Raw genomic sequence first — 53,625 nt, forward strand, 5'->3', positions numbered from 1 at the left:
GCCCGACGAAAGACGCCAATGTCCTGGCCGCCCGCACCCTGCGCAAACGCAACCTTCTTGCCACGCTGTTCCTGTCGCAGGGTGTGCCGATGCTGCTGGCCGGCGACGAGATCGGCCACAGCCAGGGCGGCAACAACAACGCCTATGCCCAGGACAACGAGATCTCGTGGCTGGACTGGACGAAAGCCGATGCCGACTTTCTGACGTTCGTCCGGCGGCTTTCCGCCCTGCGTCGGGCGCTGCCAGTCCTGCGCCAGCGCCGCTTCCTGCACGCGCGCCCGCGCCTGTCGGACGGGCTGCCGGACGTGATCTGGCGCCGGGCGAACGGCACCGTGCCGCAGTCCGAGGAATGGCATGACCCGGCCTTCCGGTGCCTATGCGTCGAACTGCGGATGCAGGCCGAGGGCGGCGACCCGAACCCCGAGGCGGTCTTTGCCGTGTTCAACACCGGCGCCGCCACCCCCCTGCATCTGCCGGAAACCGCGCACGCCTGGCACCTCCTGCTCGACACCACCCGCCCCGACCTGCCCGAAGAGGGTATTCCGGCCGCCGATTTTGCCGAGGCGCCGGCCCAGTCCGTGCTGCTCTTCCGATCCGTGACCCAGCCTGCCAAGGGATGATCGCCATGACCCAGATCGCAACCGTCGCCACTCAGCCGATCCCGGGGCAGAAGCCCGGCACCAGCGGATTGCGCAAGAAGACCCCGGTCTTCATGGGGCGGCACTACCTGGAAAACTTCGTACAGTCGATCTTCGACGTGGTGGGGGCAGGTGGCAAGACCTTCGTCCTGGGTGGCGACGGGCGCTATTTCAACGACCGCGCGGCGCAGGTGATCCTGCGGATGGCGGCGGCCAATGGCGCGGCGCGGGTGATCGTGGGGCAGGGGGCGATCCTGTCGACTCCGGCCGCCAGCCACCTGATCCGGCTGAACAGGACGGATGGTGGCATCATCATGTCGGCCAGCCACAACCCCGGCGGGCCGAACGAGGATTTCGGCGTGAAATTCAATATGCCGAACGGCGGCCCTGCGCCCGAAGGCGTGACCGAGGTGATGTACAAGCGGACGACCGAGATCACCGAATACAGGGTGCTGGAGGCACAGGACGTCGATCTTTCCCGGGTCGGGCGGCACCGGCTGGGCGAGATGATCGTCGATGTGGTCGATCCCGTGGCCGACTACGCCGCGCTGATGGAGACGCTCTTTGACTTCCCCGCGATCCGCGCCATGTTCGCGGGCGGCTTCCGCATGCGGATGGATTCGATGTGCGCCGTCACCGGCCCCTATGCCGTCGAAATCCTGGAAAACCGCCTCGGCGCGCCGAAGGGGACCTGCGTCAACGCGACCCCTCTGCCGGACTTCGGCGGCATGCACCCCGATCCCAACCCGACCTGGGCCAAGGCGCTGATGGACGAAATGTTCGGCCCCTCGGCGCCCGATTTCGGCGCCGCCTCGGACGGCGACGGGGATCGCAACATGGTGGTGGGGCGCGGTATCTATGTCTCGCCCTCGGACAGCCTCGCGGTGCTGGCCGCGAATGCCCATCTGGCGTCGGGCTATGCAAAGGGCCTTGCGGGCGTGGCGCGGTCGATGCCGACCTCTGCCGCAGCGGACCGGGTGGCCGATGCACTGGGGATCGGGAAGTTCGAGACCCCAACGGGCTGGAAGTTCTTCGGCAACCTGCTGGACGCAGGCCGCGCCACGATCTGCGGGGAAGAAAGCTTCGGCACCGGCTCGGACCATGTGCGGGAAAAGGACGGGCTCTGGGCGATCCTTCTGTGGCTGAACATCCTCGCGGTGCGCAAGCAGTCGGTGGCCGAGATCCTGCGCGAGCACTGGGCGAAATACGGCCGCAACTACTACAGCCGCCACGATTTCGAGGCGATCGAGTCTGCCAAGGCCGATGCGATGATGGCCGCGCTGCGCGGGTCGCTGGCCGGTCTTCCTGGGCGGCAGGTCGAAGGGATGACCATCCGCACCGCAGACGACTTTGCCTATACCGATCCGGTCGATGGCTCGGTCAGCCAGAAGCAGGGCGTCCGGGTGCTGTTCGAGGATGGCAGCCGGATCGTCTACCGGCTATCGGGAACGGGCACCGAGGGCGCGACGCTACGGGTCTATCTGGAGCGCTATGCGGCGGGCCCCGGGGGCCTTGACCTCGACGCGCAAGAGGCGCTCGCCCCTGTGATCCGGGCAGCGCATGCGCTGGCGGGTATCGCGGCCCATACCGGGCGGACGGCCCCTGATGTCGTGACTTGACGAGGCTGCGGCGTTTCCTGACCTTCAGGAGTCGCGGTTTGACCAGACCCCTGGTCGATTTGCGACAAACCTGACACCACTGTCGAGTTTCTGGAGGGGCGGCGATGGGCGAGGTCAGGGTCAGGTCGGGAAGGCAGGCGCGTCAGGCGGAGCGGGCGCACAAGGGGCAGGGGGTGGGCCGGCCCTATATCGTCCGCAACATCCCGACCTATGACGTCTTGTCAGAAGAGAACCTGGTCCGCATCGAGCGTGCCGCCGACCGGGTGCTGGCCGAAACCGGGATCGAGTTCCGCGACGATCCCGTGGCGCTGGACCACTGGCGGCGGGCCGGGGCGAAGGTCGAGGGCGTGCTGGTGAAGTTCGAGCCCGGCATGCTGCGCGAGATCCTGAAATCCGCGCCGGCCGAATTCACCCAGCACGCGCGGAACCCGGCCAATTCGGTGCGGATCGGCGGCAAGAACGTCGTCTTTTCGCCCGCCTACGGCAGCCCCTTCGTGATGGACCTCGACCGCGGTCGCCGCTTCGGGACCATCGAGGACTTCCGCAACTTCATCAAGCTGGCGCAGTCCAGCCCCAACTTCCACCACTCGGGCGGGACGATCTGTGAACCGACCGACGTGGCGGTGAACAAGCGGCATCTCGACATGGTGCTGGCCCATATCGAACTCAGCGACCGGCCCTTCATGGGGTCCGTCACCGCCGAGGAGCGGTCGGAGGACAGCATCGAGATGTGCCGGATCCTGTTCGGCGCCGAATTCGTGGACCGGAACTGCGTGATCCTCGGCAACGTCAACGTGAACTCGCCGCTTGTCTGGGACGGCACGATGACGAAATCGCTGCGGGCCTATGCGCGGGCCAACCAGGCGGCGGTGATCGTGCCGTTCATCCTGGGCGGGGCGATGGGGCCGGTGACGAACGCGGGCGGGATCGTGCAGTCGCTGGCCGAGACCATGGCCGGCTGCGCGTTGACCCAGCTGGAGCGGAAGGGCGCTCCGGTGATCTTCGGGAACTTCCTGTCGTCGATGTCGCTGCGGTCCGGCTCGCCCACCTTCGGCACGCCCGAACCGGCGATCGGGAGCCAGGTGATCGGCCAGCTCGCCCGACGCCTGAACCTGCCGCTGCGCTGTTCGGGGAACTTCACCACCTCCAAGCTGCCGGACGGGCAGGCGATGATGGAAGGGACGATGTCGATGCTGGCGGCGGTCCACTGCGGGGCCAACTTCATCCTGCATTCGGCCGGGTTCCTCGACGGTCTCCTCAGCATGTCCTACGAGAAGTTCATGCTGGATGCCGACCTGTGCGGGGCCTTGCATGCCTATCTGGACGGGATTCGGATCGATGATGAGCAGCTTGCGGTCGAGGCCTTTGCCGAGGTCGGGCCGGGGAACCATTTCTTCGGCTGCTCGCACACGATGCGGCACTATGAGACGGCCTTCTGGGACAGCGAGTTGTCGGACAACGAACCCTTCGAGAAGTGGGAGGCGGCGGGGTCTTCGGATGCGGCGACCCGGGCGAACCGGCTGTGGAAGAACCGGCTGGCGGAGTATGAGGCGCCCGCGCTGGACGTGGGGGTCCGCGACGCCCTGCACGACTTCGTCGCCCGCAAGAAGGCCGCCGTGGCCGATTCCTGGTATTGATGTCCACGGTGGACATTTCCGGATACCGCAGCAATTCCAATCGGTTGCCCGCGGACGTTTACGGATTGTCAACCTCGTTCCAGACCCCGTCCCGGCGGCGGTAGGTCCGGGCGGGGCCGGGCTCGAAGTCGCGTGCCCCGGGCGCGGAGAGCCAGCTTTCCACCCTTGCCTCCCCCGGCGAAAGGCTGAGGAGCGCCAGATCGTTGCTGCCGGTCTTGAGCCGGGTGGACAGGGCGGTGCCGACCTGGAGGAACAGCACCCCGGCCGCCGTGTCGGCAAGGCCCATGTGCGGCATGTGGGTATGGCCCGACAGCACGATCTCGGCTCCGGCGCGGGCGAGGGCGGCGAGCGTCCCGGCGGGATCGGCGATGTCGGCGGGCGTGCCGTCGGCGGCCGGGACCGGGGCATGATGCATCACCGCCACCCGCCAGTGCCCCGCCGGCGCCTCGGAAAAGGCCCGCTCCAGTCGCCGGATCGAGGCGCGTCGGAGGCGGCCGGATTTCCAGACCAGCGGGTTGGCGGTGTCCAGCCCCTGCACCACGGCGTCGGGCAGGATCACCTGCGGCTCGGTCAGCGGCCCGAAGGCGCGGCGGTAGCGGGCCAGCGGCGCCACGAGGCGCAGGGGCAGGTTGTAAAGCGGCATGTCGTGATTGCCGGGCACCAGCAGCACGGGCGCCGGCAGGCGGTCGAGAAAGGCGCGCGCCGCGCGGAACTGGTCGGCCCGCGCGCGCTGGGTCAGATCGCCCGAGACCACGCAGAGATCCGGGGCCAGCCGCCGGGCCAGATCCAGAAGCGGACCCACCAGCCGCGCATCGACCGTGCCGAAATGCAGGTCGGAAAGGTGCAGGATCCGGCTCATCCGGCCAGCTTGTCCGGCGGCAGGATGACCTGCAACAGGTGATCGTTCAGCCGGATTCGCAGGGGCAGGCGCATCTTCAGTTTCTCGCCGTCGAGCGCCACGGCGATGCGCCGCCGCCCGCGCACCGCAATTGCGATCCGTCGCGGGGTGGAGACGATCACGTCGCGCCCGTGGTCCACGCGCCGCCGCACCAGCCGCCACGCCAGCCGCAGGAAGCCCAGCCGCGTCTGCTGATGCGCGAGGAACAGCACGAAACGGTCGTCCGAGATCGCCTCGGACCCTTGCAGACCGAACTGGTCGAGCTGATAGGCCGAGCGGGCGACGAAAACCATGGGCGTGCGGAGGCTGTGCCGGGTGTCGTCCTGGTAGATCTCCATCCGGTAGGGCTTCTGGAAGCGCAGGATGGTGCGCAGCGAGGCCAGATGTGCCAGCAGGCGATAGCGCCCGAAGCGGGCATAGACGGCCTCGCGTTCCTCGAGGATCGCGGGGTAGAGGCCGATGGCGACGTTGTTCAGGAAGACGCGGCCGTTCAGCGTGCCGACGCGGATGTCGTGCGGGGCGCCGTCGAGGATGGCGCGGGCGGCGGCCTCGGGGGCCTCGGGCATCTTCAGGCCGCGGGCGAAGTAGTTGAAGGTGCCCAAGGGCAGGACGGCCAGCGCGACCCCGGTTCCGGCAAGCGCATGGGCAACGCCCGCCACCGTGCCGTCGCCCCCGGCTGCGACCACGATGCGGAAGCCGTCCCGCACCGCGCGCGCGGCCTCGTCCGCCGGATCGCCCGAAAAGGGCCGTAGCTCTGCCCGGGCGCCCAGGACGGCCATGGCCCGGTCAACCGCCCCGGGATTGCGCAGCGAGGTGCCCGATCGCGGGTTCGACAGGACGCAGATATCGGGTCGGTTCTCGGCCATGCGTCCCCCCGGTTGGCCGGAGAGAGCTAGGTGCGCAGACCCGTTTCGTAAAGGAGGCCCATGCGCTTGGCCTCGTAATAATAGCCCTTGGCATACCACATGACCGCCCGGTCCTCGGATCCGCGCGAGACCAGCCAGGCGCCGCGGAGATACTTGCCGGCATAGGTCAGGTTGGTTTCGGCATCCAGCAGGCCTTCGGGCGGGCCGTTGTAGCCCATGGTCCGCGCAGTCTGCGGATGGATCTGCATCAGCCCGTAATAGGGCCCGTTGCGCGCGGCCGGATTGTAGCCGCTTTCGCGCCGGACGACCCGGTGCATCAGGCTGCGCGGGATCTCGTGGAAATCGGCGTAGCGGTCCACCAGCGCCAGCATCTCGGGCGTGGCGCCGGGCGCCATCGGCGCGCGGGTCACGGGCGGCTGTGGTGCGCGACCACAGGCGGCAAGGGCAGCGGCGGCATAGAGCAGCATCAGGCGGCGAGTAAGGGGCATCGGTGGCTCCGCTGTGGATCGCCGTCTGATACCGGCGCGCGGCCGGCAGGCGCAACCCCGACCCGCGCGGATGGGGCCGGATTGCGCGGCAACCGGCCGGCCGAAGGGCGCGGGTCAGGGCCGCGAATGTCACCGTGATGTTACCCGGATCGGGCAGAAGGCCTGCGGAAAACCCGCAGCGACACTCTGGCGCTTGGGGGTTGCCATGGCGGAAACGCCAGATATAGTTTCGGCTGACGGGGCGGGACTCCCCGCCCTGCTGGCCGAACGGTCGACGGGCGAAGCGCGGAGTCTTTGACGGAATGGACGGCGATTTCAGAACCCAGTTCGTGCGCGATCCGGCGGCGCTGAAGCACTATCCGGCGCTGGTGCTGAATGCCGACTATCGCCCGCTCAGCTACTACCCGCTCAGCCTGTGGCCCTGGCAGGAGGCGATCAAGGCGGCCGTCCTGGACAGGGTGCAGATCGTCGCCGAATACGACCACGTCGTCCGAAGCCAGCGGCAGGAATTCAGGATACCCTCGGTGGTCGTCCTGAAGGATTACGTCAAACCCCAGAAGCGCGTGGCCTTCACGCGCTTCAATCTTTTTCTGCGGGACGAATTCTGCTGCCAGTATTGCGGCGCGAAGGGCGATCTGACCTTTGACCATGTGGTGCCGAGGTCGCGCGGCGGGATCACCAGCTGGGAGAACGTCGTCGCGGCCTGTTCCCCCTGCAATCTCCGCAAGGGATCGAAGACGCTGAAGCAGTCGGGCCTCTCCCTGCGCCGCCCGCCGCGCGCGCCCACGGCCGAGGAGATGCAGGCGCACGGCCGCCGCTTTCCGCCGAACCACCTGCACGACAGCTGGATGGATTATCTCTACTGGGATGCCGAACTGGAGGCGTGATGACGCCGCCGGTTGGCCCGGACCTTGCTGACTGCTAGACATGGGGTCGGGCAGGCTGTAGAAGGCGCCCGTTAGCGCTAACAGCCTTCCAAGGAGAAAGCCATGGTCTCGCGCGTCATTCCAGTGGATGTCTTCGATCTGGTGATCTTCGGCGGCACGGGCGATCTGGCGCGCCGCAAGATCCTGCCGGGCCTCTATCGCCGCTTCGTGGCCGGGCAGATGCCGGCGGAGAGCCGGATCATCGGGGCGGCCCGCGCCGATCTGACCGATGAGGGCTTCCGCGACCAGGTGCGGGAGGCGCTGGCCGAGTTCGTGCCCAAGGCGCGGCAGGACAAGGCGGCGATCGAGGCGTTCCTCGCGCGGCTGCACTATGTGGCGATCGACGCGACCGGCACGAACGGCTGGGCGGCGCTGAAGAAGCTGATGCGCGAGAACGTGGTCCGGGCCTTCTATTTCTCGGTCGCGCCGAGCCTCTTCGGCGACATCGCGCAGCGGCTGTCGGAACATGGCATCGCCGATGCCTGGAGCCGGATCGTGGTGGAAAAGCCCTTCGGCCGCGACCTGGCCAGCGCGAAGGCGCTGAACGCGGTGCTGGCGAAGCATTTCAACGAGACGCAGATCTACCGGATCGACCATTATCTCGGAAAGGAAACCGTCCAGAACCTGATGGCGGTGCGCTTTGCCAACATCCTGTTCGAGCCCTTGTGGAAAGCCGAATACATCGACCATGTCCAGATCACGGTGGCGGAAACCGTGGGCGTGGACGGACGCGGCGCCTATTACGACAAGTCGGGCGCCATGCGGGACATGGTGCAGAACCACCTGATGCAGCTTCTGTGCCTGATCGCGATGGAGCCGCCCTATCACTTCGACCCCGACGCGGTGCGGGACGAGAAGCTGAAGGTGATCCGCGCGCTGAAGCCGGTCCCGCCCGAGGATATCGTGCGCGGGCAATACGGGGCAGGGAAGGGCGAGAAGTCCTATCTGGCGCATGCCGAGAATCCCCAGTCGAAGACCGAAAGCTACATCGCGCTGAAGGTCGCGATCAGCAACTGGCGCTGGCAGGGGGTGCCCTTCTACCTGCGCACGGGCAAAAGGCTGCGGGCGCGGGCCAGCGAGATCGCCATCACCTTCAAGCAGCCGCCGCATGCGATCTTCGATGACGCGGCCGGATGGCACGAGAACGTGCTTGTCATCCGGTTGCAGCCGAACGAGGGCATGAACCTGATGGTGATGATCAAGGAACCCGGACCCGGGGGGATGCGGCTGATGCAGGTGCCCTTGGACATGTCCTTCGCCGATGCGCTGGGGGCCGAGGCCGAGGATGTGCCGGACGCCTACGAGCGGCTCATCATGGACGTGATCCGGGGCAACCAGACGCTGTTCATGCGCGGCGACGAGGTCGAGGCGGCATGGGCCTGGACCGACCCGATCATCGAGGGCTGGGAGGCGCGGGGCGACAAGCCGCAGACCTACGACCCCGGATCCTCGGGGCCGGAAGATGCGTTGATGCTGATGCACCGCGACGGGCGGCGCTGGCGGGAGATACGCGAATGAACCTGGAAACCTACCCCGACCGGGATCTGATGATGCTGCGGCTGGCCGACCTGATCGCCGGCCAGCTGGGCGATTTCCTGCGCCGCGAGGGCAGCGCGACCTTCTCGGTGCCGGGCGGCACGACGCCGGGCCCGATCTTCGACACTTTGTCGGGGGTGGATCTGGACTGGGCCAATGTGGCGGTGGTCCTGAACGACGAACGCTGGGTGCCCGAGTCGTCGGACCGGTCGAACACCCGGCTGGTGCGGGAGCGGCTTCTGCGGGGCCGGGCGGCGCAGGCGCGGCTGGTGCCGCTTTATGCGCCCGCCGAGACGCCCGAGGAGATGCTGGAGGCGCTGGCCGACGGGATCCGGCCGCATCTGCCGATCTCGGTCCTCCTGCTGGGCATGGGGGCGGACATGCACACCGCAAGCCTGTTTCCCGGCGCCGACCGGCTGGAGGAGGCGCTGGCCCCCGACGCGCCGATCCTGATGGCGTTGCGCGCCGAGGCGGCGGGCGAGCCGCGCGTCACCCTGACCGCGCCGGTGCTGCGCGAGGCGTTCAACATCCACATCCTGATCACCGGGACGGAAAAGCGCGCGGCGCTGGAGCGCGCGATGACCCTGAGCCCGCAGGAGGCGCCCGTCCGGGCCGTCCTCGACAACGCAACCGTGCACTGGGCGGAATGACATGAGCAAATGGGCTGACCTGCAGCGGCTTCACGATGTGAACAGGGGCCGCCATATCCTTGATCTGTTTGACGAAAGCCGGGCGGTCGATTTCTCGGTGACTGCCGACGGGATGCTGTTCGACTATTCCAAGACCAGCATCGACAGCGCTACCCGTGCCGCCCTGGTGCGACTGGCCGAGGTCTCGGGCGTGGCGGAAAAGCGCGCGGCGATGTTTTCCGGGGAGAAGATCAACGATACCGAAGGCCGCGCCGTGCTGCATGTCGCGCTGCGGGCCGGCGAGGAGGCGGTGATCCGCGTCGATGGGCAGGACGTGCTGCCCGAGGTGCGCCGGATCCGCGCCGCCTGCGCGGCCTTCGCGCGCGACGTGCGCTCGGGGGCGTTCCAGGGACAGGGCGGGCGGATCACCGATGTGGTGAACATCGGGATCGGCGGATCCGACCTTGGCCCGGCGATGGCAACGCTGGCGCTGGCGCCCTACCATGACGGTCCGCGCTGCCACTTCGTCTCGAACGTCGATGGCGCGCATATTCACGACGTGCTGCAAGGCCTTGATCCGACGACGACACTGGTGATCGTGGCGTCCAAGACCTTTACCACGATCGAGACGATGACCAATGCCGATACGGCAAAACGCTGGATGGGGGCGAAGGTGGCCGATCCGGCGGCACAGTTCGCCGCGGTTTCGACCGCGCGTGACAAGACCTCTGCCTATGGCATTGATCCGGCCCGAGTTTTCGGATTCGAGGACTGGGTGGGCGGTCGCTATTCCATGTGGGGGCCGATCGGCCTGGCCCTGATGATCGCCATCGGGCCGGAGCGGTTCGACGAATTCCTGGCCGGCGGCCGGGCAATGGACCAGCACTTCCTGACCGCGCCCTTCGCGGCCAACATGCCGGTCATGCTGGCCTTGGTCGGCATCTGGCACAACCAGATCTGCGGCCATGCCACGCGGGCGGTTCTGCCTTACGATCAAAGGCTTGCGCGGCTTCCTGCCTATTTGCAGCAGCTCGAGATGGAATCGAACGGCAAGCGCGTCGCGATCGACGGGTCGGATCTGGAAACGCATTCCGGTCCCGTGGTCTGGGGCGAGCCGGGCACGAATGGCCAGCACGCCTTCTATCAATTGATCCATCAGGGCACCCGCGTCGTGCCCTGCGAGTTCCTGGTGGCGCGCCGCGGGCATGAGCCGGACCTCGCGCATCAGCACCTGCTTCTGGTGTCGAACTGCCTTGCGCAGGCCGAGGCGCTGTTGCGCGGGAGGTCGCTGGAGGAAGCGCGTGCGATCATGGCAAGGAGGGGGGCGACCGGGGCCGAGCTGGAACGGCAGGCGCGGCACCGGGTGTTCCCGGGCAACCGGCCGTCAACCGTCCTGGCCTATGACCAGCTGACGCCCTTCACCCTGGGCCAGATCATCGCGCTCTACGAACACCGGGTATTCGTCGAGGGCGTGATCCTCGGCATCAATTCCTACGACCAGTGGGGGGTGGAGCTGGGCAAGGAACTGGCGCTGGCCTTGCAGCCCGTCCTCGAAGGGAAGGCCGGAACCGAGGGCAAGGATGGGTCCACCGCGGCTCTGGTGGCCTTCCTGCGCTGAGACAGGGACCGGAGCCTGCGGCATCCGGTCCTGTTTGCAATGACTTGCGGGCCGAAGTTACTTCAGCGCGGCGGTAACGATGATCTCGACCTTGTAGTCGGGGGTGGCAAGCTTCGCCTCGCCGGTGGCGCGGGCGGGCGTGTGGCCCTGCGGCACCCATTTGTCCCAGACCGAGTTCATCTCGGCGAAGGTCGCCATGTCGGCCAGCCAGATCTGGACCGACAGGATGCGCGTCTTGTCGGTGCCGGCCTCGGCAAGGATGCGGTCCACTTCGGCCAGCGCCTGGGCGGTCTGGTCGGCGACCGAGCCGCGCGGTTCGCCGAGCTGCCCCGCGACCCAGAGGATGCCGTTGTAGGCCACGGCCTCGGACATGCGAGGGCCGGTGCCGTAGCGGGTGATGTCGGTGTTCATGTCTGTCTCCCTGTTGGCGTCGGCCGGCTGGTTAGCCGGTTCCGGCGCGGAACGGAAGCACCTAGAGGCGGCGGCAGTTGAACTGGTCGCCGGTCGCGCCCGAGATCCAGGTCAGGCCGGTGTTGGTGACTGCGGCGAGGATGATCATGTAGCCGTCGGCGAAGCGCAGCGTGTAGGTGCGGTCCTGCCGGCTGACCGACTGGATCGGGTAGGTCCGGCTGCCGTTGTTGTAGGTGGTGTTGGTGAAGGTGAAGGTCTGCACCCCGCAATCCCAGCGGCCGACGAAGGGATAGGGTTCGGAGGGGCCGCTGTCCTCGACGCAGGCGGCGAGGGCGAAGCAGAGGGGCAGGGCGAGATGAAGGCGCAGCATGACAGGCTCCGGTGGCTGTGACGCGAAGGTCAACCGGCGCGGATCGCCCGTCAATCGCCGGAGAGAGGGGATGGAGCGGGTGAAGGGAATCGAACCCTCGTCGTAAGCTTGGGAAGCTTCTGCTCTACCATTGAGCTACACCCGCGCAGCGCCCATTTAGCCAGTCCGCGCGGCAAGCGCAAGGCGGCAGATCATGCCGCCCTGCGGGGAGATGGGGGTCAGCTTGCGATCCTGGCGCTGCAGAAGGTGTCGCGCAGTGCCGTGACGATCCTGGCCACCTCTTCCTGCGCCAGGCTGTAGATCACGCTTTTCCCCTCGCGCCGGGTCTGTACGATCCCTTCGGCCCGCAGCCGCATCAGCTGCTGCGAGACCGTGACGGGGCTGGCACGCAGGGCCTCGGCCAGCTGGGTGACGTTCATCTCGCCATCGACAAGCAGGCAGAGGATCTGCAACCGCCCCTCATGCGACAGCGACTTCAGAAGCGCCACGGCGCGGCTGGCCTGATCGGCGGTGCCGCCGAAGCCTTCCAGGATCTCTGCCATCATTTTCTCCTATTCGAAGGCGCAGCCCTTCTTGACCCCGAGCTTGCGGAACACCGCCGCCGCCGGACAGAAGCCGGTGAACGACGACTGGATCAGGTTCAGGCCGATGAAGACGGTGAACCAGACGAAGAGGGGCGAGACATAGACGGTCAGCAGGACGCTGAGCAGCACCATCACGCCGGCAAAGCGCAGAACGGCAGCATCGAGGGTCATGGACTTATCCTTTCGTGGTTTCCTTGAGTTTGTCGATCCCCAGCACTTTCAGTGCGAGGCTTTCGTAGAAGGGTTCAGAGGTGCCTTTCCGCAGCTTGCGGATGAAGTATTTCTCGAAACCGGCCTTGGCCAGATGCACCCATTTGCCCGACGACGACCAGTTGACGTTGCGCGGCGGGATCTGGGGTTGGGCCACGAAGGCGATGCCCCCGTCGCCGAAATCGGCCAGGCAGACGGCGTTCCAGGTGCCGACCGAGTCGGGTTCCTTGCCGCGCACGATGTTGCCGATGTTGTGCGCCGTCGCGGTCACCATCGATTCGATCATGAAGCCGGTCTTCGGCACGCCGCAGGGCACCGGGGTCGGGCCCATCGGCGGGATCGCCACGCAGACGCCCACCGCGAAGATGTTCCGGTATTTCGGGTTCTGCTGGTGCTTGTCCACGATGGTGAAGCCGCGCGGGTTCGAGAGGCCCTCGATCCCCGAGACGGCCTTGATCCCGCGGAAGGCGGGCAGCATCATCGAGAAGGCGAAGGGCAGGTCCTTCTCTGCCTTCACCGTGCCATCGTCGTTGATTTCCTCGACGAACATGTGGCCTTCCTCGACCTTCTTGATCCGGGTGTTGGTCATCCACTTGATGTGCTTCTCGCGCATCTGGCTTTCGAGAAGCCCCTTGGTGTCGCCCACCCCGTCAAGGCCCAGATGCCCGATGTAGGGCTCGGGCGTGACGAAGGTCATCGGCACGCGGTCGCGCACCTTGGCGCGGCGGAGCGCGGTTTCCAGGATGAACAGGAACTCGTAGGCCGGGCCGAAGCAGCTGGCCCCCTGCGCCGCGCCGATGATGACCGGGCCGGGGTTGGCCACCAGCTTCTCGAACACCGATTTCGCCGCCTCGGCATGGTCGATGTGGCAGACCGACTGGGTATAGCCGCCATGCGGGCCGAAGCCCGGTATCTCGTCGAAGGCCAGTTCCGGCCCGGTGGCGATGACGAGGTAGTCGTAGCTGACGGACTTTCCGTCCACCAGCTCGATCCGGTTCTCCTCGGGGTGGAGCTTCTCGGCCGCGACGGGGATGAAGTCGATCCCCTTTTTCTTCATCGTGGGGGCGAGGTCCACCGTGATGTCCTCGCGGTCGCGCCAGCCGACGGCGATCCAGGGGTTCGAGGGCACGAAGTGATACTTCGGGTCCTTGGTGACCACGGTCACCTTGTCCTCGGGACGCAACTGGTCCTTCAGCTCGTAGGCCATGATGGCGCCGCCAAGTCCGGCACCCAGTACAACGACATGTGCCATTTCAGTCTCCTCTTCTGATCAGGCAGTGGTGGCGGGGGCCGTGCTGCCGGATGCCGTCCGGAAGACGCGGTAGATCGCCGGGATGACAAGCACGGTCAGCAGCGTGGAACTGAGCAGACCGAACAAGAGCGAGATGGCGAGGCCCTGGAAGATCGGGTCGGCCAGGATCACCACCGCACCGATCATGGCGGCGATGGCAGTCAGCAGGATCGGCTTGAAGCGGATCGCGCCGGCCTCGATCAGGGTGGCGACGCTGGGCAACTGGCCCTCTGGCGTGGCGTGGCGGATGAAATCGACCAGCAGGATCGAGTTCCGCACGATGATGCCCGCCAGCGCGATGAAACCGATCATCGATGTGGCGCTGAACGGTGCTCCGAACAGCCAGTGGCCGAAGATGATCCCCAGGAAGGTCAGCGGGATCGGTGTCAGGATGACGAGCGGCAGCTTGAACGAACCGAACTGGGCCACAACCAGGATGTAGATGCCCAGGAGTGCCACCCCGAAGGCCGCCCCCATGTCGCGGAAGGTGACGAAGGTCACTTCCCATTCGCCGTCCCACAGAAGCGTGACCTTGCTTTCGTCCTCGGGCTGGCCGTGCAGCGCGATCGTGGGCTTGGTGCCTTCGGGCCAGTCCATCTTCTCGATCTGGTCGGCAACGGCGAGCATGCCGTAGAGCGGCGCTTCGAAATCGCCGGCGAGTTCGGCTGTCACCATCTCGGCATCGCGGCCATTGTGGCGGAAGATCGGGAAGCTCGCCTGATCCTCGGAGACGCGGATCACGTCGCCGAGTTCCACCACCCCGCGCGCGCCGGGCAGGGCGTTGGCCGGAATGGGCGTGGTCAGGAAGCGTTCGTCCATGACCCGGTCGGACTTGTCGCGCCCCACGACCAGCGGGATCGGCAGGCGCCCCTCGCCGCGGTGCGAGTAGCCCACCGTCTGGCCGCCGTTCAGAAGCGCGAGCGTGTCGAACACGTCCTGTTCCTGCACGCCGTAGAAGTCGAGATCGTCGGTCGAGATCGTGGCGCGCAGGCGGCGGGCCTGGGTGCCGAAGCTGTCGTCCACATCGACGATGAAGGGCACGGACTCGAAGGCCTGGCGGATCATCCGGGCGGCTTCGCGCCGGGTTTCGGCATCGGGGCCATAGACCTCGGCCAGCAGGGTCGAGATCACCGGCGGCCCCGGCGGGGGTTCGACGACCTTCAGGCTGGTGCCTGCCGGCACCGGCAGGTCGGCCAGACGCTGGCGGATGTCGAGCGCGATGTCGTGGCTGGCGCGGTCGCGTTCGGTCTTGGGCGTCAGGTTGATCGCCACCTCGCCCAGCTGCGGTTCCTTGCGCAGGTAGTAGTGGCGCACCAGCCCGTTGAAGTTGAAGGGCGCGGCCGTGCCGGCATGGGTCTGGACCGAAGTCACTTCCGGCAGTTGCATCACCACATCGGCCACGTCGCGGGCCACGCGGTCGGTCGCCTCGACCGATGCCCCCTCGGGCAGGTCGATGACCACCGAAAGCTCGGACTTGTTGTCGAAGGGCAAGAGCTTGACCGTCACATCGCGGGTGTAAAGCGCCGCGAGCGAGCCGAAGGACAGGACGGCGGTGACCAGAAGGAAGGTCAGGCTGCGCCCCTTGGTCTTCAGAACGGGCCTGGCGACCGCGGTGTAGGTGCGCTCCAGCCACCCGCCATGATGGCCGCCATGAATGTCGTCATGGGCATGCTCGCTCATGTCACCGCGGCCCGCGATCTTGACCATCAGCCAGGGAGTGATGATGACCGCCACGAAGAAGGAAAAGATCATCGCGGCGCTGGCATTGGCCGGGATGGGCGACATGTAGGGACCCATCAGGCCAGAGACGAACAGCATCGGCAGAAGCGCCGCGACCACGGTCAGCGTGGCGACGATGGTCGGGTTGCCGACCTCGGCCACCGCCTCGATGGCGGCCTGCAGGCGCGGCTTGCGGCGGTCCATGCCCCAATGGCGGTCGATGTTCTCGATCACCACGATGGCGTCGTCCACGAGGATCCCGATCGAGAAGATCAGCGCGAAGAGCGACACCCGGTTCAGCGTGTAGCCCATGATCCAGGCGGCAAAGAGCGTCAGCAGGATCGTCACCGGGATCACGATGGCGACGACCCCGGCCTCACGCCAGCCGATCGCCAGCCAGACCAGCAGGATGATCGACACCGTTGCGAGGCCAAGGTGGAACAGGAGTTCGTTCGCCTTCTCGTTCGCTGTCTCGCCGTAGTCGCGGGTGATGGTGATGTCCACGCCGTCGGGGATCAGCTTGGGCTCCAGCTGATGCACCCGGTGCAGCACCTCTTCGGCCACGACCACCGCGTTCGCACCGGCGCGCTTGGCGATGGCCAGCGTCACCGCCGGACCCGAGACAACCTTGCCGTCCCCGGTCTTGGCCATGTGCGAGACGATGGTGTCGCTGGTGTTTTCGACATAGCGCACGGTGGCCACGTCCGAGACATAGACCGGTCGCCCGTCGCGGGTGGTGAGCAGAAGGTTCGCCACCTCGGCCGGCGCGGTCAGCGTCTCGCCGGCGACGAGGTCCACCATCTGGCCCTGATCGCGCAGCTTGCCCGTGTTCAGCGTGCGGTTGGCCTGGGCGACCTTGCCGGCAAGCTGTTGCAGCGTCAGGCCGTACAGCGCCAGGCGGTCGGGGTCGGGTTCGATGCGGATCGCGTCCTGCGCATCGCCGACGAGGTAGGTGAGGCCCACGTTCTCGGTCTTGGCGACCTCGGTCTGGAGGGTGCGGGCGATGCGGGTCAGGTCGTTCGCGGTGGCGGTTTCCGAGGACAGGGTCAACGTCAGGATAGCCACGTCATCGATGCCGCGGCCGACGATCAGCGGCTCGGGGATGCCGACCGGGATCACGTCGAGATTGGCGCGGATCTTGTCGTGGACGCGCAGAATCGCGTCCTCGGACCTGGTGCCGACCTCGAAGCGCGCGGTCACCATCGCGGCGTCGTCGCGGGTCGAGGAATAGACGTGCTCGACGTTGTTGATGCCCTTGACCAGCACCTCCAGCGGCTCGGTCACGAGCTTGGTCGCATCCACCGCCTTCAGGCCCTGGGCCTGCACATGGATATCAACGAGCGGCACCGAGATCTGCGGCTCTTCCTCGCGCGGGAGCGAGACGAGCGCAACGAGGCCGGCGGCAAGGGCTGCAAGGATGAATAGGGGGGTCAGGGTCGAGTTGATGAAGGCCCTGGTCAGGCCGCCCGCTATCCCCAGCGCGTGTTTGGCTCTGGGCTCACTCATGGCCCACCTCGGCAGCCTGGGTCGCCTCGGAAGCGGGAAGCACGACGTCGCCGGCGACAAGGCCCGTGATGACCTCGACCATCGGCATCCCGTCGATCATCTGGATTTCGCCCGGCACGATGCTGCGCAGGGCCACGCCTTCAGGCGTCTTGACGCCGACGAAATCGAGCCCGGCGCGGGTGACGAGCGTGGTTTCGGGCACCAGAAGGGCCTCGCGTTCGGCGACGGGCAGGCTGACCAGCATGCGCTTGCCGACGAAGTTGTCGGGCAGACCGTCGATCTCGACATCGGCGGTCACGCGGCCGCCCTCGATCAGCGGATAGACGCGGGCGAGGGTGCCCTCGCGGTCCTCGCCGCCTTCGGTAATGCGGATCTTGTCTCCGGCATCAAGTGCGGTCGCATGGCGTTCGGGCACCGCGAGACGCAGAAAGGTGCCGCCGCCGCCGACCACGGCCACGACCTCGCCCGGCATCAGGACCGCGCCCTTGGTGACCGGCACGTCCAGCACCCGGCCCGCGACGGGCGCCAGCACGACGCCCTCCTTCGCCTGCTGGGTGACGACGTCGGCCTGGGCGACCAGCGAGGCGATCTGGCCCTTCAGCACATCGACCTGGGTGCGAAGGGCATCCACGCGCTGCGTCGTGGTCACCCCGTTCTTCAGCAGGTCCTCGCCACGTTTCAGGTCGATCTCGGCATTGGCAAGCTGGGCCGACAGAGCCTCGCGCTGCGCGGCGATCGCGGCAAGCTGGAAGTCCAGCTTGTCATCGACGATCCGGGCGATCTCCTGACCGGCGGTCACCAGGTCGCCTTCGTTCACCGACAGTTCGACCAGCGTTCCGCCGATGCGCGAGCGGGCCGGGATCCGGTCGCGCGCCTCGACGCTGCCGTAGACGGATTTCCAGACCGTGACGGGTTTTGCTGAGACGGTGAACGGCTCGGCCAGGAGCGAACCGGCGGAGAGGACGGCAACAGCCAGCAGGCTAGACAGGAGAAGGGGTCGGGACATCGGATTCGCGCTCGCGTTTGTCTTGTGGAGTTCATATAGTAAATTTCAAAGCTATGACAATACAAAAATGATGTGGCGGAAGCGGTGTTTCCGGCAAGGGCGGGATCGGGCCAGATAACAGCGGTTTTGTGGGAACAGTCTGGACGGGCGGTTCGGTTGCATCAACCGCAAGACTTTCGGTGCGGCCGGATCCGAGGACGAGGGTGCATCCGGGATGGCGCGCGGGGCCGGGGCAGACTGCGGCGGCGGACGTCGGCGAGGCGCGTCTCCTGTCCTCTCTGCCAGCGAAGGAGCGCATGACATGGACAAAACCGGGCGCAGGGAGACGTCGCCCGTTCAATATCCAATTAGATCAGGATTTCTTGGCTCCGGCGGTAGGGATCGAACCTACGACCAATTGATTAACAGTCAACTGCTCTACCGCTGAGCTACGCCGGAACACGGGGCGGTCTATAGCAAGGCCGCTTGGGGGCGGCAAGGGGCAAATCCGGGGAAAATGCGCCGGCGGTCAGGCAAGGCGGAACTCGGCGTCTGGGGCCAGGGAGGGGCGGGCGGTCACGAGCTTTCTGCTTGCCAGATCAACGAGATGCGCAAGGACATTGCGCGCGGCCGCAGGGAGGAGATGTGACGGGGTGCCGGCATATATGCGCGCGGTGAGTTCAGCTATGCGGGCAGGACCTTCGGAGAGCATCGCAAGGATCTGCGTCTCGCGCCCCTGACGATGCGCGATCAGCTCGGCCAGGCGCCGTGCCGGATCCGCGACCGGATCGCCGTGGCCGGGCAGGAAGCGGGACCAGCGCGCCTGGGCCAGCCGGTGCAGCGACGCCATGTAGTCGGTCATGTCGCCATCCGGCGGCGAGACGATCGAGGTGGACCAGCCCATGACATGATCGCCGGAAAACAGGGTGTCGCCGAGAGCGAGGCAAAGGTGCCCGCCCAGGTGCCCCGGCGTGTGCAGCGCGCGCAGGTCCCAGTCCGGGCCGGTCAGCAGATCGGCATCCGCCAGCCGCCGGTCAGGCGTGAAGCGGTGGTCGAGACCCTCGCCCTGGACAGCAAGGCTGTCGGCCAGGCCCTGCATCACGCGGCTGCGTCCTTCAGTGGCGCCGCCGAAGGCATGGACCGGGGCTCCGGTCCGGGCGGCAAGGTGCGGCGCGAGGGCGGAGTGATCGAGGTGGGCATGGGTGACCACGATAAGGTCGATCCGTTGCCCCGGACTGACGACGCCCAGGATCGCAGCCAGATGGGCGGGATCGTCGGGCCCCGGGTCGATCACGACCAGGCTGCTGCCGCCGACGATCCATGTATTGGTCCCGGCCCCGGTCAGCGGAGACGGGTTCGGCGCCACGAGGCCGCGCACCGGCGGGTCGGAGGTCAGGGGGCGCGTCACGGTCTGCCGGCTTTCCAAGCCGCAGGCGCGCGGTTAGGGTCGGGGGGATGTCGATCTTGCAACGTGTTCTTCCCAGAGGGCTCTACGGCCGGGCGGCGCTGATCCTGATCGTGCCGATCCTGGCGATTCAACTGGTGTTCTCGACCGAGTTCATCCAGCGCTTCTATGAAGGCGTAACCGCGCAGATGACGCAAGGTGTCGCGATCGATCTGGACTTCCTGATGGACCGGATCGAGGCGAGCGCGTCGATGGAGGAGGCGCGCGCACAGGTCACGCCGCTGGCCGAGGCACTGGAGATCAGGCTGTCCATTCCGGCCGGGCCGGAGATTCCGGTCGAGGACCGGATGCCCCTCGTCGACCTGTCGGGCGACACGATCATGACCACGCTGCGCGCGCGCCTGCCCGGATTGAGGGCGGTCGACCTGACCGATCCGGCGCGGCGCGTGTTCCTCCGCTTCGACAGCCGTTTCGGGCCGGTCGGGGCCGAGGTCAGCCGGCGGCGGATGTCGGCGACCAACCCGCACCAGCTGATCGTGCTGATGCTGTTCACCTCGGTCCTTTTGACGGTGATCGCCTACTATTTCCTGCGCAGGCAGCTGCGGCCGATCACCAAGCTGGCCGAGGCGGCCGAGGCCTTCGGCAAGGGGCAGACCGTGCGCTACAAGCCGCGCGGGGCGCTGGAGGTGCGGGCGGCGGGCCGCGCCTTCCTGGACATGCGCGCCCGGATCGAGCGCCAGATCGAGCAGCGCACTCTTATGCTGTCCGGCGTCAGCCACGACCTGCGCACGCCGCTGACGCGGATGCGGCTGGCCCTGTCGCTGATGCCGGAGGACCCGGAGGTGGCGGCGTTGCTGGAGGACGTCGCGCAGATGGAAAGGATGGTGGACGAGTTCCTGGCCTTCGTGCGCAGCGACGCGATGGAACAGTCCGAGCTGGTCGATGCGGTCGCCCTGGTGACGGATGTGGTCGAGAAGGCGGGGGCAAGGGTGCGGCTTGCGGGTGTCGAGGGGCGGGCCGAACCGGTGGAGATGCGACCGACGGCCATTCGCCGCGCTGTAGAGAACCTGGTCGGCAATGCCCGGCGCTATGGCCGCCGGGTGGAACTGCGGGTGATCTTCCAGGACCGCAGCCTGCGCATCGTGGTCGAGGACGACGGCCCCGGGATCCCCGAGGACCGCCGCGACGATGCCCTGCGGCCCTTCGCGCGGCTGGATGCCTCGCGCGATCCGAACCAGGGTGGAGGTGTCGGGCTGGGGCTGTCGATCGCCTCGGACATCGCCCGCAGCCACGGCGGTGACCTGCGCCTGTCGCAAAGTGAAACGCTGGGGGGGCTGAAGGCGGAACTGGCGATCGCGCGCTAGGGAGCGGACTCATATCGTTGCAAGCCAGATGCGGATGGCGACGAGTTTGAGTGCTGCGAGGAAGTTGTCTGGGGATTTGTCGTATCGGGTTGCGAGGCCGCGGAACTGTTTGATGCGGTTGAAGAAGCGCTTCACGAGGTTGCGCTGGCGATAGACCCAGGCGCTGAACGCGAAACTGTCCTTGCGGATGACGCGGGGCGGGATGTTGGCCCAGGCCTTGCGGTCGGCGCAGGCGGCTCGGATGGCGTTGGTGTCGTAGGCGCGGTCGGCGATCAGGGTGGCGCCCGGCGCGACGAGAGGGAGCATCTGCTCGGCGGCGGGCGCGTCGCCCGCCTGTCCTGCGGTCAGCGCGATCTTCACGGGGCGACCCTCGGCGTCGACGAGCGCATGGATCTTGGTGGTCAACCCGCCCCGTGAACGTCCCATGCAACGATCTCCGCCGACCTCGGGACCCCCCTTTTGACGGCGGCGCCATGCTGGTGGACGCGCACGCACGAGCTGTCGATCATCACGATGTCGCCGTCGTAAGCCGCGGACACCGCGTCGAGAAGCCGGTCCCACACCCCCGCGGCGCGCCAGCGGACGAAGCGGTTGTAGAGCGTCGTGCGCGGGCCGTAGCGCTCGGGCACGTCGCGCCACGGCGCGCCCGTCCGAAAGCGCCACAGGATGCCGTTGATCACCCGCCGGTCGTCCACCCGCGGCACGCCCCGCGACTTCTGCGGCAGCAGCGGCTGGATGATCGCCCATTCTTCGTCAGACAGTTCATGTCGGCGCATCGAACCCTCCCTCTCTTGGGAGGTTGAATCAGCCAACGCCGCGCCGCGCAAACCCTATCGACGATTTATGGGGCCACGACCTAGGCTATTTCGAGGCGCCGACCACGATGATCCAGTGCAGCTTGTTGTCGGGCGCGGGGCTGAGGGCGATGCCGACCCCGACCTCGCGCGCCTTGCGCAACAGGATGTTGTCCTTGTGCTTGGGCGAGTTCATCCACCACTGCACGGCCCGCGCGCCGCTGGCGAAGCCGCGTCCGGTGTTCTCGGCGGCGGTGCGGAAGGCATAGCCCGCGCGGCGCAGGCGGGTCTTGAGCGTGCCGCCATCCGAGGAGGTGTGGCTGATCGACCTGCGGCTCGCGTTGTCGCAGGCATGGCCCTGGGCGGCCTTGTCGAGCTTGGCCGAGAGGGTCAGCGGCGACAGGCCGCGCGCCTTGCGCTCGGCGTTGAGGTGCGCCAGCAGCTCCTGCTGCATGGCGGGGGAATTGGCGGGAATCGAACATGCCTGGGCGGCAGACCCGAGACAAAGCATGGCCGAGGCGGCAACGACCGCCAGCTGCAGGCGCATCATCATGGCAACTCCCCGTAGAATGGCAGTCTTGGTGATCGTCGACCAGTTGGGCCGGAATCAGGCAGAAAGTGGCGTTATTGGTGAAATTGGCGAAAAACGCCGACGGGTGCACGCAACTTTGGCGTGCGCCCCTGCGCCGGCCGATGCTTTAAGCGGAAATCCGCGGAAAGTTGACTTCCCTGCCGTCCGGCAAGCGGGGATCATGCGGACGAATCGGGAGTGGGCCATGCTGGACGGCTTGATGCGCGGGGTGATTGACGCCCCCCTGAACGAGGGTGGCCGCTGGCTGGCGGCGCGCGGGGCCACGGCCAACGGGGTCACGCTGGCGGGCCTCGTGCTGGGGCTTGCAGCGGCCGGGCTGATCTCGGCCGGCGGGGCGGGGGCCGGGGTGGCGCTGGTGCTCATGGCCAGCCGGTTGGCCGATGGCCTTGACGGCGCGGTTGCCCGGGCGCGCGGCAAGAGCGATTTCGGCGGCTTTCTGGACATAGTGGCCGATTTCGCCTTCTACGGCGCGATCCCGCTGGCCTTCGTCCTGCGCGACCCGGCCGAGAACGGGGTCGCGGGGGCCTTCCTTCTGTTCAGCTTCTATGTCAACGCGGCGACCTTTCTCGGTTATGCGGTGCTGGCCGAGCGGCAGGGCATGCAGACCCGCAGCCGGGGCGAAAAGTCGCTCTATTTCACCGCCGGCCTGATGGAGGGAACCGAGACGATCCTCTGTTTCCTGATCCTCGCGCTCTGGCCCGGCCTGTTCGTGCCCCTCGCCTGGATCTTCGGCGTTCTGTGCCTCGTTACCGCCGGGGCGCGGGTCGCGCTGGCGGCCCGGACGTTCCGCTAGCCCATCACCGCCTCGCGAAAGCGGAAGAACCCGTGCGTGGCCTGCGGCCAGGCGTGCCGGTCGTGAGCGCGCAGCACGCGGGTCAGGCCGATGCCACGCCTTGCCGCCAGAGACGCGAGATCGGACAGGGCCGAGGCCACCGGGCCGGTCGGAGCGTAGGGTGTGACGATCTGCACTGCGCCCGCGCGCTCTGCCAGATCGACCAGCGCGGGCAGGGTTCGGCGATCGAAGCGGGGCGCGTCGGGGTGGCCGAGACGGTCGAGGCTGTCCGCGATCGCCGACCCGGTGAAGCGGTGGACAGGGTCGGCGACGGCCAGAGGCGAGCGCCCGGCAACGTCGCTTAGGGCCGCGACGGCCACGGGGCGCAGACCGAGGTCCAGCAGGAACTCGGGACACAGGTCCTCTTCGGTGACGAGGAGGAGCGAGGCCGCCGTGCAGTCGAGCGGATCGCCCTGCGGGGCGGGGCGGGGCGGCGGCAGGGGCGGCATCGGCAGGGGCGGGGCCTCGGCGGCCAGGCCTTCGGGGCGGAAGCGGCCGTTCGTGTTGCGCGCGATGTTGTCGGCGGTGGCGAGATAGGTCTTGCCGGGTGTGTGCAGGCCGGCCACCCAGCGCCAGGACAGGGTGTTCGAGGCAGGGTCGCCGTCCAGGAGATGACGCAGGAAGAAGTCGGCCCCGAGTTCCCACGGCAGCCGCAGGGTGAAGATCCAGATCGAGGCGAACCACATCCGGGCGTGATTGTGCAGATAGCCGGTCGCCACCACCTCCTGCGCCCAATCGTCGAAGCCGTCGATGCCGGTATCGCCCGTCATTGCCGCCTCGGCCCGCGCCGCGAGGCCCGGTTCCGCCGCGAGACGGTTCAGGCCCGCCGCCAGGCCCTGCCGATAGGCGGCCCAGATCCCCGGCCGCAGCTCCAGCCAGCCCTTCCAGTAGGTGCGCCACCAGACCTCGGCCAGGAACTTCTCGGCCCCCTGCGGGTGGATGCGCAGGGTGGCGTCGATGACTTCCTCCTCGGTCACGAGACGATGGCGCAGCCAGGGCGAGAGGGTGGAGACATGCGGATGCCCGGGCAGGTCGAGGTTGCGCAGCGCCGCATAGTCGCGGCCCGCCCGAGGCAGGAAGGCGTGAAGGCGGTCAAGGCCCGCGGCTCGAGTTGGTTTGAACATGCTCGGGGTCTAGGTCTCGCCGCGCGGCTTTCAAGGCACATCACCCCTGCGGCAAAAGCGTCGGAGGTGCCCTTGCAGCCCCCGTGTCACCCCACTAAGACTCTGGCAATACATTCGACGATATTCCTCGAGCGACTGAAAGAGGCAGGCCCCGATGCGCGATCCCGTTGAGCACTACATGAACACGCTGGTCCCCATGGTCGTCGAACAGACGAGCCGGGGCGAGCGCGCCTATGACATCTTCAGCCGCCTTTTGAAGGAGCGGATCATCTTCCTGGGCGGCCCGGTGCATGACGGCATGTCCAGCCTGATCTGCGCCCAGCTCCTGTTCCTGGAATCGGAAAACCCGTCCAAGGAAATCAGCATGTACATCAACAGCCCCGGCGGCGTGGTGACCGCCGGCCTGTCGATCTACGACACGATGCAGTACATCCGGCCGAAGGTTTCCACGCTGGTGATCGGGCAGGCGGCCTCGATGGGCTCGCTGCTGCTGACGGCCGGCGAAAAGGGCATGCGCTTCAGCCTGCCGAACAGCCGGATCATGGTGCACCAGCCCTCGGGCGGCTACCAGGGCCAGGCGACCGACATCATGATCCACGCGCAGGAAACGCTGAAACTGAAGCGCCGTCTGAACGAGATCTATGTCAAGCACACCGGCAACGACTACGACACGGTCGAGGCGGCGCTGGAGCGCGACAACTTCATGTCGGCCGAGGATGCGAAGGCCTGGGGCCTGATCGACCAGATCCTGGAAAGCCGCGGAAAGGCCGACGATACGTCGAAATGACGCCCACATTCCCGCCGAGTTTCTCGGCGGGTTTTTCGGATTGTGGTGCCATGGGGGTTGGCCTAAACTTCCCCGCAAGGCACCGGCCCGGCGAAGCGGGTCAAAGCTCAGAGGACTGCGGATGGCGAACAACACCGGCGGCGACAGCAAGAACACCCTCTACTGCTCGTTCTGCGGCAAGAGCCAGCATGAGGTGCGCAAGCTGATCGCGGGGCCCACGGTCTTCATCTGCGACGAATGCGTCGAACTGTGCATGGACATCATCCGCGAGGAGACGAAGACCGCGGGTCTGAAATCCTCGGACGGCGTGCCCACCCCGCGCGAGATCTGCAAGGTGCTGGACGACTATGTGATCGGCCAGGTCCACGCCAAGCGCGTGCTGTCGGTGGCGGTCCACAACCACTACAAGCGGCTGAACCATTCCTCGAAGAACGACATCGAACTGTCGAAGTCGAACATCCTGTTGATCGGCCCTACCGGCTGCGGCAAGACGCTACTGGCACAGACGCTGGCCCGCATCCTGGACGTGCCCTTCACCATGGCCGACGCCACCACGCTGACCGAGGCCGGCTATGTCGGCGAGGATGTGGAGAACATCATCCTCAAGCTCTTGCAGGCCAGCGAATACAACGTCGAACGCGCGCAGCGCGGCATCGTCTACATCGACGAGGTCGACAAGATCACCCGCAAGTCCGACAACCCCTCGATCACCCGCGACGTGTCCGGGGAGGGTGTGCAGCAGGCGCTGCTGAAGATCATGGAAGGCACCGTAGCCAGCGTCCCCCCGCAGGGCGGGCGCAAGCATCCGCAGCAGGAGTTCCTGCAGGTGGACACTACGAACATCCTCTTCATCTGCGGTGGCGCCTTCGCGGGTCTGGAAAAGATCATCGCCCAGCGCAACAAGGGGTCGGGCATCGGCTTCGGCGCCGAGGTCAAGAGCCCGGACGAACGCAGCGTCGGCGACCTGTTCAAGGAGCTGGAACCCGAGGATCTGCTCAAGTTCGGCCTGATCCCGGAATTCGTCGGCCGCCTGCCGGTCATCGCCACGCTGACCGACCTCGACGAGGCCGCGCTGGTCACCATCCTGACCGAACCGAAGAACGCGCTGGTCAAGCAGTACCAGCGCCTGTTCGAGATCGAGGGGGTCAAGCTGACCTTCACCCCTGACGCGCTTACCGCCATCGCCAAGCGCGCGATCAAGCGCAAGACCGGGGCGCGTGGCCTGCGCTCGATCATGGAGGACATCCTTCTCGACACCATGTTCGAGCTTCCCGGCATGGACGGGGTCGAGGAAGTGGTGGTGAAGGAAGAGGCGGTGAACGCCGGCGCCAAGCCGATGCTGGTGTACACCGAGGCCAAGAAGAAAGAGCCCGTTAAGGCCTAAGCCAAAGCAAAGTGAGGGCAGCACGTGCGACTGCTGCGAGACATGGCTTTGGGCATTGTGGCTGTGGTTGCGCTGTTTTTCGCTACCTATCGCGTGGGTGTATGGGTTGACAATCGAGGTTATGCGGCGCGCGTATTTGATGAGGTTGTTCGATACAACAACGTCGTCGCGTCGGTGCGTTGGAGCCGCAAGATGTACGGCTCGCATTGCAGTTATGCAGTTGTCGAAATCTCTCCCGACGCCCCCGTCGTCCCGCCCTCCAGGTTGCCAATAGGGAGGGAAGAGATCCATTCGTTCGGGGGACCTTGGGCACCCACTCCCGCTGCAAGATTAGACGGCTGGACGGGGGATGGTCCGTGGACGATTTGCCGTCTGATCATGGGCGACAAACTCTTTGAACGTTTGGATAGGGCATTGCGGTTACCGGATGGCTGGTGGATCGAGCGCGGAAGCGAAGTCCATTTCTACTCGGTTGCAGCCGGCTTGGCCTTTCGTATTCGTGACCTCACCTGAGCGCATTCCGGACCACCATTCGGAACGCTTGTCTGGACCTCGCTCGCACTTTCCGTCATATCAGAGCCAAAGAACCGGAGTCCGCCCATGTACTTCCTCAAGCGCCTTCTGACCTGGTGGAACAGCCAGACCATCGGCACCCAGATTTTCACGAGCCGCAAGGGCGTGAAGGTGGGCGAGGACGAGGCGGGCAACGTCTTCTACCAGACCCGCGACGGCAAGCGGCGCTGGGTGATCTACAATGGCGAGATGGAGGCGAGCCGCATCTCGCCCGACTGGCACGGCTGGCTGCATTACACCTGGGACGAGCCGCCGACCAGGCAGCCCCTGCGCCACAAGCCCTGGGAAAAGCCGCATCAGGAGAACCTGACCGGCACGGATGCCGCCTATGTGCCCCCCGGCTCGATCCGCCGCGCCGCGCCGGTTGCCAGGGCCGACTACGAGGCCTGGCAGCCCGAGTGATGTCCTACGAACGCGCCGAGATCCTCGCCGGAGCCGCCGTGCTGGCTGTCGCCCTGGGCTTTGCCGTTTATGCCGCGCGGGGCGCCGGGGTCGGTGCCGCGCCTGACAGCTATGCCTTGACGGCGAGTTTCCGGTCCGCCGAAGGCGTGCGCGTCGGCACCGACGTTCGGCTTGCCGGCGTCAAGGTCGGGACGGTGACCGACCTGCGGCTCAACCCCGAGACCTATTTCGCCGATGCCACCATCTCGATGCGCAAGGACGTGGCGGTTCCGGTCGATTCGACGATCCTGGTCGCCTCCGAAGGCCTCCTTGGCGGCACCTTCGTCGAAGTCCAGCCCGGCGGCGCGCTGGAGATGCTGGAACCCGGCGGCGAGATCGAGGATACCCAGGGCGCGGTCAGCCTGATCACGCTCCTGATGAAGTTCGCCTCCGGGGGCGGCAGCGGGGACGAGGCCCCGGCAGACGAGGCTCCTGCACCATGAGGGCGCTGCTTGCGGCACTCGTTCTTGTCCTGGCGTTGCCGGTCTTGGCGCAGGAAACCGGACAACCCGCAGGCCCGGAGTTCACCGAGTCCGAAGGGGCGTCGCTGCGGTTCCTGGACAAGCTGACCAGTTCGACCGGCGATGTCACCCTGTCGCGCGGCCAGACCGCCAAGTTCGGCCGGCTGATCGTCCGGCTGGACAGTTGCCGCTATCCGACCGGCAACCCGGCCTCGGAAGCCGAGGCGCACCTGACGATCCTGGAAGAGACGACCGAGACGCCGCTCTTCACCGGCTGGATGCTGGCCTCGTCCCCGGCGCTATCGGCGCTGGACCATCCGCGCTATGACGTCTGGGTGCTGGGCTGCATCCTGCCTGGAGGCTCGGTGCCTGAGATCGCGCCCGAGGCGGATGCAACCTCGGACGGCGAGGGCGAATAGCCCTCGGGCGCGAACACGGCGCGTTGCGCAAGGGCGTCGCTCAGCCGGCGATGATAGTCGGCGCGCGTGATCTCGACCGCGCCGAGGCTTGCCAGGTGCGGCGTCAGGAACTGGGTGTCGAAGAGCCGGAAGCCGCCGGCCCGCAGCCGGTGCACCGCATGGGCCAGCGCCACCTTCGAGGCATCGGTCACGCGCGAGAACATGCTTTCGCCGAAGAAGGCTGCGCCGAGCGTCACGCCATAGACCCCGCCGACCAGCGCCGTGCCCTCGCGCACCTCGATGCTGTGGGCAAAGCCCAGCCTGTGCAGGTCGAGGTACAGGGCCTGGATGCGACGGCTGATCCAGGTTTCGCCTCGCGTGGCGCAGGCCTCGACCACCGCGTCGAAATCCTCGTCCACCGTCACCCGGAACCGGCCAGAGCGGATGCGTTTGGCCAGCGAGCGCGATATATGGAAGCCCTCCAGCGGGATCACACCCCGAAGCCGGGGATCGACCCAGTGGATCTCGGGGTCGTCGCGACCGTCGGACATCGGGAAGATGCCCATCGCATAGGCGCGCAGGAGGATGTCCGGGGTGATCTCGTCGGCGGGCACGGACATCGCAAAATCCTTCGGAGGATTTTGCAAAAGTTTTCGAAAACTTTTGCGGTGAGGCGCCCGTTGCCGGGGCGCCCCGTTCAGGTCAAGAGAACTGCTTTTCCAGCCACTTTTCCAGCCAGTGGATGTTGTATTCGCCGTTCTGGATGTCGGGTTCGGCCAGAAGCATGTGGAAGAGCGGGATCGAGGTGTCGATGCCGTCGATGATCAGTTCTCCCAGCGCGCGGCGGAGGCGGGCCAGCGCCTCGGGCCGGTCGCGGCCATGCACGATCAGCTTGCCGATCAGGCTGTCGTAATAGGGCGGAATCCGGTAGCCGTCGTAGATCGCCGAATCCATCCGTACGCCCAGACCGCCCGGAGCATGGAACTGGGTGATCCGGCCGGGGCAGGGGGAAAAGCCGGGGATCTTCTCGGCATTGATCCGCACCTCGATCGCGTGGCCGTTGATCACGAGGTCCTCCTGCGAGAAGGACAGGCCGAGGCCCGAGGCGACGCGGATCTGTTCGCGCACGAGGTCCACGCCGAAGATCGCCTCGGTCACCGGATGTTCGACCTGAAGCCGGGTGTTCATCTCGATGAAGTAGAACCTGCCGTCCTCGTACAGGAACTCGATCGTCCCCGCGCCGATGTATTTCAGTTTCTGCATCGCATTGGCGCAGATCGTGCCGATCTCCGACCGCAGCTTCGGCGTGATGACGGGGCCGGGGGCCTCTTCGAACACCTTCTGGTGGCGGCGTTGCAGCGAACAGTCGCGTTCGCCCAGATGCACCGCGCCGCCCTTGCCGTCGCCGAAGACCTGGATCTCGATGTGGCGCGGGCGCTGGAGGTATTTCTCCATGTAGACTTCGTCGTTGCCGAAGGCGGCCTTGGCCTCGGACCGCGCGGTGCGGAAGGCGATCTCCAGCTCGGAGGCGTCCTTCGCGACCTTCATGCCGCGACCGCCGCCGCCGGCGGTGGCCTTGATGATGACCGGATAGCCGATCTCGGCAGCGACCTTCTTCGCCGTCTCGAAATCCGGCACGCCGCCGTCCGATCCGGGCACCACGGGGATGCCGAGTTCCTTCGCGGTTTCCTTCGCGGTGATCTTGTCGCCCATGATGCGGATATGTTCCGCGTTCGGGCCGATGAAGGTGATGCCGTGGTCCTCCAGCGCCTGGGCGAAGCTGGCGTTTTCCGAAAGGAACCCGTAGCCCGGATGCACCGCCTGCGCGCCGGTGATCTCGCAGGCCGAGATGATCGCGGCCTTGTTCAGGTAGCTGGCCGAGGACGGCGCCGGCCCGATGCATACGCTTTCATCGGCCATGCGGACATGCATCGCGTCGGTGTCGGCGGTGGAATGGACCGCGACCGACTTGATCCCCATTTCGCGGGCGGCCCGGATCACGCGCAGCGCGATCTCACCCCGGTTGGCGATCAGGATCTTGTCAAACATCGGCCCGCCCTTATTCGATGATCATCAGGGGGGCGCCGTATTCGACCGGGTGGCCATCCTCGACCAGGATGCGCTTCACCGTGCCCGCGCGCGGGGCGGGGATGTGGTTCATCGTCTTCATCGCCTCGATGATGAGGACGGTCTGGCCTTCGGCCACCTGGGCGCCGACGGTCACGAAGGGGGCGGCGCCGGGTTCGGCGGCAAGATAGACCGTGCCGACCATCGGCGAGGTCACGGCGCCCGGATGCTGGGCCGGATCCTCGTTGGCCGGGGCCGCCGCGGGGGCGGCGGGCGCTGCTGCTGCCGCAGGGGCGGGCGCCGCATGGACCACCGGCGCTGGAGCGGCGGTGACCGTTACCACGTTGGCCTGCTTGACGACGCGCACTTCCAGGCTGTCGTCCTCGCCATACTCCCGCTTCACCGACAGTTCGGTCAGATCGTTCTTGTTCAGAAGCTCGGCCAGGGCCGAGATGAATGCGACGTCGGAGTCGGTGTTCTGCTTGCTCATCGGGTCCTCTGTTCTTCTCTGCCCTGGGCGCGTGCGGCTTGGGCCCGAAGCCCGCCGCAGTCTGGTATTCGGCGCTTATACGCGAGCCCATGGGGGCTGAAAAGCCGCGAAAGCGCCCAAGAGACAGGCAATGCCGATCCGACCGGTGTCATCGTGTCGAAAATCGTTCGTTCCGGAAAATTTACCGTTTGATAAAAAAATCGACCTGTGCCAGCCTGAGTCCAATCATAAGCCAGGGAGGCCCCCAGCCCATGTCGAACAGCCCGCTGACGCCCGGCATCGTTCCGGGTCGCCTGCCAGCCGAAGCCTACGCCCGCAACTTCGCCGACCACGAGCCGGCGCTTGACCGGCACGAGGCGCGGGTGGCGGCGGATCGCTGCTATTTCTGCCATGATGCGCCCTGCATCACCGCCTGCCCGACCTCGATCGACATTCCGCTCTTCATCCGCCAGATCGCCACCGGCACGCCCGAGGCGGCGGCCAAGACGATCTGGAGCCAGAACATCCTGGGCGGCATCTGCGCCCGGGTCTGCCCGACCGAGACGCTTTGCGAAGAGGCCTGCGTGCGTGAGGCGGCCGAGGGCAAGCCGGTGGAGATCGGCCGGCTGCAACGCTATGCCACCGATGTGGCGATGGCCAAGGGGTTGCATCCCTTCACCCGTGGTGCGCCCACGGGCAAGCGGGTGGCGGTCGTCGGCGCGGGGCCTGCGGGCCTTGCCTGCGCGCACCGGCTGGCGATGTATGGTCATGACGTGGTCGTCTATGAACGCCGCCCCAAGGCGGGGGGCCTGAACGAATACGGCATCGCCAGCTACAAGGCCACGGGCGGTTTCGCGCAGAAGGAGGTGGACTGGCTTCTGTCCATCGGCGGGATCGAGCTGCGCTGCGGAGTGGAACTGGGCCGCGACGTGACGCTGGCCGAGCTGGAGGCCGGGTATGACGCGGTGTTCCTCGGCATCGGTCTTGCGGGGGTCAATGCGCTCCGCGCGGCCGGCGAGGACAAGGCCGGTGTGCGCGACGCGGTGGATTTCATCGCCGAATTGCGCCAGACCGCCGATCTGTCTACCCTGCCCATCGGTCGCGACGTGGTGGTGATCGGCGGCGGCATGACGGCGGTCGATGCGGCGGTGCAGTCGAAGCTTCTGGGCGCCGAGACCGTGACCATCGTCTACCGTCGCGGGCAGGAGAAGATGTCCGCCTCGGCCTACGAACAGGAACATGCGACCAGCGCCGGCGTGCGGATCATCTGCAACGCGATGCCCGTGGCGATCCACGGCAACGGCGCCGTGCGCGAGGTGGAATTCGCCTATACGCAGGAGACGCCCGAGGGCCTGAAATCCACTGGCGAGACCTTCCGGCTGAAGGCCGACCAGGTGTTCAAGGCCATCGGCCAGACGCTGGCCGGCGCGCCCGAGGGGCTGGCGGTGCATGGCGGCAAGCTTGCCGGGCACCAGGGCAAGGTCTGGGCGGGCGGCGACTGTGCCGCCGGCGGCGAGGACCTGACGGTGACCGCCGTCGCCGAGGGGCGCGATGCCGCCGAGGCGATCCACAAGCACTTGATGGCCTGACCGATGGCAGGCGGTTGCACATTCGCTCTGGCCCGGCTAGGCGGATGGCCTGGCCGGGATGTGGGTGGCGAACGTGGACGGATGGATCGAGGCGACGCTCGCCTTCGTGCGGGAGAACCGGGACTGGGCCTTCTGGATCGCCCTGGTCTTCGCCTTCGGCGAGAGCCTTGCCTTCCTGTCCATCGCCATTCCCTCGACGGCGATCCTTCTGGGGGTTGGCGCCTTCGTGGCCAGCGGAGAGCTGTCGCTGTTCCCGATCTGGGCCGGGGCCTCGATCGGGGCCGTGATCGGTTCGGTCGCCTCCTATGCGATCGGCTGGCATTTCGGCGGGCCGATTCTGTCGCTCTGGCCGTTCCGCAACCATCCCGACGCCGTGGAGAAGGGCAATGCCGCCTTCCGGCGCTGGGGGATCTGGGCGGTCATGATCGGGCACTTCTTCGGCCCGCTGCGCGCGGTCGTCTTCGTGATGGCCGGGATCGCGCGGATGTCGGTGCCGTCCTTCATGGTGGTCAACTTCATCGGCTGTCTCGCCTGGGCCTATGTCACGCCGCTGTTCGGCGAGGTGGCGGGCCACGCCATCGGCTGGATCTGGTCGCTGTTCACCGGCGCCTGAGCCGGACCTTCACAACAACAATCCTCGGTATCGCCCGCCCCATGGCGGCGGCTGCTGCATGTCAGGGAGAGGTGCATCATGGCTAACCTGTCGTCCGATTTCGTCGGCATCAAGTCTCCGAACCCGTTCTGGCTGGCCTCGGCGCCGCCGACGGACAAGCAATACAATGTCGAGCGCGCCTTCGAGGCCGGCTGGGGCGGCGTCGTCTGGAAGACGCTCGGCGCCGAGGGGCCTCCGGTCGTGAACGTCAACGGACCGCGCTATGGCGCGGTCTGGGGCGCGGACCGGCGGCTTCTCGGGCTCAACAACATCGAACTGATCACCGACCGCCCGCTGGAGGTGAACCTGCGCGAGATCAAGGCGGTCAAGCGCAAGTGGCGCGACCGCGCGCTGGTCATCAGCCTGATGGTGCCCTGCGACGAGGAAAGCTGGAAGGACATCCTGAAGCGCATCGAGGATACCGAGGCCGACGGGGTGGAGCTGAACTTCGGCTGCCCGCACGGCATGGCCGAACGCGGCATGGGCTCGGCCGTGGGGCAGGTGCCGGAATACATCGAGATGGTGACGCGCTGGGTCAAGCAACACAGCCGCATGCCCTGCATCGTCAAGCTGACGCCGAACATCACCGACATCCGCAAGCCGGCCGAGGCGGCCAAGCGCGGCGGGGCGGATGCGGTCAGCCTCATCAACACGATCAACTCGATCACTTCCGTCAACCTCGACGATTTCAGCCCGGAACCGATGATCGACGGCAAGGGGACGCACGGCGGCTATTGCGGCCCGGCGGTCAAGCCCATCGCGCTGAACATGGTGGCCGAGATCGCCCGCAACCCGGAAACCCGCGGCCTGCCGATCAGTGGTATCGGCGGCGTCACCACCTGGCGCGACGCGGCCGAGTTCCTGGCCCTGGGCGCGGGCAATGTGCAGGTCTGCACCGCGGCGATGACCTACGGCTTCAAGATCGTGCAGGAGATGATCTCGGGCCTGTCGCAGTACCTGGACGACAAGCAGATCGGCCTTTCCGACCTGGTCGGCCGCGCGGTGCCGAATGTCACCGACTGGCAGTATCTCAACCTGAACTACGTCACCAAGGCGCATATCGATCAGGACGCCTGCATCAAGTGCGGCCGCTGCTATGCCGCCTGCGAGGATACCAGCCACCAGGCCATCGCCATGTCGGCGGACCGGACCTTCACCGTGAAGGACGAGGAATGCGTGGCCTGCAACCTCTGCGTCAACGTCTGCCCGGTGGACAACTGCATCACCATGGTGCCGCTGGCCAAGGGGGCGGTCGATCCGCGAACGGGCGTGAAGGTCGGCGATTACGCGAACTGGACCACGCACCCGAACAACCCGAGCGTGCAGGCCGCCGAATAGGTCCCGGACGACCCAAGAATTCTCGTCGAAAATTCTTGGGTTCCCTGCGGCTCAGCAGAGGATCCGGATCTGATCCTGGTTGCAGATCACGATGTACTGGTCGCCGCATTACACCAGATGGAAGCCGCGATGCCGGACTTCCGCAACAAAGCGCGCGCGGCCGACTTCGCGCTCCACATCCCGGACCGACCGGCGGACGACCCCGCCGGTAGCCGCCGCCTTGGCAGAGAAGACGTGATCGAGCCAGGGCAGGGTGGCAGCGGGGATCGGGGCTTGGAACATGGCCCGAGGTTCGAGCGAGAAGGTCAAGGTCAGGTGAACGGCCTATCGTGGCGCAAGAATTTTCGGAGAAAATTCTTGCGGTCCGGCCGGTCGGCTCAGGGCAGGGGCAGGGGGCTGATACCGGCAGCGATGCTCGCCTTTATGTAGGCGTCCCGCGCGGCCTCTGCGGCGGCGGCAGCAGTGGCTTCGGCCGAAGCCCGGCTCAAGAGCAGCTGCGGGTCGGTGCCCTGTCCTGCCGTGGCCTGGGTCACGGACCCCGCCATCAGCGGCGCCGCGACCGCAGCCGTAAAGTCACCGGGCGCCGACCGGTCGGCGCGCGGCGGGGCGGGGGAATGAAGGGGCGCCTCTGCCACCGGAAGCGGCGCACGGATGCTGGTGATCATGGCCATCGCTCGCCCTCCTTTCGGTCAAAAGAGCAAGCTGATCTTAACCCGAAATCAACACCTTCTCAGCCGGATTGTCCTTAAGACTTTAGGGATCGGGCTTCAGGAGCCGGGTGAAGAGCGTTTCCAGGAACCCGCCCGCCTCGGCAAAGGGATCGTGGCCGGGGCCGAGGACGGCGCGGACCTGCACGTCGAAATCGGCATAGTGCTGGGTCAGGGCCCAGATCGAGAAGATCAGATGCACCGGATCGACCCGGGCGATGCGGCCTTCCTCCATCCAGCGGGTCAGCACGGCGGCCTTGTCGGCGACCAGCGCCCGCAAGTCGCCCTCGATGGCCTCGCGCATGCGGGGGGCGCCTTGCAGGATCTCGCCCGCGAAAAGCCGGCTTTCGCGCGGGTAGTCGCGCGCGAGGTCAAGCTTGCGGCGGACATAGTCCAGGATCTCTGCCAGCGGCTCTCCGGCTGGATCCATGGCGCGCAGCGGATCCAGCCAGGTGTCCAGAAGCCCGGTCAGCAGCGCCTTGTGCACCGCCTCCTTCGAGGGGAAGTAGTACAGCAGGTTGGGCTTCGACAGGCCCGCCACCTCGGCGATCTGGTCCAGCGTCGCCCCCCGGAACCCGTGCGCCGAGAACACCTCCAGCGCGGCGTCGAGGATGACCTCGCGGTTCCTCTGCTGGATGCGGGAGCGGGGGCGTGCGGTGGCGGACATGGGAACCGGAACAAGGGGATTGACACATCGGGAATAGCGCAGCCCGAGGCGAGAGGTCAAACCGGTCGCAACCGGGGGTCAGCGCGTGCCCGCGCCGTCGAGCATCGCGCGCAGGCCGCGGACGACGAGCCGGTGATCCTCGACCTGCGGCAGGCCCGAGACGGTGGCCACCGCCACCACGCCGACCCCGGCAACGCGGATCGGCACCGCGCCGCCCGCCTCGGCATGATCCTCGGCCGATAGCCCGTGCCGGGCCAGCGTCTCGTCCCTGGCCGCCAGCCGGCGCCCGACCAGAAGCGATGGCAGCTGGAACTTCAGCGCCGTGTTCGACTTGCGCCGCGCCCAGAGGTCGTTCAGCGGCGCCGAGCCCGGCAGGGCGGCATGGAAGAGTGTCCGGTCGGCGGTGCGGATGTCGATCACCACCGGCAGATCCTCGGCCAGGGCCAGATCGACGAGGACCTGCCCCAGCCGCAGGGCCGACAACTCGTCGAAAGCGGGCAGGGCGAGCGTCGCGTATTCGGCCTCGAGTTCGGTCTTGTCCATCACGCCCCCTCAGATCGCCCCGATGCCGCGCAGGACCATGTCCTTCACGCAGGCCTTGGCCTCTTTCCACTGCGCCTCACTCAGCGGCCGGCCCCCGTTCAGCGTCTGGATCTGGTGCCCGAAGTCGGCATAGTGCTGCGTCGTGGCCCAGAGCAGGTACAGCAGATGCCGCGGGTTCACCGGCCGCATCTTCCCCTCGTCGATCCAGCGCTGGATGACCGCGATCCGGCCCTCGGTCCAGTCGCGCAGCGTCGTTTCCAGATAGTCCTGGATCACCGGCGCGCCGTGCATCACTTCGCTCGCCCAGACCTTCGACCCATGCGGATGGCGGCGCGAGATGTCCATCTTGGCGTCGATGTAGGCGCCGATCCCTTCCACCGGGCCGGGCGCGTCGTCGAAGCTTGACGCCGCATCCAGCCAGATCTCGAAGATCTGCTGCACCACGCGGCGGTAGAGGTCCTCCTTGGTGGCGAAGTAATAGTGCAGGTTCGCCTTGGGCAGACCCGCCATGTCGGCGATCAGCTGCATGGTGGCCCCCCCGAACCCGGCCTCGGCAAAGACCTTCTCGGCCGCCTCCAGGATAGCGCGTTCGTTCTCGCGCCGGATATCCGTGCGACGTCCCGGTTTGAGGCGTGAAATCTGGGCGTCGCCGCTCATCGCTCTCCGGTTTCTTGTTGACCGAATGGTCAGGTTGTGGTCGCCTTCACCTTGACCATACGGTCAGGAAATGAGTCGCGGCAAGGGGCAGGATGGCCCCCCCGCGCGAACAGGGAGTGTCAGATGCCAGCAACCGGGGACAACCTGCGGATCAATTCCGAGCGGCTGTGGGACAGCCTGATGGAGATGGCCAAGATCGGCCCGGGCGTCGCGGGCGGCAACAACCGCCAGACCCTGACCGATGCCGACAGCGAGGGGCGCCATCTGTTCGCCTCCTGGTGCAAGGCCGCGGGCATGACGATGGGCGTCGACACCATGGGCAACATGTTCGCGACGCGACCGGGGACGGACCCGGATGCGCTGCCGGTCTACATGGGTTCGCACCTCGACACCCAGCCGACGGGGGGCAAGTATGACGGCGTGCTGGGGGTTCTCGGCGCGCTGGAAGTCGTGCGCACGATGAACGACATGGGCGTCAAGACCCGCCGCCCGATCGTGGTGACGAACTGGACGAACGAGGAAGGCACGCGGTTCGCGCCTGCCATGCTGGCTTCGGGCGTCTTTGCGGGGATGCACACGCAGGACTATGCCTATGCGCGCCGCGATGCCGAGGGGAAGGCCTTCGGCGACGAGTTGAAGCGCATCGGCTGGGTCGGCGACGAACCCGTGGGCGCGCGGAAGATGCATGCGATGCTGGAGTTGCACATCGAACAGGGGCCTATTCTGGAGGCCGAGGGCAAGGATGTGGGCGTCGTCACCCATGGCCAGGGCCTCTGGTGGTTGCAGATCACGCTGACGGGGCGGGATGCGCATACCGGAAGCACACCGATGCACATGCGGGTGAATGCGGGGTTGGGCATGGCCCGGATCACCGAGCGCGTGCACCAGATCGCCATGAGCCACCAGCCGAACGCGGTGGGGGCGGTGGGCCAATGCAACGTCTACCCGAACTCGCGCAACGTGATCCCGGGGAAATGCGTGTTCACGGTGGATATCCGGTCCCCCGAACAGGCGAAGCTCGACGCGATGAAGGCCGAGGTGATCCGCGCGGCGCACGCGGTGGCAAAGGAGCTGGGGCTTGGGTGTGAGATCGAGGACGTGGGTCACTTCGACCCGGTCACCTTCGACCCCGGCCTTGTGAAGATCGTCCGCCAATCCGCTGAAAAGCTGGGCTATTCGCATATGGACATCGTGTCGGGGGCCGGCCACGACGCCTGCTGGATCAACCGCGTCGCGCCTACGGTGATGATCATGTGCCCCTGCGTGGATGGGCTTTCGCACAACGAGGCCGAGGAGATCAGCCCGGAATGGGCCGCGGCGGGGACGGATGTGCTCCTCCACGCCTGCCTCGAGGTGGCGGAGGTCGTCTCCTGATGGCAGGCCCCGGGGCGCTGCCCCGGACCCCGGGATATTTTTGGACAGATGAAATCTGGGAGAGGTTCGATGGCTTCGACGGTGATCAAGGGGGGAACGGTCGTAACGGCGGACCTGACCTATCTGGCTGACGTCAAGGTTGAAGGCGGCGTGATCGTCGAGATCGGGCAGGGTCTGACAGGTGACAGGGTGCTGGACGCGACCGGCTGTTATGTCATGCCCGGCGGCATCGACCCGCATACGCATCTGGAGATGCCCTTCATGGGCACCTACTCGGCGGATGATTTCGAGAGCGGCACCCGGGCGGCGCTGTCGGGCGGGACGACGATGGTCGTTGACTTCATCCTGCCGGGCCAGGGCCAGGACCTGATGGATGCGGCCAAGGTCTGGTCGAACAAGTCCACCCGCGCGACCTGCGACTACTCCTATCACATGGCCGTCACCTGGTGGGGCGAGAAGGTCTGGCAGGGGATCGAGGACTCGGCCAAGGCGGGCATCACCAGCTTCAAGCACTTCATGGCCTACAAGGGCGCCTTGATGGTGAACGACGACGAGTTGTTCAACTCTTTCCGCCGGGTGGGCGATGTCGGCGGCCTTGCGATGGTCCATGCCGAGAACGGCGATGTGGTGGCGGAACTGACGGCGAAGCTCTTGAAGGAAGGCAACACCGGCCCCGAGGGCCACGCCTATTCCCGCCCGCCGCAGGTCGAGGGCGAGGCCACCAACCGCGCGATCATGATCGCCGACATGGCGGGTGTGCCGCTCTACGTCGTCCACGTCTCTTGCGAGGACGCGCATGAGGCGATCCGGCGCGCGCGGAGCCAAGGCAAGCGCGTCTGGGGCGAGCCGCTGATCCAACACCTGACGCTGGATGAGTCCGAATACTTCCACCCCGACTGGGACCATGCCGCCCGCCGCGTGATGAGCCCGCCGTTCCGCAACAAGCAGCATCAGGACAGCCTCTGGGCCGGGCTGATGTCGGGCAGCCTGTCGGTGGTGGCGACCGACCATTGCAGCTTTACCACGGAACAGAAGCGCTATGGCCTCGGCGACTTCTCCAAGATCCCGAACGGGACGGGGGGGCTGGAGGACCGGATGCCGATGCTCTGGACCCATGGGGTGAACACCGGGCGGCTGACGCCGAATGAATTTGTCGCCGTAACCTCAACCAATATCGCGAAAATCCTGAACTGCTACCCGAAGAAGGGCGCGGTTCTGGTGGGGGCGGATGCGGACCTGGTGGTCTGGGATCCCGAGAAGACCAAGACGATTGCGGCCGCGAAACAGCAGTCGAAGATCGACTACAACGTGTTCGAGGGCCACACCGTGAAGGGCCTGCCGCGCTTTACCCTGACCCGCGGCCATGTCGCGATCCACGACGGCGAGGTGCGCACGCAGGAGGGTCACGGCAAGTTCGTCGCCCGCGAGGCACGCCCGGCGGTGAACCGCGCGCTGACCCAGTGGAAGGACCTGACCGCGCCCCGGCCCGTGGAGCGGACGGGCGTCCCGGCGACGGGCGTCTAGGGCGCCAGATGCTCCAGCTCGGGCAACAGCACGACGCTTTCCTGCTCGTTCGGATCGGTCCGGGCGATGACGGCCGTGCAGGGCTCGGGGCCGGGGTTGAAGGGCAGGTGCGGCGTGTCGGCGGGGATGTAGATGAGGTCGCCGGCCTCGGTCTCCATCCGGTGCTCCAAGCGGTCGCCCCAGTACATCACCGCCCGGCCGGTCAGCTGGTAGATCGCGGTTTCATGCGTCGCGTGCTTGTGCGCCCTGGCGCGACCCCCCGGCGGGATCGTCAGAAGATGCATGCAAATCGCCGTGGAACACACTGTTTCCGCGGCGATTCCGGCGTCGTAGGTAAAGCCCTGCTTCCCGGCATAGCGGTCGGCGGGGCGGATCTTGCGGCAGTCGGGCATGGGGGGACTCCTTCGCTTGCCGAAGGATACCACGCCTCAGGGCTCGCCCGGCACGGATTCCTCGGCATCCCGGTCGGGGGGCGTGAAGGCCAGGACGGGGGCGTCGAAATAGACCTCCTCCAGGTCCTCCGGCTCGGGCGCGAAGGCGAGGGTCGTCTGCGGGGTGGTGAAAAGCATGGCGGTCCTCCTTTCGACCCCAAGATGGGGACCGGGGCGGAGGGTCGCACCGCGAGGCAACGGGAATGTGAAGGCCCGGGAGCGGATTCGCGACCGATGAGGGAAGGGATGAGGGCGTGAAGGATACTGTCAGCCAATCGGTGATCGAGGCCAAGGGGCTGAACCTTGTCTTCCAGACGGCGGACGGACCGGTCCAGGCGCTGAAGGACGTGAACCTGACGATCAACCAGGGCGATTTCGTCAGCTTCATCGGGCCGTCGGGCTGCGGCAAGACCACCTTCCTGCGCTGCATCGCGGCGCTCGAACATCCCACGGACGGCACGTTGACCGTGAACGGGATGATACCCGACGAGGCACGGCAGAAGCGCGCCTATGGCTATGTGTTCCAGGCGGCGGGGCTTTATCCCTGGCGCACCATCGCCGGCAACATCCGCCTGCCGCTTGAGATCATGGGCTTTCCGAAGGCCGAGCAGGACCAGCGGATCGAACGGGTGCTGGAGCTGGTGGAGCTGAAGGGCTTCGGCAAGAAGTTCCCGTGGCAGCTTTCAGGGGGCATGCAGCAACGGGCGAGCATCGCGCGGGCGCTGGCCTTCGATGCCGACATCCTGCTCATGGACGAACCCTTCGGCGCGCTGGATGAAATCGTCCGCGACCGGCTGAACGAAGAGGTACTGAAGCTCTGGGCGCGCACCGGCAAGACCATCGGCTTCGTCACCCATTCGATCCCCGAGGCGGTCTATCTTTCCACCAAGATCGTGGTGATGTCGCCGCGTCCGGGCCGGATCACCGATGTCATCGACTCGCCCTTGCCGAAGGAGCGTCCGCTCGACATCCGCGACAGTCGCGAGTTCATCGAGATCGCCCACCGCGTGCGCGAGGGGCTTCGGGCCGGTCACCATGATGACTAGGTTCGACAGACCTTTCGCCGACCGGGAGGGCGGGCGATGAGCGGCCTCACCTTCCTCTGGCTCTCGGCGGCGACGGCGGTGTTCGTGGCGGCGAATGGCGTGCTCAAGACCTATGCGGTCAAGGGCGGGCTGCCGGTCCTGCTGGGCGCGCTGGCGCTGTTCTGCCTGGGCAACTGGCTGATGGTCCAGGTCATGCGGCTGAACGGCCTGGGGCTGGCGATTGCCCTGTCGGCGATCTTCCAGTTGGTCGCGATCACCGTCATGGCCATCGTCGTCTTCGGCGAGCGGCCGACGCCGCTGCAGCTGGCCGGTATGGCTTTGGGATGCGTGGCGGTGGCGATGATCGCCTGGCCGACGGGGGGCAGGGCATGAGCCGCGCGCTTCCCGTCCTGACCGTCCTCGCCGGGATCGTCGCGATCTGGTATGCGGCCGCCGTCTGGATGAACTCTACCTGGGTCTTCGACCAGGCCGAGCGGGCCGGGCAGACCGTGACCTGGGCCGAGGTCATCCCGCAGACCATGGATCAGGCGCGGCCGCTCTTGCCGCCGCCGCATCAGGTGGGGGCCGAGCTCTGGAAGGGGCTGTTCGGGCAGGCGGTCACCTCGAAGCGCAGCCTGGTTTATCATGGCTTCGTGACGTTCAAGGGCACGATGATGGGCTTCGGTCTTGGCATCCTGGTCGGCGTCGCCCTGGCCATGGCCATCGTCCGCTTCCGGGTGATGGACATGTCCGTCATGCCCTGGGCGATCATCAGCCAGACCATTCCCATCGTGGCCCTGGCGCCGATGATCATCACCGTCTCGAGCCAGCTTGGCCTGACCGGCCGCGACATTCCGAAGGCGGTCATCGCGGCCTATCTGTCCTTCTTCCCGGTGCTGGTCAGCATGGTGAAGGGCCTGCGCAGCCCTGACCAGATGCAGCTCGACCTGCTGAAGACCTATGGCGCGAGCGATGCGCAGACTTTCCTGAAGCTGCGGCTGCCGGCCTCGATGCCCTATTTCTTTGCCTCGCTGAAAGTGGCCGTCGCGGCCTCGCTGGTGGGGACGATCGTGGGCGAACTGCCGACCGGGGCCATCGAGGGCCTGGGTGCGCGGATGCTGATCGGGTCACAGTTCGGCGAGCCGCTGATCATGTGGGCGAGCCTCTTCGCGGCGGCGATCCTCGCGGGGATGCTGATCCTGGTGGTGGGCCTGATCGAGCGGCTTGCGGGTCGGCGCATGGGGGTGCGGGCATGATGGCGCTGTGGCTGGCCGTCGCGTTCTGGCTCGCCGCCTGGGCGCTGAACGTCCGGCTGGCGGGAAGAGGGATCGCGCGAACGCGGGGCGGCAAGGCCCTGGTTCCGCTGATCTTCGGCGTGACGGTCCTCGTGCTCTGGGAAGGGCTGGTGCGGGGCCTTAACGTGGCTCCGGTGATCCTGCCCGCCCCCAGTGCCATTGCAGCGAAGATCGCGACCTCGCTGCCGGTCCTGTGGCAGGACTTCGCGCAGACGATCCTGAAGGGGGCGATCCCGGGCTTCCTGATCGGCGCCGGCGCGGCCTTCCTGACCGCCATCGCCGTCGATCGCAGCCCCTTCCTGCAGCGCGGCCTGCTGCCGATCGGCAATTTCGTCGCGGCGCTGCCCATCGTCGGCCTCGCGCCGATCCTGGTGATGTGGTTCGGTTTCGACTGGCAGTCGAAGGCGGCGGTCGTTGTGGTCATGGTGTTCTTCCCGTTGCTGGTGAACATCGTCGCGGGCCTGCATGCCTCGGACCGCATGCAGCGCGACCTGATGGCGACCTGGGGCGCCTCCTACTGGCAGAGCCTTCTCAAGCTGCGCCTGCCCGCGGCGATGCCCTTCGTCTTCAACGGGCTGAAAATTGCATCGACTCTCGCGCTGATCGGGGCCATCGTTGCCGAATTCTTCGGCAGTCCGGTCTATGGCATGGGGTTCCGCATCTCGACCGAGGTGGGCCGGCTTGGCCTCGACATGGTCTGGGCCGAGATTGCGGTGGCGGCATTGGCGGGGTCGGTTCTGTATGGGCTGATCTCGCTGATCGAACGGTGGGTGACCTTCTGGCACCCGTCGCAACGGCATTAACAAGGCCCGGAAGGGGCCCAACATGGGAGTGCGATGATGAAGAAGCTACTGATGGCGGCAGCCATGGCAGCGATGGCCTCGGGGGCCAGCGCCGAGGATGTGAAGCTGCAACTCAAATGGGTCACGCAGGCCCAGTTTGCGGGTTACTATGTGGCCAAGGACAAGGGGTTCTACGAGGAAGAGGGCCTGAACGTCACCATCCTGCCGGGCGGCCCGGACATCGCGCCGACGCAGGTCATCGCCGGGGGCGGGGCCGATGTGGTGGTGGAATGGATGCCGGCGGCGCTCGCCGCGCGCGAAAAGGGCCTGCCGCTGGTGAACATCGCCCAGCCCTTCAAGTCCTCGGGCATGATGCTGACCTGCCTGAAGGAGACCGGGATCAAGGAGCCCAAGGATTTCGCCGACAAGACGCTGGGCGTCTGGTTCTTCGGCAACGAATACCCCTTCCTGTCCTGGATGAGCCAGCTCGGCTTCAAGACCGACGGCAGCCCCGGCGGCGTGACGGTGCTGAAGCAGGGTTTCAACGTGGACCCCTTGCTGCAGAAGCAGGCCGCCTGCATCTCGACCATGACCTACAACGAATACTGGCAGGTGATCGACGCCGGGATCAGCCCGGACGACCTGATCACCTTCAAGTATGAGGATCAGGGCGTCGCCACGCTCGAGGACGGCCTCTATGTGCTTGAAGACCGCCTCGCCGATCCCGCCTTCGCCGAGACCATGGTCAAGTTCGTCCGTGCCAGCATGAAGGGCTGGAAATATGCCGAGGAGAACCCGGACGAAGCCGCGATGATCGTGCTGGAGAACGACCAGACCGGCGCCCAGACCGAAGCTCACCAGAAGCGCATGATGGGCGAGGTGGCCAAGCTGACCGCCGGCTCGAACGGCGCGCTCGATCCGGCCGACTATGAACGCACAGTGGCCACGCTGCTGGCCGGCGGGTCCGACCCGGTGATCTCGAAGGCGCCGGAAGGGGCGTGGACCCACGCGATTACCGACAAGGCGCTGGCGAACTGATCCGCCGCGCCCTGCCGCAGACCCTGGCGCCGCCCCTCGGGGCGGCGCCTTCCGTTCCGGCGGGCTTGTAAAGCTTCACAACCCTTGTAAATCTGCGGCCAGGGGGTCCCATGCCGCTTTCCGCCCTGACCGGATCCAAGTTGCGCGACCTGCGCCTAGCCCAGGGCCTGCGCCAGGCCGAAGTGGCGGGGCGCGCGGGGATCTCGGCCAGCTACCTCAACCTCATCGAACACAACCGCCGCAAGGTCACGCCCGAGGTGATGGAGCGGCTGGCCGATGCCTTGCAGATCGACCGCGCGGCGCTGGCCGAGGGGCGCAATGCGGCGCTGGTCGAGGACCTGCGCTCCGCCGCCGCCCGCGGCGGGTCCTTGGCCGAGGTCGAGCGGGTGGAGGAGTTCGTGGACCGCTTTCCCGGCTGGGCCGGGCTTCTGGCCACGCTCGAGGCGCGGGGCCTTGCGCTCGAACGCGCGGTCGAGGCGCTGAACGACCGGATGAGCCACGATCCCCACCTGTCGGCCTCGCTGCACGAGCTCCTGTCCTCGCTGTCCGCGGTCCGGGCCACGGCTGCGATCCTGGCCGAGACGCCGGACCTCGACGCCGACTGGGCCGCCCGGTTCCACCGCAACCTGCACCAGGACAGCGAACGCCTTGCGGCCGGGGCCGAGGCGCTGGTGGGGTTCCTCGACGCCCGGCAGGGGATCGAGGAACAGGGCATCGCCGCCCCGCAGGAAGAGGTCGAGGACTGGCTGCGAAGCCGCGGCTGGCGCCTTGCCGACGCCGAGCTTGCCGCGGGGCTTCAGGCCGAGGTGGCCGGGCTTGCCTCCTCGGCCGCGCGCAGTCTGGCCGGCGAGTTCCTGGCGCGCGCCCGCGCGGATGCCGAGGCCCTGCCAGAGGCCGAGCTTGCCGCGGGGCTGGCGGCGCTCGGCCCCGATCCGCTCCTGCTGTCTGACCGGCTTGGCGTCTCGCCCCTCGTGGTGATGCGCCGGCTGGCCGGGGTGCCCGAAGTGCAGGCCGGCCTCGTCACCTGCGACGGGTCGGGCACGCTGACCTTCCGCAAGCCGACGACCGGATTCCCCTTGCCGCGCTTCGGCGCCGCCTGTCCGCTCTGGCCGCTCTACGCGGCGCTTGGCCGGCCCGGGCAGCCCTTCGAGGCGCGGGTGCAGATGGCCGGACAGGGCGAGCGGCGCCACCGCGTCGTCGCCTGGGCCGAGACGCGCCATCCGAGGGGGCTGCGCGGTCCCGAACTGCGCGAGGCGGCGATGCTGATCCTGCCCGACGAGGGTGAGGGGCCGGTGCTGCCCATCGGGTCGAGCTGCCGGGTCTGCTCGCGCGGCGACTGCCCGGCCCGGCGCGAGCCCTCGATCCTTCCGGTCGAGGGCCTGGCCTGAACCGCTCCTCCTGCGGCGCCGGACGGGCGGGCGGGCTGCGAGGACTGCCGCAGGCATCGACCAGCGTCGCCCTCAGGCTTTGACACGGGCCGCGGTTTGCGCCGATAGTGGGGCAGGGCGGCAGAAGACCGACCGGGGGGAACCATTGGCCGCGCATGTCCTTCTGATCGAGGACGAACCGAACATCGCCGAGGCGATCCGCTTCCTGCTGACCCGCGACGGGTTGCGCGTCAGCCACGCCGGCGAGGGCGCCGCGGCGCTGGAGCTGGCCCGGCAGGACCCGCCCGACCTGGTGATCCTCGACCACATGCTGCCCGGCATGTCGGGGCTCGATGTGCTGGCCAGCCTCCGCGCCGATCCGGCCAGCCGGGCGACCCCGGTGATGATGCTCACCGCCCGCGGCCGTGACCGCGAGGTGGCCGAACAGGCGGGCGCCGACCGTTTCATGACCAAGCCCTTCTCGAACGCCGAGATCCTGGCCGAGGTGCGCGCCATGCTGGCCCAGCCCGGGCGCACCCCGTGACGCGCCGCCCGAAGCAGCCCCTGTTCCTCGCGCGGGCTCCCTACCGCCGCCGCCGCCTGCGCGATGCCGCGCGGCTTCTGCCCGTCCTCGGCCTGTTCCTGCTCCTCTTGCCGCTCCTCTGGGCCCCGGACTCCCGCATGGCGCTGGAATCCGGCGACGTGATCTATTTCTTCGCGGTCTGGCTGGGCCTTGTCCTTCTGGCCGCGGCCTTCGCGCCGGGGCTGCGCGGTGGCGAGGGGGCAGAGGAGGACGAGGACTGAGATGCCCTTCAACCTTCTCGTCCTGTCCTGCCTCCTTTACGTCGTCTTCCTCTTTGCCGTCGCCTTCCTGGTCGAACGGAGGGCTGCGCGAGGGCGGCTCGGCTGGCTGCGCTCGCCGCTGGTCTATACGCTCTCGCTGTCGATCTACTGCACGGCCTGGACCTTCTACGGCGCGGTCGGTTATGCCGCGCGCTCGGGGTTGGAGTTCCTGACGATCTACTTCGGCCCGACGCTCGTGTTCATCGGCTGGTGGTGGCTCCTGCGCAAGCTGGTGCGGATCGGGCGGCAGCACCATGTCACCTCGATCGCCGACCTGATCTCGTCGCGCTACGGCAAGTCGAACGGGCTGGGGGTGATCGTCACGGTCATCATGGTCGTGGCGGCCACGCCCTACATCGCGCTGCAACTGCAGTCGGTGGTGCTTGCCTTCGGCGTCTTTGCCGCCACCGAATCCGGCGGCTCGCGCCCGCTCGACCCCGGGCAGATCGCGGTCTGGGTGGCGGTGGGGCTGGCGCTCTTCACCATCCTCTTCGGCACCCGCAACCTCGATGCGCGCGAACAGCACCACGGCATCGTCACTGCGATCGCAGTCGAGGCGGTGGTCAAGCTGGTGGCGCTGCTGGCGGTGGGCAGTTTCGTCGTCTGGGGCATCGCGGGCGGGATTGCGGACGTGATCGCCCGGATCGACGCCGCCGACCTCGCCGCCTGGCAGGTCCAGCCGGGGCGCTGGACGGGCCTGATCTTCCTCTCCGCCGCCGCCGTCATCTGCCTGCCGCGCATGTTCCAGGTCATGGTGGTGGAAAACGAGGACGAGGGCCACCTCGCCCGCGCCAGCTGGGCCTTCCCTCTGTATCTCATGGCGATGAGCCTGTTCATCGTGCCCATCGCGGTGGTCGGCCTCGAACGCCTGCCCCAGGGTGCGAACCCCGACATGTTCGTCCTGACCCTGCCCCTGGCCGAAGGGCAGGGGGCGCTTGCGATGTTCGCCTTCCTCGGCGGCTTTTCCTCGGCCACCTCGATGGTGATCGTGGAATCCATCGCGCTGGCCACGATGATCTCGAATCACGTCATGATCCCGCTCTGGCTGCGGCTGCGCCCCAGGGCGGGGGCGGGGGACGACCTGCGCCAGGTGGTGCTGATGGCGCGGCGGATCGCCATCGGGGCGGTGCTGGCGCTCGGCTATGCCTATTACCACGTCTCGGGCGGTTCGGCCGCGCTTGCCGCCATCGGGCTGATCGCCTTCCTCGGGGTGGCGCAGGTGCTGCCGGCAATGATCGGCGGAATCTTCTGGCGCGGGGCCACCCGCACCGGGGCCATCCTCGGCCTCGTCACCGGGTTCGTGGTCTGGGCCTATACTTCCTTCCTGCCCTCCTTCGGCCCGGGTGCCGCCCTCTCGGCCCAGGTCTTTGCCGAAGGCGCTTTCGGCCTGTCCTGGCTGCGTCCGCAGGCCCTGTTCGGGACCGAAGCGATGGACCCGATGATCCATGCCCTGTTCTGGTCGCTGACGCTGAACACCATCGCCTTCTGCATCGGTTCGCTTCTCACCTTCCCCGGCCCGGTCGAACGCCTGCAGGGCGCCGCCTTCGTCAACGTCTTCGAGGGATCGGTCGGCCCGCAACGCTGGGCGCGCGGGCAGGTGGAACCCGAGGCGCTCCTGACCATGGCCCAGCGCATCCTGGGCGAGGACGCGGCGCTGGCGCTGTTCCAGGAGGCGGCGCGGGCACAGGGCAAGGATGGCTTCCTGCCGGACCCGACGCCCGTTTTCCTCGATGGCCTGGAATCGCGGCTGTCCGGCTCGGTCGGCGCGGCGACGGCCCATGCGATGATCAGCCAGCTGGTCGGTCGCGCCACGGTGACGGTCGAGGACCTGATGGCGGTGGCCTCGGAATCCGCCCAGCTTCTGGAATATTCCGCCCGGCTCGAGGCGCGCGAGGCGGAACTCACCCGCACCGCCGGCGCCCTGCGCGAGGCGAACGAGAAGCTGACCCAGCTGTCCCTGCAGAAGGACGCCTTCCTCAGCCAGATCAGCCATGAACTGCGCACACCGATGACCTCGATCCGCGCCTTCTCCGAGATCCTGACCGAGGGCGACCTGCCGCCGGAAACCGTGGTGCGCTACGGCCAGATCATCCATGACGAGGCCAAGCGGCTGACGCGGCTGCTGGACGATCTTCTGGACCTGTCGGTGCTGGAGAACGGCTCGGTCCAGCTGAATGTCGGGCTGGCCAGCCTGCAGGGCATGATCGACACCGCGCTGACCGCGGCGCGCGCGACTCGGCCCGAGCGCGAGTTCCTCGTGATCCGCGACCTGCCGTCCGAGGCGATCTACCTCAAGACCGACGCCGACCGGCTGACCCAGGTCTTCATCAACCTGATCTCCAACGCCCGGAAATACTGCGACGCGCCGCGGCCGGAACTGCGGATCGTCGTGCGCCAGAGGGCCGGGCGGGTGACGGTCGATTTCATCGACAACGGAAAGGGCATCCCCAAGGACGCCCAGCGGCTGATCTTCGAGAAGTTCGCCCGGTTGACCGACGCGAACCGCGCCGGCGGGGCGGGCCTTGGCCTTGCGATCTGCCGCGAGATCATGACCAATCTCGGCGGATCGGTCGCCTATCTGCCGGGGCAGGGCGGGGCGGCCTTCCGCGTGACGGTGCCGCTCCGGCTGGAAGCCCAGGCCGCTTAACCTTTCTGCAAGGATGCGCGCGCTAGGGTGGCCTCACGAGGGACAGGCCGCCATGACCGATGTGATCCGCCGCAAGATCGACCGTGCCCGCCCGGCGGTGGCGGAAGGCGCCCCGGGGGCGGACCGGGGCTGGCGGCTGGCCCTTTCCCGCGCCACGCGCGACGCCATGGGGCTGGACCTCGAGGTCAGGTCGCTCTCCGTCGCCCGCTTCTCCCTCGCCGAGATCCTGGAAACCGTGCCCGACCGCGCGCTTCTGTCGCTCCTCGACGGGCCGCAGGGCGGGCTTGGTGTCTTGATGCTGTCGCCGATGGTCACCGCCACGCTGATCGAGATGCAGACCCTGGGCCGCCTGTCGCCGCAGGCCCCGGCCCCCCGGCGCCCCAGCCGGATCGACGCGGCCATGGTGGCCGGTGTCATCGACCGCGCCCTGGTCGGCCTGGACGAGACCCTGGCCGAGGAGGCCGACCTGGCCTGGGCCGGCGGCTTCCGTTATGCCTCCTGGCTTGAGGATGCGCGCCCCCTCGCGCTCATGCTGGAAGAGGATGCCTACCGCGTGCTGACCGCCGAGGTCGGGATGGGCGGCGGCGGGCGCACGGGGCAGGTGATCCTGGTCCTGCCGGCCGAGGGCAGGGGGGACCGTCCGGCCGTCGCGGCCGAGGCCGCCGAAAGCGCCGCGCCACAGTTCACGCAAGAGCTGCAGGCCCAGGTCCTGCAGGCAGATTGCCGGCTGGATGCGGTGATCGGGCGGTTGCGTCTGCCCCTGCACAGGATCATGGCGCTGGCCGCGGGCGAGACGCTGGTCCTGCCCACCGCGACGCTCGAGGATGTCGCGCTGGAAACCCTCGATGGCCGCCGCGTCGCCGGCGCCCGTCTGGGCCAGAACCGCGGCATGCGGGCGCTGAAACTGAACGAGACCCCGGTCTCCGCCCGGATGCCCATGCCGGCAGCCCCGCTCGCGGTCCCGAACCCCGCCCCGAAGACGGCAGCTTCGCAGGGCACGACCGACCCCGGCGAGATACCGGTTGCCACGGACCTGCGCGCGGCAGGCTAGCGGTCGCTTGAGGCGCGTCGCCGGGTCGGTCAGACCCTTCCGTCTAGCCCTTTTCCAGCGCCTCGATCTGCGGCCGCAGGTGATCGAGCTGATAGCCAAAGCGCGCGGGCAGGCCCACCAGTTCGTCCACCGGGCGCTTGCCGGCATTGGCCAGCGCCCAGACGATCGAGGACCGGTTGCCGCTGGCGCAATAGGCGAAGACCGGCCCCGGCGAAGCGGCGATCGCCGCGGCCTGGGCCTTGACGTTGTCCATCGTCAGCGCCCCGCCGATCACCGGGTTCGCCAAGAAGACCAGCCCCAGCGCCTCGGCGGCGCGGCGCATTTCGGCGGTATGGAGGTGCGGCGGGATCTCGCCGTCCGGGCGGTTGTCGATGACGGTCACATAGCCTGCCGCCTTGATGGCCGGCAAGTCCGCCGGTTCGATCTGCGGCGAGACCGCATAGTCGGGGGTGATCGCGCGGATGTCCATGTCTCTCTCCACTCCTCGGTCGGGCAGGCCCCATGGACCATAGCCACCCCCGGCACAAAGCGAAAGCGCCGTTGACCTGGGTCAAGGACATCCGGGCCGGAACGGCCTATCCTTCATCCTGCAAGAAGGAGGATGCGATGCAGGCTCAGGCCCCAAAACCGATTTCCGTCCGCAAGGCCGCGCTCAGGCAACGGCTGGTCGAACTTGGCGCCCGGCTCGAGGCGATCGAGGAAGAGCTTGATTCGCATCACAACCCCGACTGGGAGGATCTGGCCACGGAACGCGAGGGCGACGAGGTGCTGGAAGCCACCGGCCAGGCGGGACTTGCCGAAATCTCTCAGATCCGCGCCGCGCTTCACCGGATCGAGGACGGGAGCTACGGGCTCTGTGCCCGCTGCGGCGAGCCGATCTCCGAGGCGCGGCTCGACGCCCTTCCCTGGACCCCCCTTTGCAGGAGTTGTGCCCAATGAACGCTCGCAAACCCGCCGATCTGATCCGTGACGAAGCAGAGTTCGTGGCCGCTGGCATCGAGTTGCAGCAGCAGGGTCTGGAACTGCTTCTCGCCGAGATGCGTGCCTTGGCAACCCTGATCCCTGGCAAGGACAAGCACCAGCCCACCGATGCCGAGATCGAGGCCGGCTTCGATAACATGCCGGTCTGAGGGCGGGGGCCGTCGTCACGCCCTTCCGGTGGGCCGGGGCTGGCCGCGGTCGTGAAGTGTGGCGCCTCAGCCCAGCAGGATCCCGGCGATCACCGCCGCAAGCCCCAGCGCCGACACACCGACCGCCGCCAGGTTCAGCGTCACTACCCGCTGCAAGGCCGCGCGCATCGCCGCATCGTCCAGCCCCGCCCGGCGCGCCCTGGTCGCGGCCAGGATGCAATAGCCCAGCCCCGCGACCCCCAGAAGTGTCAGCGCCGCCCCTGCCCAGATCAGACCCTGCATGCCTGTCCCCTTCCTTGTATCCGCGCTAGCTAGCCGCATCCCGCCGGTCGCGCAAGCAAGGCGCGCTTCGGCGCCGATCGCGCCTTGAACCCCGGGGCCGGGGCAGGGTAGGAACAGCCGACCCATCCTGACCCATCCCGACCCGGAGACCCCCATGGCCGACGCGACCGACCCCTATGCCGTCACCGCCGACGAGCTGCGCCAGTTCATCGAACGCTACGAACAGCTGGAAGCCGAGAAGAAGGACGTGACCGAGCAGCAGAAGGAGCTGATGGCCGAGGCCAAGGGGCGCGGCTACGACACCAAGGTCATGCGCAAGGTCATCGCGCTGCGCAAGCGCAAGCCGGACGAACTCGCCGAGGAAGAGGCCGTGCTCGAGGTCTACAAATCCGCCCTCGGGATGGTCTGATCAGGCTTCCATGAGCCTGACGCCCGGCATCTGCGCGATGCGCTCGACATCGGTCAGATAGGTCCGGGTCAGTTCCTCCACCAGCTCCTCCGTCCAGCCGGGCAGCGTGATCGGCGTCTCGATCTGATCGCGTCGGCCGAACTTTTCCAGGAAGGCCGTGACGATGCGGCGGCGCTGCGAGACGGATTGCGGCGGATGTTCGCGGCAATAGGCGTGATAGCGCGCCAGACCCGTCTCGCTCAGCAGCAGCGATAGAAGCTCGTCGGTGTCCTCCAGCACCGTTCCCGTCGCATGACCCGAGACCACGGCCAGCACCTCGGGCCAGATCAGCGGCGTGTCCTCGTCACACCAGACCGTCAGCGGCACGCCAGGGTTGTGCTCGAGGATCCCGCGCACCGCTTGCGACCAGCGCAGGGCAAGGGGATCGACGCCGTCGAGAATGTCCTCGTGACCCTTCTGCTGCGCGCGGCTGCGCAGGTCGGGCAGGAAGGTCGCGGGGTTGCGGATCGCCAGGCAGAATTCTGTCTCGATGTCCGGGAAGATCTGGGTAAAGGCGCGCAACCTTTCGCCGCCCTGGGCGTACAGGCCACCCGACAGCGCATAGGCGGGAAAGCTGAGGAAGCTGGTCCAGGACAGGATCAGGCGGTCGGCGGCAGGCTCGTCCATGATCTGGTCGAGGATCATCGCCTCGGTCTCCTCCGAGGCGGCAGCACCCCGAAGCTGTGCCGCCGTGTCCCGCAACAATTTGCGATACCGGGTCGGGGCGGGTACCACGATTCCCTGTTCGGCCAGCTTGGCCCGGTTCTTCAGAAGGCAGCGGACCAGCCGGTCGTCATCGGTGCAATGGGCACCAAGGTGGTAGACAATGCGCATCGGGCCTGACTTTGCGGCGCGGGCTAACCCTCGCCCGACGGCGCGACTATACGGGCTTTTCTGGACAGTTAAACCGCTTTCCTGTAACCGCGACAGCAGGATGTCCGACCGTTTCGCTCAACTTGACTTTCGCCGCTTCCGGCTGGTCCCGGACCGCTGGACGCTGGGCGCGCTTGCCATTGCGACGATCGTGCTGGCGCCGATCCTCTCGATCCTGTGGCTGGCACTGACGGCCACCGGCAACATCTGGCCGCATCTGATGGCGACGGTGCTGCCGCGCTATCTGGGCACGACGCTGTTACTGATGGGGGGAGTGGCCGTCCTGAGCGCCGCGATGGGGACAGGTGCGGCCTGGCTGGTCAGCCAGTACCGCTTTCCAGGCCGCGACTGGCTTGCGCACGCACTGCTGTTTCCCCTCGCCATCCCGGCCTTCGTGGCGGCCTATGCGCTGGTGGACCTGACGGACTATGCCGGCCCGGTCCAGTCCGCCCTGCGCGCGACCTTCGGCTGGACCTCGGCACGCGACTACTGGTTCCCCCAGGTCCGCTCGCTGCCCGGCGCGATCCTCGTCCTGTCCTTTGCGCTGTATCCCTACGTCTATCTTCTCGCCCGCGCGGCCTACCGCGAACAGTCGGGCCGCGCCTACGAGGTTGCGCGCTCACTGGGCTGCGGGCCCTGGGGGCTGTTCCTGCGGCTCGGCTGGCCACTGGCCCGCCCAGCGATCGCGGCGGGGGTGGCGCTGGCGCTGATGGAGACGGTGGCCGACTACGGCACCGTGC

The 53,625-nt window shown here is 67.3% G+C and carries 61 protein-coding genes and 2 tRNA genes (2 of these 63 only partly in view); 34 read left to right on the plus strand and 29 right to left on the minus strand.

All coding sequences use genetic code 11. The features are described from left to right. The 3 genes from glgX to ACK4IU_RS05470 form a co-directional block, all read left to right on the plus strand. Positions 1–620, plus strand: partial view of a glycogen debranching protein GlgX gene (gene glgX, locus ACK4IU_RS05460; RefSeq protein ID WP_409732448.1) — the 3' portion only. The gene continues 1,507 nt to the left of window position 1, outside the view; 620 of the gene's 2,127 nt are visible here — the last part of the coding sequence; its start codon lies off the left edge, out of view; it ends in the stop codon at positions 618–620. Between the two features lie 5 nt (positions 621–625). Then, positions 626–2,257, plus strand: a complete 1,632-nt coding sequence (locus ACK4IU_RS05465; protein ID WP_409732451.1) for an alpha-D-glucose phosphate-specific phosphoglucomutase — start codon at positions 626–628, stop codon at positions 2,255–2,257. Between the two features lie 104 nt (positions 2,258–2,361). Further along, positions 2,362–3,894: a trimethylamine methyltransferase family protein gene (locus ACK4IU_RS05470; RefSeq protein WP_409732453.1), complete on the plus strand. Its 1,533-nt coding sequence runs from the start codon at positions 2,362–2,364 to the stop codon at positions 3,892–3,894. A 58-nt stretch (positions 3,895–3,952) separates the two neighbouring features. Here the strand turns inward: ACK4IU_RS05470 and ACK4IU_RS05475 are convergent, their stop codons facing one another. Genes ACK4IU_RS05475 through ACK4IU_RS05485 form a run of 3 tightly spaced genes read right to left on the minus strand, consistent with a single transcriptional unit; the run spans position 3,953 to position 6,146 of the window. After that, positions 3,953–4,753 (minus strand): metallophosphoesterase family protein, encoded by an 801-nt coding sequence (locus ACK4IU_RS05475; protein WP_409732455.1) that lies wholly within the window; start codon positions 4,751–4,753, stop codon positions 3,953–3,955. Further along, complete coding sequence (locus tag ACK4IU_RS05480) at positions 4,750–5,658, minus strand: diacylglycerol/lipid kinase family protein (RefSeq protein ID WP_409732457.1); 909 nt, start codon at positions 5,656–5,658, stop codon at positions 4,750–4,752. The genes ACK4IU_RS05475 and ACK4IU_RS05480 overlap by 4 nt, the downstream gene beginning before the upstream one ends. A 26-nt stretch (positions 5,659–5,684) precedes the next feature. Next, complete coding sequence (locus tag ACK4IU_RS05485; RefSeq protein WP_409732459.1) at positions 5,685–6,146, minus strand: transglycosylase SLT domain-containing protein; 462 nt, start codon at positions 6,144–6,146, stop codon at positions 5,685–5,687. Positions 6,147–6,448: 302 nt separating this feature from the next. Between ACK4IU_RS05485 and ACK4IU_RS05490 the strand changes: the two genes are divergently transcribed. The 4 genes from ACK4IU_RS05490 to pgi all read left to right on the plus strand — a co-directional run bounded on the left by ACK4IU_RS05490 (position 6,449) and on the right by pgi (position 10,855). After that, a complete protein-coding gene (locus tag ACK4IU_RS05490) occupies positions 6,449–7,033 on the plus strand; it encodes an HNH endonuclease (protein ID WP_149587019.1) in 585 nt (194 codons plus the stop codon). Between the two features lie 102 nt (positions 7,034–7,135). Continuing rightward, positions 7,136–8,590, plus strand: coding sequence for a glucose-6-phosphate dehydrogenase (zwf, locus tag ACK4IU_RS05495; RefSeq protein ID WP_409732461.1), 1,455 nt, complete (start codon positions 7,136–7,138; stop codon positions 8,588–8,590). Continuing rightward, positions 8,587–9,258, plus strand: coding sequence for a 6-phosphogluconolactonase (gene pgl / locus ACK4IU_RS05500; protein ID WP_409732463.1), 672 nt, complete (start codon positions 8,587–8,589; stop codon positions 9,256–9,258). The genes zwf and pgl overlap by 4 nt, the downstream gene beginning before the upstream one ends. A gap of 1 nt (position 9,259) precedes the next feature. Continuing rightward, positions 9,260–10,855 carry a glucose-6-phosphate isomerase gene (gene pgi / locus ACK4IU_RS05505; RefSeq protein WP_409732465.1) on the plus strand — a complete coding sequence of 532 codons (1,596 nt, stop codon included), beginning with the start codon at positions 9,260–9,262 and terminating at the stop codon, positions 10,853–10,855. A 57-nt stretch (positions 10,856–10,912) separates the two neighbouring features. Here pgi and ACK4IU_RS05510 read toward each other — a convergent pair whose 3' ends face one another. From ACK4IU_RS05510 to ACK4IU_RS05555, 10 genes are all read right to left on the minus strand, one after another. Further along, a complete protein-coding gene (locus tag ACK4IU_RS05510) occupies positions 10,913–11,266 on the minus strand; it encodes a RidA family protein (protein ID WP_409732467.1) in 354 nt (117 codons plus the stop codon). A gap of 61 nt (positions 11,267–11,327) precedes the next feature. Further along, complete coding sequence (locus ACK4IU_RS05515) at positions 11,328–11,636, minus strand: hypothetical protein (RefSeq protein ID WP_409732469.1); 309 nt, start codon at positions 11,634–11,636, stop codon at positions 11,328–11,330. A 71-nt stretch (positions 11,637–11,707) separates the two neighbouring features. After that, a tRNA-Gly gene (locus tag ACK4IU_RS05520) sits at positions 11,708–11,781 on the minus strand. Between the two features lie 73 nt (positions 11,782–11,854). Beyond that, positions 11,855–12,178 carry an ArsR/SmtB family transcription factor gene (locus ACK4IU_RS05525; RefSeq protein ID WP_409732471.1) on the minus strand — a complete coding sequence of 108 codons (324 nt, stop codon included), beginning with the start codon at positions 12,176–12,178 and terminating at the stop codon, positions 11,855–11,857. A 9-nt stretch (positions 12,179–12,187) separates the two neighbouring features. Next, the gene (locus ACK4IU_RS05530) at positions 12,188–12,391 is read right to left on the minus strand and encodes a DUF2892 domain-containing protein (RefSeq protein ID WP_149587012.1); all 204 of its coding nucleotides are present in this window, start codon (positions 12,389–12,391) and stop codon (positions 12,188–12,190) included. Positions 12,392–12,395: 4 nt separating this feature from the next. After that, positions 12,396–13,682, minus strand: coding sequence for an NAD(P)/FAD-dependent oxidoreductase (locus ACK4IU_RS05535; protein ID WP_409732473.1), 1,287 nt, complete (start codon positions 13,680–13,682; stop codon positions 12,396–12,398). Positions 13,683–13,700: 18 nt separating this feature from the next. Beyond that, complete coding sequence (locus ACK4IU_RS05540) at positions 13,701–16,946, minus strand: efflux RND transporter permease subunit (RefSeq protein WP_409732475.1); 3,246 nt, start codon at positions 16,944–16,946, stop codon at positions 13,701–13,703. Then, positions 16,939–17,952 carry an efflux RND transporter periplasmic adaptor subunit gene (locus ACK4IU_RS05545; RefSeq protein ID WP_409732477.1) on the minus strand — a complete coding sequence of 338 codons (1,014 nt, stop codon included), beginning with the start codon at positions 17,950–17,952 and terminating at the stop codon, positions 16,939–16,941. The genes ACK4IU_RS05540 and ACK4IU_RS05545 overlap by 8 nt, the downstream gene beginning before the upstream one ends. 363 nt (positions 17,953–18,315) lie before the next feature. Then, positions 18,316–18,390: transfer RNA gene (locus tag ACK4IU_RS05550), tRNA-Asn, on the minus strand. Positions 18,391–18,460: 70 nt separating this feature from the next. Beyond that, positions 18,461–19,339: an MBL fold metallo-hydrolase gene (locus tag ACK4IU_RS05555; RefSeq protein WP_409732479.1), complete on the minus strand. Its 879-nt coding sequence runs from the start codon at positions 19,337–19,339 to the stop codon at positions 18,461–18,463. 47 nt (positions 19,340–19,386) lie between these two features. Between ACK4IU_RS05555 and ACK4IU_RS05560 the strand changes: the two genes are divergently transcribed. Continuing rightward, positions 19,387–20,700: an ATP-binding protein gene (locus tag ACK4IU_RS05560; RefSeq protein WP_409732481.1), complete on the plus strand. Its 1,314-nt coding sequence runs from the start codon at positions 19,387–19,389 to the stop codon at positions 20,698–20,700. A 9-nt stretch (positions 20,701–20,709) separates the two neighbouring features. On the opposite strand, the gene ACK4IU_RS05565 is transcribed toward ACK4IU_RS05560, so the two are convergent. Both ACK4IU_RS05565 and ACK4IU_RS05570 read right to left on the minus strand, forming a co-directional pair. Further along, a protein-coding gene (locus ACK4IU_RS05565; protein ID WP_409732483.1) for an IS5 family transposase occupies positions 20,710–21,476 on the minus strand; the annotation gives its coding sequence in 2 pieces (ribosomal slippage) (positions 20,710–21,164 and positions 21,164–21,476; 768 coding nt in all). An 85-nt stretch (positions 21,477–21,561) separates the two neighbouring features. Beyond that, the gene (locus tag ACK4IU_RS05570) at positions 21,562–22,047 is read right to left on the minus strand and encodes a CAP domain-containing protein (protein ID WP_409732485.1); all 486 of its coding nucleotides are present in this window, start codon (positions 22,045–22,047) and stop codon (positions 21,562–21,564) included. A gap of 223 nt (positions 22,048–22,270) precedes the next feature. Here ACK4IU_RS05570 and ACK4IU_RS05575 point away from each other — a divergent pair, with 223 nt between their 5' ends. Then, positions 22,271–22,879 carry a CDP-alcohol phosphatidyltransferase family protein gene (locus tag ACK4IU_RS05575; protein ID WP_409732487.1) on the plus strand — a complete coding sequence of 203 codons (609 nt, stop codon included), beginning with the start codon at positions 22,271–22,273 and terminating at the stop codon, positions 22,877–22,879. On the opposite strand, the gene ACK4IU_RS05580 is transcribed toward ACK4IU_RS05575, so the two are convergent. Then, entirely contained in the window at positions 22,876–24,042 is a 1,167-nt protein-coding gene (locus tag ACK4IU_RS05580) for an FAD-binding domain-containing protein (RefSeq protein WP_409732489.1), read from the minus strand. The two genes, ACK4IU_RS05575 and ACK4IU_RS05580, sit on opposite strands and share 4 nt — an antisense overlap. A 154-nt stretch (positions 24,043–24,196) precedes the next feature. On the opposite strand from ACK4IU_RS05580, the gene ACK4IU_RS05585 reads away from it, so the two are divergent. The 6 genes from ACK4IU_RS05585 (at position 24,197) to ACK4IU_RS05610 (ending at position 28,107) form a co-directional block, all read left to right on the plus strand. After that, a complete protein-coding gene (locus ACK4IU_RS05585; RefSeq protein WP_149587004.1) occupies positions 24,197–24,829 on the plus strand; it encodes an ATP-dependent Clp protease proteolytic subunit in 633 nt (210 codons plus the stop codon). A gap of 121 nt (positions 24,830–24,950) precedes the next feature. Beyond that, on the plus strand, positions 24,951–26,213 hold the full coding sequence (clpX, locus tag ACK4IU_RS05590) for an ATP-dependent Clp protease ATP-binding subunit ClpX (RefSeq protein ID WP_409732491.1): 1,263 nt from the start codon (positions 24,951–24,953) through the stop codon (positions 26,211–26,213). A gap of 24 nt (positions 26,214–26,237) precedes the next feature. Beyond that, positions 26,238–26,726 (plus strand): hypothetical protein, encoded by a 489-nt coding sequence (locus tag ACK4IU_RS05595; protein ID WP_409732493.1) that lies wholly within the window; start codon positions 26,238–26,240, stop codon positions 26,724–26,726. 87 nt (positions 26,727–26,813) lie between these two features. Next, on the plus strand, positions 26,814–27,188 hold the full coding sequence (locus tag ACK4IU_RS05600) for an NADH:ubiquinone oxidoreductase subunit NDUFA12 (RefSeq protein ID WP_409732495.1): 375 nt from the start codon (positions 26,814–26,816) through the stop codon (positions 27,186–27,188). After that, entirely contained in the window at positions 27,188–27,670 is a 483-nt protein-coding gene (mlaD, locus tag ACK4IU_RS05605) for an outer membrane lipid asymmetry maintenance protein MlaD (protein ID WP_409732497.1), read from the plus strand. Before ACK4IU_RS05600 ends, mlaD begins: the two co-directional genes overlap by 1 nt. Continuing rightward, positions 27,667–28,107, plus strand: a complete 441-nt coding sequence (locus ACK4IU_RS05610; RefSeq protein WP_409732499.1) for a DUF2155 domain-containing protein — start codon at positions 27,667–27,669, stop codon at positions 28,105–28,107. Before mlaD ends, ACK4IU_RS05610 begins: the two co-directional genes overlap by 4 nt. Here the strand turns inward: ACK4IU_RS05610 and aat are convergent. From aat to accB, 3 genes are all read right to left on the minus strand, one after another. Then, positions 28,011–28,706 carry a leucyl/phenylalanyl-tRNA--protein transferase gene (gene aat, locus ACK4IU_RS05615; protein WP_409732501.1) on the minus strand — a complete coding sequence of 232 codons (696 nt, stop codon included), beginning with the start codon at positions 28,704–28,706 and terminating at the stop codon, positions 28,011–28,013. The genes ACK4IU_RS05610 and aat overlap by 97 nt on opposite strands. An 82-nt stretch (positions 28,707–28,788) precedes the next feature. Continuing rightward, on the minus strand, positions 28,789–30,135 hold the full coding sequence (gene accC / locus ACK4IU_RS05620) for an acetyl-CoA carboxylase biotin carboxylase subunit (protein WP_409732503.1): 1,347 nt from the start codon (positions 30,133–30,135) through the stop codon (positions 28,789–28,791). A gap of 10 nt (positions 30,136–30,145) precedes the next feature. After that, complete coding sequence (accB, locus tag ACK4IU_RS05625; RefSeq protein ID WP_409732505.1) at positions 30,146–30,643, minus strand: acetyl-CoA carboxylase biotin carboxyl carrier protein; 498 nt, start codon at positions 30,641–30,643, stop codon at positions 30,146–30,148. A 251-nt stretch (positions 30,644–30,894) separates the two neighbouring features. On the opposite strand from accB, the gene ACK4IU_RS05630 reads away from it, so the two are divergent. The 3 genes from ACK4IU_RS05630 (at position 30,895) to preA (ending at position 34,201) form a co-directional block, all read left to right on the plus strand. Then, the gene (locus ACK4IU_RS05630) at positions 30,895–32,211 is read left to right on the plus strand and encodes an NAD(P)-dependent oxidoreductase (protein ID WP_409732507.1); all 1,317 of its coding nucleotides are present in this window, start codon (positions 30,895–30,897) and stop codon (positions 32,209–32,211) included. Between the two features lie 58 nt (positions 32,212–32,269). Then, entirely contained in the window at positions 32,270–32,824 is a 555-nt protein-coding gene (locus tag ACK4IU_RS05635; protein ID WP_409732509.1) for a DedA family protein, read from the plus strand. A gap of 78 nt (positions 32,825–32,902) precedes the next feature. Beyond that, entirely contained in the window at positions 32,903–34,201 is a 1,299-nt protein-coding gene (gene preA, locus ACK4IU_RS05640; RefSeq protein WP_409732511.1) for an NAD-dependent dihydropyrimidine dehydrogenase subunit PreA, read from the plus strand. A 108-nt stretch (positions 34,202–34,309) separates the two neighbouring features. On the opposite strand, the gene ACK4IU_RS05645 is transcribed toward preA, so the two are convergent. The 5 genes from ACK4IU_RS05645 to ACK4IU_RS05665 form a co-directional block, all read right to left on the minus strand. Further along, positions 34,310–34,483 carry an N-(5'-phosphoribosyl)anthranilate isomerase gene (locus ACK4IU_RS05645; RefSeq protein WP_409732513.1) on the minus strand — a complete coding sequence of 58 codons (174 nt, stop codon included), beginning with the start codon at positions 34,481–34,483 and terminating at the stop codon, positions 34,310–34,312. A 95-nt stretch (positions 34,484–34,578) separates the two neighbouring features. Continuing rightward, positions 34,579–34,872, minus strand: coding sequence for a hypothetical protein (locus ACK4IU_RS05650; RefSeq protein ID WP_409732514.1), 294 nt, complete (start codon positions 34,870–34,872; stop codon positions 34,579–34,581). An 82-nt stretch (positions 34,873–34,954) separates the two neighbouring features. Continuing rightward, positions 34,955–35,575 (minus strand): TetR family transcriptional regulator C-terminal domain-containing protein, encoded by a 621-nt coding sequence (locus ACK4IU_RS05655; RefSeq protein WP_409732516.1) that lies wholly within the window; start codon positions 35,573–35,575, stop codon positions 34,955–34,957. A gap of 78 nt (positions 35,576–35,653) precedes the next feature. Continuing rightward, positions 35,654–36,118 (minus strand): heme-degrading domain-containing protein, encoded by a 465-nt coding sequence (locus tag ACK4IU_RS05660; RefSeq protein ID WP_409732518.1) that lies wholly within the window; start codon positions 36,116–36,118, stop codon positions 35,654–35,656. Between the two features lie 9 nt (positions 36,119–36,127). Next, positions 36,128–36,775 carry a TetR/AcrR family transcriptional regulator gene (locus ACK4IU_RS05665; protein WP_409732520.1) on the minus strand — a complete coding sequence of 216 codons (648 nt, stop codon included), beginning with the start codon at positions 36,773–36,775 and terminating at the stop codon, positions 36,128–36,130. A 123-nt stretch (positions 36,776–36,898) separates the two neighbouring features. Here ACK4IU_RS05665 and ACK4IU_RS05670 point away from each other — a divergent pair, with 123 nt between their 5' ends. Together ACK4IU_RS05670 and hydA are read left to right on the plus strand one after the other, a co-directional pair. After that, on the plus strand, positions 36,899–38,149 hold the full coding sequence (locus tag ACK4IU_RS05670; protein ID WP_409732521.1) for a Zn-dependent hydrolase: 1,251 nt from the start codon (positions 36,899–36,901) through the stop codon (positions 38,147–38,149). Positions 38,150–38,218: 69 nt separating this feature from the next. Next, complete coding sequence (gene hydA, locus ACK4IU_RS05675; RefSeq protein WP_409732523.1) at positions 38,219–39,673, plus strand: dihydropyrimidinase; 1,455 nt, start codon at positions 38,219–38,221, stop codon at positions 39,671–39,673. On the opposite strand, the gene ACK4IU_RS05680 is transcribed toward hydA, so the two are convergent. Then, positions 39,670–40,065 carry a cupin domain-containing protein gene (locus ACK4IU_RS05680; protein WP_409732525.1) on the minus strand — a complete coding sequence of 132 codons (396 nt, stop codon included), beginning with the start codon at positions 40,063–40,065 and terminating at the stop codon, positions 39,670–39,672. The two genes, hydA and ACK4IU_RS05680, sit on opposite strands and share 4 nt — an antisense overlap. Positions 40,066–40,101: 36 nt before the next feature. After that, positions 40,102–40,242, minus strand: a complete 141-nt coding sequence (locus ACK4IU_RS05685) for a hypothetical protein (protein WP_409732527.1) — start codon at positions 40,240–40,242, stop codon at positions 40,102–40,104. 116 nt (positions 40,243–40,358) lie between these two features. Between ACK4IU_RS05685 and ACK4IU_RS05690 the strand changes: the two genes are divergently transcribed. From ACK4IU_RS05690 to ACK4IU_RS05735, 10 genes are all read left to right on the plus strand, one after another. Continuing rightward, positions 40,359–41,150, plus strand: a complete 792-nt coding sequence (locus ACK4IU_RS05690; protein WP_409732529.1) for an ABC transporter ATP-binding protein — start codon at positions 40,359–40,361, stop codon at positions 41,148–41,150. 36 nt (positions 41,151–41,186) lie between these two features. Next, on the plus strand, positions 41,187–41,522 hold the full coding sequence (locus tag ACK4IU_RS05695) for a hypothetical protein (RefSeq protein WP_409732531.1): 336 nt from the start codon (positions 41,187–41,189) through the stop codon (positions 41,520–41,522). Further along, the gene (locus ACK4IU_RS05700; RefSeq protein WP_409732533.1) at positions 41,519–42,385 is read left to right on the plus strand and encodes an ABC transporter permease; all 867 of its coding nucleotides are present in this window, start codon (positions 41,519–41,521) and stop codon (positions 42,383–42,385) included. The genes ACK4IU_RS05695 and ACK4IU_RS05700 overlap by 4 nt, the downstream gene beginning before the upstream one ends. Then, positions 42,382–43,227 (plus strand): ABC transporter permease, encoded by an 846-nt coding sequence (locus tag ACK4IU_RS05705; RefSeq protein ID WP_409732535.1) that lies wholly within the window; start codon positions 42,382–42,384, stop codon positions 43,225–43,227. Before ACK4IU_RS05700 ends, ACK4IU_RS05705 begins: the two co-directional genes overlap by 4 nt. A gap of 36 nt (positions 43,228–43,263) precedes the next feature. Continuing rightward, positions 43,264–44,244, plus strand: coding sequence for an ABC transporter substrate-binding protein (locus ACK4IU_RS05710; RefSeq protein ID WP_409732537.1), 981 nt, complete (start codon positions 43,264–43,266; stop codon positions 44,242–44,244). Between the two features lie 110 nt (positions 44,245–44,354). Then, positions 44,355–45,632 carry a short-chain fatty acyl-CoA regulator family protein gene (locus ACK4IU_RS05715; RefSeq protein ID WP_409732539.1) on the plus strand — a complete coding sequence of 426 codons (1,278 nt, stop codon included), beginning with the start codon at positions 44,355–44,357 and terminating at the stop codon, positions 45,630–45,632. A gap of 145 nt (positions 45,633–45,777) precedes the next feature. Next, entirely contained in the window at positions 45,778–46,155 is a 378-nt protein-coding gene (locus ACK4IU_RS05720; protein WP_409732541.1) for a response regulator transcription factor, read from the plus strand. Continuing rightward, positions 46,152–46,415, plus strand: coding sequence for a hypothetical protein (locus tag ACK4IU_RS05725; protein ID WP_409732543.1), 264 nt, complete (start codon positions 46,152–46,154; stop codon positions 46,413–46,415). Before ACK4IU_RS05720 ends, ACK4IU_RS05725 begins: the two co-directional genes overlap by 4 nt. A 1-nt stretch (position 46,416) precedes the next feature. Then, the gene (locus ACK4IU_RS05730; RefSeq protein WP_409732545.1) at positions 46,417–49,101 is read left to right on the plus strand and encodes an ATP-binding protein; all 2,685 of its coding nucleotides are present in this window, start codon (positions 46,417–46,419) and stop codon (positions 49,099–49,101) included. Positions 49,102–49,153: 52 nt separating this feature from the next. After that, positions 49,154–50,152: a FliM/FliN family flagellar motor switch protein gene (locus ACK4IU_RS05735; protein WP_409732547.1), complete on the plus strand. Its 999-nt coding sequence runs from the start codon at positions 49,154–49,156 to the stop codon at positions 50,150–50,152. Between the two features lie 43 nt (positions 50,153–50,195). Here ACK4IU_RS05735 and ACK4IU_RS05740 read toward each other — a convergent pair whose 3' ends face one another. Then, on the minus strand, positions 50,196–50,621 hold the full coding sequence (locus ACK4IU_RS05740) for a TIGR01244 family sulfur transferase (protein WP_409732549.1): 426 nt from the start codon (positions 50,619–50,621) through the stop codon (positions 50,196–50,198). A 137-nt stretch (positions 50,622–50,758) separates the two neighbouring features. Here ACK4IU_RS05740 and ACK4IU_RS05745 point away from each other — a divergent pair, with 137 nt between their 5' ends. Together ACK4IU_RS05745 and ACK4IU_RS05750 are read left to right on the plus strand one after the other, a co-directional pair. Beyond that, on the plus strand, positions 50,759–51,091 hold the full coding sequence (locus tag ACK4IU_RS05745; RefSeq protein WP_409732551.1) for a TraR/DksA family transcriptional regulator: 333 nt from the start codon (positions 50,759–50,761) through the stop codon (positions 51,089–51,091). Then, on the plus strand, positions 51,088–51,282 hold the full coding sequence (locus ACK4IU_RS05750; RefSeq protein ID WP_409732553.1) for a hypothetical protein: 195 nt from the start codon (positions 51,088–51,090) through the stop codon (positions 51,280–51,282). Before ACK4IU_RS05745 ends, ACK4IU_RS05750 begins: the two co-directional genes overlap by 4 nt. A 66-nt stretch (positions 51,283–51,348) precedes the next feature. On the opposite strand, the gene ACK4IU_RS05755 is transcribed toward ACK4IU_RS05750, so the two are convergent. Then, positions 51,349–51,564 (minus strand): hypothetical protein, encoded by a 216-nt coding sequence (locus ACK4IU_RS05755; protein ID WP_149586974.1) that lies wholly within the window; start codon positions 51,562–51,564, stop codon positions 51,349–51,351. 154 nt (positions 51,565–51,718) lie between these two features. Between ACK4IU_RS05755 and ACK4IU_RS05760 the strand changes: the two genes are divergently transcribed. Beyond that, positions 51,719–51,973: a DUF2312 domain-containing protein gene (locus ACK4IU_RS05760; protein WP_409732555.1), complete on the plus strand. Its 255-nt coding sequence runs from the start codon at positions 51,719–51,721 to the stop codon at positions 51,971–51,973. Here the strand turns inward: ACK4IU_RS05760 and ACK4IU_RS05765 are convergent, their stop codons facing one another. Next, positions 51,974–52,846, minus strand: coding sequence for a hypothetical protein (locus tag ACK4IU_RS05765; RefSeq protein WP_409732557.1), 873 nt, complete (start codon positions 52,844–52,846; stop codon positions 51,974–51,976). Between the two features lie 100 nt (positions 52,847–52,946). On the opposite strand from ACK4IU_RS05765, the gene ACK4IU_RS05770 reads away from it, so the two are divergent. Then, on the plus strand, positions 52,947–53,625 hold the start of the coding sequence (locus tag ACK4IU_RS05770) for an ABC transporter permease (protein ID WP_409732559.1). It continues 980 nt past the right edge of the window; 679 of the gene's 1,659 nt are visible here — the first part of the coding sequence; the start codon lies at positions 52,947–52,949; the stop codon falls past the right edge of the window.

Origin of the sequence: Tabrizicola flagellatus, from assembly GCF_046295235.1 — a bacterium.
GTDB lineage: Bacteria > Pseudomonadota > Alphaproteobacteria > Rhodobacterales > Rhodobacteraceae > Tabrizicola > Tabrizicola flagellata_A.

Coding starts and splice junctions, on each gene's coding strand:
- ACK4IU_RS05670 (WP_409732521.1), top strand. CDS start 36,899: ATGCCAGCAACCGGGGACAACCTGCGGATCAATTCCGAGCGGCTGTGG.
- ACK4IU_RS05740 (WP_409732549.1), bottom strand. CDS start 50,621: ATGGACATCCGCGCGATCACCCCCGACTATGCGGTCTCGCCGCAGATC.
- aat (WP_409732501.1), bottom strand. CDS start 28,706: ATGTCCGTGCCCGCCGACGAGATCACCCCGGACATCCTCCTGCGCGCC.
- mlaD (WP_409732497.1), top strand. CDS start 27,188: ATGTCCTACGAACGCGCCGAGATCCTCGCCGGAGCCGCCGTGCTGGCT.
- ACK4IU_RS05610 (WP_409732499.1), top strand. CDS start 27,667: ATGAGGGCGCTGCTTGCGGCACTCGTTCTTGTCCTGGCGTTGCCGGTC.
- ACK4IU_RS05735 (WP_409732547.1), top strand. CDS start 49,154: ATGACCGATGTGATCCGCCGCAAGATCGACCGTGCCCGCCCGGCGGTG.
- ACK4IU_RS05635 (WP_409732509.1), top strand. CDS start 32,270: ATGTGGGTGGCGAACGTGGACGGATGGATCGAGGCGACGCTCGCCTTC.
- ACK4IU_RS05465 (WP_409732451.1), top strand. CDS start 626: ATGACCCAGATCGCAACCGTCGCCACTCAGCCGATCCCGGGGCAGAAG.
- hydA (WP_409732523.1), top strand. CDS start 38,219: ATGGCTTCGACGGTGATCAAGGGGGGAACGGTCGTAACGGCGGACCTG.
- ACK4IU_RS05575 (WP_409732487.1), top strand. CDS start 22,271: ATGCTGGACGGCTTGATGCGCGGGGTGATTGACGCCCCCCTGAACGAG.
- ACK4IU_RS05475 (WP_409732455.1), bottom strand. CDS start 4,753: ATGAGCCGGATCCTGCACCTTTCCGACCTGCATTTCGGCACGGTCGAT.
- ACK4IU_RS05745 (WP_409732551.1), top strand. CDS start 50,759: ATGCAGGCTCAGGCCCCAAAACCGATTTCCGTCCGCAAGGCCGCGCTC.
- zwf (WP_409732461.1), top strand. CDS start 7,136: ATGGTCTCGCGCGTCATTCCAGTGGATGTCTTCGATCTGGTGATCTTC.
- ACK4IU_RS05665 (WP_409732520.1), bottom strand. CDS start 36,775: ATGAGCGGCGACGCCCAGATTTCACGCCTCAAACCGGGACGTCGCACG.
- clpX (WP_409732491.1), top strand. CDS start 24,951: ATGGCGAACAACACCGGCGGCGACAGCAAGAACACCCTCTACTGCTCG.
- pgi (WP_409732465.1), top strand. CDS start 9,260: ATGAGCAAATGGGCTGACCTGCAGCGGCTTCACGATGTGAACAGGGGC.
- ACK4IU_RS05510 (WP_409732467.1), bottom strand. CDS start 11,266: ATGAACACCGACATCACCCGCTACGGCACCGGCCCTCGCATGTCCGAG.
- ACK4IU_RS05570 (WP_409732485.1), bottom strand. CDS start 22,047: ATGATGATGCGCCTGCAGCTGGCGGTCGTTGCCGCCTCGGCCATGCTT.
- ACK4IU_RS05580 (WP_409732489.1), bottom strand. CDS start 24,042: ATGTTCAAACCAACTCGAGCCGCGGGCCTTGACCGCCTTCACGCCTTC.
- ACK4IU_RS05480 (WP_409732457.1), bottom strand. CDS start 5,658: ATGGCCGAGAACCGACCCGATATCTGCGTCCTGTCGAACCCGCGATCG.
- ACK4IU_RS05560 (WP_409732481.1), top strand. CDS start 19,387: ATGTCGATCTTGCAACGTGTTCTTCCCAGAGGGCTCTACGGCCGGGCG.
- ACK4IU_RS05585 (WP_149587004.1), top strand. CDS start 24,197: ATGCGCGATCCCGTTGAGCACTACATGAACACGCTGGTCCCCATGGTC.
- ACK4IU_RS05650 (WP_409732514.1), bottom strand. CDS start 34,872: ATGGCCATGATCACCAGCATCCGTGCGCCGCTTCCGGTGGCAGAGGCG.
- accB (WP_409732505.1), bottom strand. CDS start 30,643: ATGAGCAAGCAGAACACCGACTCCGACGTCGCATTCATCTCGGCCCTG.
- ACK4IU_RS05700 (WP_409732533.1), top strand. CDS start 41,519: ATGAGCCGCGCGCTTCCCGTCCTGACCGTCCTCGCCGGGATCGTCGCG.
- ACK4IU_RS05485 (WP_409732459.1), bottom strand. CDS start 6,146: ATGCCCCTTACTCGCCGCCTGATGCTGCTCTATGCCGCCGCTGCCCTT.
- ACK4IU_RS05600 (WP_409732495.1), top strand. CDS start 26,814: ATGTACTTCCTCAAGCGCCTTCTGACCTGGTGGAACAGCCAGACCATC.
- pgl (WP_409732463.1), top strand. CDS start 8,587: ATGAACCTGGAAACCTACCCCGACCGGGATCTGATGATGCTGCGGCTG.
- ACK4IU_RS05530 (WP_149587012.1), bottom strand. CDS start 12,391: ATGACCCTCGATGCTGCCGTTCTGCGCTTTGCCGGCGTGATGGTGCTG.
- preA (WP_409732511.1), top strand. CDS start 32,903: ATGGCTAACCTGTCGTCCGATTTCGTCGGCATCAAGTCTCCGAACCCG.
- ACK4IU_RS05695 (WP_409732531.1), top strand. CDS start 41,187: ATGAGCGGCCTCACCTTCCTCTGGCTCTCGGCGGCGACGGCGGTGTTC.
- ACK4IU_RS05705 (WP_409732535.1), top strand. CDS start 42,382: ATGATGGCGCTGTGGCTGGCCGTCGCGTTCTGGCTCGCCGCCTGGGCG.
- ACK4IU_RS05765 (WP_409732557.1), bottom strand. CDS start 52,846: ATGCGCATTGTCTACCACCTTGGTGCCCATTGCACCGATGACGACCGG.
- ACK4IU_RS05470 (WP_409732453.1), top strand. CDS start 2,362: ATGGGCGAGGTCAGGGTCAGGTCGGGAAGGCAGGCGCGTCAGGCGGAG.
- ACK4IU_RS05515 (WP_409732469.1), bottom strand. CDS start 11,636: ATGCTGCGCCTTCATCTCGCCCTGCCCCTCTGCTTCGCCCTCGCCGCC.
- ACK4IU_RS05660 (WP_409732518.1), bottom strand. CDS start 36,118: ATGGACAAGACCGAACTCGAGGCCGAATACGCGACGCTCGCCCTGCCC.
- ACK4IU_RS05645 (WP_409732513.1), bottom strand. CDS start 34,483: ATGTTCCAAGCCCCGATCCCCGCTGCCACCCTGCCCTGGCTCGATCAC.
- ACK4IU_RS05540 (WP_409732475.1), bottom strand. CDS start 16,946: ATGAGTGAGCCCAGAGCCAAACACGCGCTGGGGATAGCGGGCGGCCTG.
- ACK4IU_RS05755 (WP_149586974.1), bottom strand. CDS start 51,564: ATGCAGGGTCTGATCTGGGCAGGGGCGGCGCTGACACTTCTGGGGGTC.
- ACK4IU_RS05680 (WP_409732525.1), bottom strand. CDS start 40,065: ATGCCCGACTGCCGCAAGATCCGCCCCGCCGACCGCTATGCCGGGAAG.
- ACK4IU_RS05760 (WP_409732555.1), top strand. CDS start 51,719: ATGGCCGACGCGACCGACCCCTATGCCGTCACCGCCGACGAGCTGCGC.
- ACK4IU_RS05710 (WP_409732537.1), top strand. CDS start 43,264: ATGAAGAAGCTACTGATGGCGGCAGCCATGGCAGCGATGGCCTCGGGG.
- ACK4IU_RS05685 (WP_409732527.1), bottom strand. CDS start 40,242: ATGCTTTTCACCACCCCGCAGACGACCCTCGCCTTCGCGCCCGAGCCG.
- ACK4IU_RS05535 (WP_409732473.1), bottom strand. CDS start 13,682: ATGGCACATGTCGTTGTACTGGGTGCCGGACTTGGCGGCGCCATCATG.
- ACK4IU_RS05630 (WP_409732507.1), top strand. CDS start 30,895: ATGTCGAACAGCCCGCTGACGCCCGGCATCGTTCCGGGTCGCCTGCCA.
- ACK4IU_RS05730 (WP_409732545.1), top strand. CDS start 46,417: ATGCCCTTCAACCTTCTCGTCCTGTCCTGCCTCCTTTACGTCGTCTTC.
- ACK4IU_RS05655 (WP_409732516.1), bottom strand. CDS start 35,575: ATGTCCGCCACCGCACGCCCCCGCTCCCGCATCCAGCAGAGGAACCGC.
- ACK4IU_RS05545 (WP_409732477.1), bottom strand. CDS start 17,952: ATGTCCCGACCCCTTCTCCTGTCTAGCCTGCTGGCTGTTGCCGTCCTC.
- ACK4IU_RS05750 (WP_409732553.1), top strand. CDS start 51,088: ATGAACGCTCGCAAACCCGCCGATCTGATCCGTGACGAAGCAGAGTTC.
- ACK4IU_RS05525 (WP_409732471.1), bottom strand. CDS start 12,178: ATGGCAGAGATCCTGGAAGGCTTCGGCGGCACCGCCGATCAGGCCAGC.
- accC (WP_409732503.1), bottom strand. CDS start 30,135: ATGTTTGACAAGATCCTGATCGCCAACCGGGGTGAGATCGCGCTGCGC.
- ACK4IU_RS05490 (WP_149587019.1), top strand. CDS start 6,449: ATGGACGGCGATTTCAGAACCCAGTTCGTGCGCGATCCGGCGGCGCTG.
- ACK4IU_RS05715 (WP_409732539.1), top strand. CDS start 44,355: ATGCCGCTTTCCGCCCTGACCGGATCCAAGTTGCGCGACCTGCGCCTA.